The organism is Sphingorhabdus sp., from assembly GCF_046292425.1.
Lineage (GTDB): Bacteria > Pseudomonadota > Alphaproteobacteria > Sphingomonadales > Sphingomonadaceae > Sphingorhabdus_B.
In genome coordinates this window covers 1-53095 of record NZ_JBKBQV010000012.1, presented here as the reverse complement: position 1 = coordinate 53095, position 53095 = coordinate 1, and the positions used below count along the sequence as shown (strand labels likewise).

Annotated in this window: 61 protein-coding genes and 1 pseudogene; 35 read left to right on the top strand and 27 right to left on the bottom strand. The window is 54.5% G+C overall.

What is annotated here, in order from left to right:
- The 17 genes from rplE to rplQ all read left to right on the top strand — a co-directional run.
- Window positions 1-557, top strand: a 557-nt coding sequence (rplE, locus tag ACK4S7_RS04455) for a 50S ribosomal protein L5 (protein WP_409644778.1), incomplete at its 5' end; no start/stop codon positions are given.
- Window positions 557-862 (top strand): 30S ribosomal protein S14, encoded by a 306-nt coding sequence (rpsN, locus tag ACK4S7_RS04450; RefSeq protein ID WP_183941957.1) that lies wholly within the window; start codon window positions 557-559, stop codon window positions 860-862. The genes rplE and rpsN, both read left to right, overlap by 1 nt.
- 11 nt (window positions 863-873) lie before the next feature.
- Complete coding sequence (rpsH, locus tag ACK4S7_RS04445) at window positions 874-1269, top strand: 30S ribosomal protein S8 (protein WP_409644777.1); 396 nt, start codon at window positions 874-876, stop codon at window positions 1267-1269.
- A complete protein-coding gene (rplF, locus tag ACK4S7_RS04440) occupies window positions 1269-1802 on the top strand; it encodes a 50S ribosomal protein L6 (RefSeq protein ID WP_409644776.1) in 534 nt (177 codons plus the stop codon). Before rpsH ends, rplF begins: the two co-directional genes overlap by 1 nt.
- Window positions 1802-2155, top strand: a complete 354-nt coding sequence (rplR, locus tag ACK4S7_RS04435) for a 50S ribosomal protein L18 (protein ID WP_409644775.1) — start codon at window positions 1802-1804, stop codon at window positions 2153-2155. The genes rplF and rplR overlap by 1 nt, the downstream gene beginning before the upstream one ends.
- A 2-nt stretch (window positions 2156-2157) precedes the next feature.
- Entirely contained in the window at window positions 2158-2865 is a 708-nt protein-coding gene (gene rpsE / locus ACK4S7_RS04430) for a 30S ribosomal protein S5 (RefSeq protein ID WP_409644780.1), read from the top strand.
- A 5-nt stretch (window positions 2866-2870) separates the two neighbouring features.
- Window positions 2871-3047, top strand: a complete 177-nt coding sequence (gene rpmD / locus ACK4S7_RS04425; RefSeq protein WP_409644774.1) for a 50S ribosomal protein L30 — start codon at window positions 2871-2873, stop codon at window positions 3045-3047.
- Window positions 3048-3086: 39 nt separating this feature from the next.
- Window positions 3087-3623 (top strand): 50S ribosomal protein L15, encoded by a 537-nt coding sequence (gene rplO, locus ACK4S7_RS04420; RefSeq protein WP_409644773.1) that lies wholly within the window; start codon window positions 3087-3089, stop codon window positions 3621-3623.
- 173 nt (window positions 3624-3796) lie between these two features.
- Entirely contained in the window at window positions 3797-5173 is a 1377-nt protein-coding gene (gene secY, locus ACK4S7_RS04415; protein ID WP_409644772.1) for a preprotein translocase subunit SecY, read from the top strand.
- A 36-nt stretch (window positions 5174-5209) separates the two neighbouring features.
- Entirely contained in the window at window positions 5210-5854 is a 645-nt protein-coding gene (locus ACK4S7_RS04410; protein ID WP_409644771.1) for an adenylate kinase, read from the top strand.
- Between the two features lie 71 nt (window positions 5855-5925).
- Complete coding sequence (locus tag ACK4S7_RS04405; RefSeq protein WP_409644770.1) at window positions 5926-6636, top strand: hypothetical protein; 711 nt, start codon at window positions 5926-5928, stop codon at window positions 6634-6636.
- On the top strand, window positions 6637-7113 hold the full coding sequence (locus tag ACK4S7_RS04400; RefSeq protein ID WP_409644769.1) for an ATP-dependent zinc protease: 477 nt from the start codon (window positions 6637-6639) through the stop codon (window positions 7111-7113).
- Window positions 7110-8015 (top strand): 30S ribosomal protein S6--L-glutamate ligase, encoded by a 906-nt coding sequence (gene rimK / locus ACK4S7_RS04395; protein ID WP_409644768.1) that lies wholly within the window; start codon window positions 7110-7112, stop codon window positions 8013-8015. Before ACK4S7_RS04400 ends, rimK begins: the two co-directional genes overlap by 4 nt.
- Window positions 8016-8191: 176 nt before the next feature.
- A complete protein-coding gene (rpsM, locus tag ACK4S7_RS04390) occupies window positions 8192-8560 on the top strand; it encodes a 30S ribosomal protein S13 (protein ID WP_306062393.1) in 369 nt (122 codons plus the stop codon).
- Between the two features lie 57 nt (window positions 8561-8617).
- Window positions 8618-9007, top strand: coding sequence for a 30S ribosomal protein S11 (rpsK, locus tag ACK4S7_RS04385; RefSeq protein WP_125229604.1), 390 nt, complete (start codon window positions 8618-8620; stop codon window positions 9005-9007).
- 100 nt (window positions 9008-9107) lie between these two features.
- On the top strand, window positions 9108-10169 hold the full coding sequence (locus tag ACK4S7_RS04380) for a DNA-directed RNA polymerase subunit alpha (RefSeq protein WP_409644766.1): 1062 nt from the start codon (window positions 9108-9110) through the stop codon (window positions 10167-10169).
- Window positions 10170-10285: 116 nt separating this feature from the next.
- Window positions 10286-10699, top strand: coding sequence for a 50S ribosomal protein L17 (gene rplQ / locus ACK4S7_RS04375; RefSeq protein ID WP_409644765.1), 414 nt, complete (start codon window positions 10286-10288; stop codon window positions 10697-10699).
- Window positions 10700-10763: 64 nt separating this feature from the next.
- Here rplQ and ACK4S7_RS04370 read toward each other — a convergent pair whose 3' ends face one another.
- A complete protein-coding gene (locus ACK4S7_RS04370) occupies window positions 10764-11324 on the bottom strand; it encodes a hypothetical protein (RefSeq protein WP_409644764.1) in 561 nt (186 codons plus the stop codon).
- A gap of 88 nt (window positions 11325-11412) precedes the next feature.
- On the opposite strand from ACK4S7_RS04370, the gene ACK4S7_RS04365 reads away from it, so the two are divergent.
- From ACK4S7_RS04365 to ACK4S7_RS04355, 3 genes are all read left to right on the top strand, one after another.
- Complete coding sequence (locus ACK4S7_RS04365; RefSeq protein WP_409644763.1) at window positions 11413-12465, top strand: transcriptional regulator; 1053 nt, start codon at window positions 11413-11415, stop codon at window positions 12463-12465.
- Between the two features lie 111 nt (window positions 12466-12576).
- On the top strand, window positions 12577-14733 hold the full coding sequence (locus ACK4S7_RS04360) for a prolyl oligopeptidase family serine peptidase (protein WP_409644762.1): 2157 nt from the start codon (window positions 12577-12579) through the stop codon (window positions 14731-14733).
- Between the two features lie 127 nt (window positions 14734-14860).
- Window positions 14861-15418, top strand: coding sequence for a hypothetical protein (locus ACK4S7_RS04355; RefSeq protein ID WP_409644761.1), 558 nt, complete (start codon window positions 14861-14863; stop codon window positions 15416-15418).
- A 75-nt stretch (window positions 15419-15493) separates the two neighbouring features.
- Here the strand turns inward: ACK4S7_RS04355 and ACK4S7_RS04350 are convergent, their stop codons facing one another.
- Window positions 15494-15874, bottom strand: coding sequence for a glycine zipper 2TM domain-containing protein (locus ACK4S7_RS04350; protein WP_409644759.1), 381 nt, complete (start codon window positions 15872-15874; stop codon window positions 15494-15496).
- 176 nt (window positions 15875-16050) lie between these two features.
- On the opposite strand from ACK4S7_RS04350, the gene ACK4S7_RS04345 reads away from it, so the two are divergent.
- The 3 genes from ACK4S7_RS04345 to ACK4S7_RS04335 are packed head-to-tail and all read left to right on the top strand — an operon-like array spanning window position 16051 to window position 17197.
- Complete coding sequence (locus ACK4S7_RS04345) at window positions 16051-16272, top strand: hypothetical protein (protein WP_409644757.1); 222 nt, start codon at window positions 16051-16053, stop codon at window positions 16270-16272.
- A gap of 29 nt (window positions 16273-16301) precedes the next feature.
- Window positions 16302-16937: an EamA family transporter RarD gene (gene rarD / locus ACK4S7_RS04340; protein ID WP_409644756.1), complete on the top strand. Its 636-nt coding sequence runs from the start codon at window positions 16302-16304 to the stop codon at window positions 16935-16937.
- Window positions 16895-17197, top strand: a complete 303-nt coding sequence (locus tag ACK4S7_RS04335; RefSeq protein WP_409644755.1) for a hypothetical protein — start codon at window positions 16895-16897, stop codon at window positions 17195-17197. The genes rarD and ACK4S7_RS04335 overlap by 43 nt, the downstream gene beginning before the upstream one ends.
- On the opposite strand, the gene pyrC is transcribed toward ACK4S7_RS04335, so the two are convergent.
- Window positions 17194-18237: a dihydroorotase gene (pyrC, locus tag ACK4S7_RS04330; RefSeq protein WP_409644754.1), complete on the bottom strand. Its 1044-nt coding sequence runs from the start codon at window positions 18235-18237 to the stop codon at window positions 17194-17196. The two genes, ACK4S7_RS04335 and pyrC, sit on opposite strands and share 4 nt — an antisense overlap.
- Window positions 18238-18275: 38 nt before the next feature.
- Between pyrC and ACK4S7_RS04325 the strand changes: the two genes are divergently transcribed.
- Window positions 18276-18998 carry a YgfZ/GcvT domain-containing protein gene (locus tag ACK4S7_RS04325; RefSeq protein ID WP_409644753.1) on the top strand — a complete coding sequence of 241 codons (723 nt, stop codon included), beginning with the start codon at window positions 18276-18278 and terminating at the stop codon, window positions 18996-18998.
- Here ACK4S7_RS04325 and ACK4S7_RS04320 read toward each other — a convergent pair.
- Both ACK4S7_RS04320 and gyrB read right to left on the bottom strand, forming a co-directional pair.
- Window positions 18995-19360, bottom strand: a complete 366-nt coding sequence (locus ACK4S7_RS04320; protein ID WP_409644752.1) for a septal ring lytic transglycosylase RlpA family protein — start codon at window positions 19358-19360, stop codon at window positions 18995-18997. The genes ACK4S7_RS04325 and ACK4S7_RS04320 overlap by 4 nt on opposite strands.
- Before the next feature lie 131 nt (window positions 19361-19491).
- Window positions 19492-22077: a DNA topoisomerase (ATP-hydrolyzing) subunit B gene (gene gyrB / locus ACK4S7_RS04315; protein WP_409644751.1), complete on the bottom strand. Its 2586-nt coding sequence runs from the start codon at window positions 22075-22077 to the stop codon at window positions 19492-19494.
- A gap of 193 nt (window positions 22078-22270) precedes the next feature.
- Here gyrB and ACK4S7_RS04310 point away from each other — a divergent pair, with 193 nt between their 5' ends.
- The 3 genes from ACK4S7_RS04310 to ACK4S7_RS04300 are packed head-to-tail and all read left to right on the top strand — an operon-like array spanning window position 22271 to window position 25028.
- Window positions 22271-23827 carry a class I adenylate-forming enzyme family protein gene (locus ACK4S7_RS04310; RefSeq protein WP_409644750.1) on the top strand — a complete coding sequence of 519 codons (1557 nt, stop codon included), beginning with the start codon at window positions 22271-22273 and terminating at the stop codon, window positions 23825-23827.
- Window positions 23817-24320 carry a DUF2721 domain-containing protein gene (locus ACK4S7_RS04305; protein ID WP_409644749.1) on the top strand — a complete coding sequence of 168 codons (504 nt, stop codon included), beginning with the start codon at window positions 23817-23819 and terminating at the stop codon, window positions 24318-24320. The genes ACK4S7_RS04310 and ACK4S7_RS04305 overlap by 11 nt, the downstream gene beginning before the upstream one ends.
- Before the next feature lie 6 nt (window positions 24321-24326).
- A complete protein-coding gene (locus ACK4S7_RS04300; RefSeq protein ID WP_409644748.1) occupies window positions 24327-25028 on the top strand; it encodes a ZIP family metal transporter in 702 nt (233 codons plus the stop codon).
- On the opposite strand, the gene coaD is transcribed toward ACK4S7_RS04300, so the two are convergent.
- The 3 genes from coaD to ACK4S7_RS04285 are packed head-to-tail and all read right to left on the bottom strand — an operon-like array spanning window position 25025 to window position 26684.
- Entirely contained in the window at window positions 25025-25537 is a 513-nt protein-coding gene (gene coaD, locus ACK4S7_RS04295; RefSeq protein ID WP_409644747.1) for a pantetheine-phosphate adenylyltransferase, read from the bottom strand. The genes ACK4S7_RS04300 and coaD overlap by 4 nt on opposite strands.
- Window positions 25534-26439, bottom strand: coding sequence for a polyprenyl synthetase family protein (locus ACK4S7_RS04290; RefSeq protein ID WP_409644746.1), 906 nt, complete (start codon window positions 26437-26439; stop codon window positions 25534-25536). Before ACK4S7_RS04290 ends, coaD begins: the two co-directional genes overlap by 4 nt.
- A gap of 5 nt (window positions 26440-26444) precedes the next feature.
- Complete coding sequence (locus ACK4S7_RS04285) at window positions 26445-26684, bottom strand: exodeoxyribonuclease VII small subunit (protein WP_409644745.1); 240 nt, start codon at window positions 26682-26684, stop codon at window positions 26445-26447.
- Window positions 26685-26803: 119 nt separating this feature from the next.
- Between ACK4S7_RS04285 and ACK4S7_RS04280 the strand changes: the two genes are divergently transcribed.
- A complete protein-coding gene (locus ACK4S7_RS04280) occupies window positions 26804-27232 on the top strand; it encodes a hypothetical protein (RefSeq protein WP_409644744.1) in 429 nt (142 codons plus the stop codon).
- A 111-nt stretch (window positions 27233-27343) separates the two neighbouring features.
- Here the strand turns inward: ACK4S7_RS04280 and ACK4S7_RS04275 are convergent, their stop codons facing one another.
- The gene (locus tag ACK4S7_RS04275; RefSeq protein WP_409644743.1) at window positions 27344-28219 is read right to left on the bottom strand and encodes a LysR substrate-binding domain-containing protein; all 876 of its coding nucleotides are present in this window, start codon (window positions 28217-28219) and stop codon (window positions 27344-27346) included.
- A gap of 306 nt (window positions 28220-28525) precedes the next feature.
- Between ACK4S7_RS04275 and ACK4S7_RS04270 the strand changes: the two genes are divergently transcribed.
- Entirely contained in the window at window positions 28526-30829 is a 2304-nt protein-coding gene (locus ACK4S7_RS04270; RefSeq protein ID WP_409644741.1) for a CDC48 family AAA ATPase, read from the top strand.
- On the opposite strand, the gene ACK4S7_RS04265 is transcribed toward ACK4S7_RS04270, so the two are convergent.
- Together ACK4S7_RS04265 and ACK4S7_RS04260 are read right to left on the bottom strand one after the other, a co-directional pair.
- On the bottom strand, window positions 30826-32130 hold the full coding sequence (locus ACK4S7_RS04265) for an MFS transporter (protein ID WP_409644740.1): 1305 nt from the start codon (window positions 32128-32130) through the stop codon (window positions 30826-30828). The genes ACK4S7_RS04270 and ACK4S7_RS04265 overlap by 4 nt on opposite strands.
- Window positions 32127-32450, bottom strand: coding sequence for an antibiotic biosynthesis monooxygenase family protein (locus ACK4S7_RS04260; RefSeq protein ID WP_409644738.1), 324 nt, complete (start codon window positions 32448-32450; stop codon window positions 32127-32129). The genes ACK4S7_RS04265 and ACK4S7_RS04260 overlap by 4 nt, the downstream gene beginning before the upstream one ends.
- 132 nt (window positions 32451-32582) lie before the next feature.
- Here ACK4S7_RS04260 and ACK4S7_RS04255 point away from each other — a divergent pair, with 132 nt between their 5' ends.
- Window positions 32583-33209, top strand: a complete 627-nt coding sequence (locus ACK4S7_RS04255) for a class I SAM-dependent methyltransferase (protein ID WP_409644737.1) — start codon at window positions 32583-32585, stop codon at window positions 33207-33209.
- Here the strand turns inward: ACK4S7_RS04255 and ACK4S7_RS04250 are convergent, their stop codons facing one another.
- Window positions 33210-34391 (bottom strand): phospholipase D-like domain-containing protein, encoded by a 1182-nt coding sequence (locus tag ACK4S7_RS04250; protein ID WP_409644736.1) that lies wholly within the window; start codon window positions 34389-34391, stop codon window positions 33210-33212. It lies immediately after the preceding gene.
- 121 nt (window positions 34392-34512) lie between these two features.
- On the opposite strand from ACK4S7_RS04250, the gene rpoZ reads away from it, so the two are divergent.
- A complete protein-coding gene (gene rpoZ, locus ACK4S7_RS04245) occupies window positions 34513-34857 on the top strand; it encodes a DNA-directed RNA polymerase subunit omega (RefSeq protein WP_125229626.1) in 345 nt (114 codons plus the stop codon).
- A gap of 122 nt (window positions 34858-34979) precedes the next feature.
- Here the strand turns inward: rpoZ and ACK4S7_RS04240 are convergent, their stop codons facing one another.
- From ACK4S7_RS04240 to ACK4S7_RS04205, 8 genes are all read right to left on the bottom strand, one after another.
- Window positions 34980-35606, bottom strand: a complete 627-nt coding sequence (locus tag ACK4S7_RS04240) for a DUF3800 domain-containing protein (protein WP_409644735.1) — start codon at window positions 35604-35606, stop codon at window positions 34980-34982.
- A 12-nt stretch (window positions 35607-35618) separates the two neighbouring features.
- Window positions 35619-35933 (bottom strand): hypothetical protein, encoded by a 315-nt coding sequence (locus ACK4S7_RS04235; RefSeq protein ID WP_409644733.1) that lies wholly within the window; start codon window positions 35931-35933, stop codon window positions 35619-35621.
- Window positions 35934-36058: 125 nt separating this feature from the next.
- Window positions 36059-38005, bottom strand: a complete 1947-nt coding sequence (gene ftsH, locus ACK4S7_RS04230; RefSeq protein ID WP_409644779.1) for an ATP-dependent zinc metalloprotease FtsH — start codon at window positions 38003-38005, stop codon at window positions 36059-36061.
- A gap of 113 nt (window positions 38006-38118) precedes the next feature.
- The gene (gene tilS / locus ACK4S7_RS04225; RefSeq protein ID WP_409644732.1) at window positions 38119-39066 is read right to left on the bottom strand and encodes a tRNA lysidine(34) synthetase TilS; all 948 of its coding nucleotides are present in this window, start codon (window positions 39064-39066) and stop codon (window positions 38119-38121) included.
- Entirely contained in the window at window positions 39057-39962 is a 906-nt protein-coding gene (locus ACK4S7_RS04220) for a tetratricopeptide repeat protein (RefSeq protein ID WP_409644731.1), read from the bottom strand. The genes tilS and ACK4S7_RS04220 overlap by 10 nt, the downstream gene beginning before the upstream one ends.
- A 128-nt stretch (window positions 39963-40090) precedes the next feature.
- Complete coding sequence (locus ACK4S7_RS04215) at window positions 40091-40867, bottom strand: helix-turn-helix domain-containing protein (protein ID WP_409644730.1); 777 nt, start codon at window positions 40865-40867, stop codon at window positions 40091-40093.
- Between the two features lie 115 nt (window positions 40868-40982).
- Window positions 40983-43247, bottom strand: coding sequence for a phosphoenolpyruvate--protein phosphotransferase (gene ptsP, locus ACK4S7_RS04210; protein WP_409644729.1), 2265 nt, complete (start codon window positions 43245-43247; stop codon window positions 40983-40985).
- A 59-nt stretch (window positions 43248-43306) separates the two neighbouring features.
- Window positions 43307-43477 carry a YdcH family protein gene (locus ACK4S7_RS04205; RefSeq protein ID WP_409644728.1) on the bottom strand — a complete coding sequence of 57 codons (171 nt, stop codon included), beginning with the start codon at window positions 43475-43477 and terminating at the stop codon, window positions 43307-43309.
- 170 nt (window positions 43478-43647) lie between these two features.
- Here ACK4S7_RS04205 and ACK4S7_RS04200 point away from each other — a divergent pair, with 170 nt between their 5' ends.
- Window positions 43648-43845, top strand: coding sequence for a YdcH family protein (locus ACK4S7_RS04200; protein ID WP_409644727.1), 198 nt, complete (start codon window positions 43648-43650; stop codon window positions 43843-43845).
- Window positions 43846-43989: 144 nt separating this feature from the next.
- Complete coding sequence (locus tag ACK4S7_RS04195; RefSeq protein WP_409644726.1) at window positions 43990-44424, top strand: DUF1465 family protein; 435 nt, start codon at window positions 43990-43992, stop codon at window positions 44422-44424.
- Here the strand turns inward: ACK4S7_RS04195 and ACK4S7_RS04190 are convergent.
- A complete protein-coding gene (locus ACK4S7_RS04190) occupies window positions 44421-46226 on the bottom strand; it encodes an ABC transporter transmembrane domain-containing protein (protein ID WP_409644725.1) in 1806 nt (601 codons plus the stop codon). The genes ACK4S7_RS04195 and ACK4S7_RS04190 overlap by 4 nt on opposite strands.
- 148 nt (window positions 46227-46374) lie before the next feature.
- Here ACK4S7_RS04190 and ACK4S7_RS04185 point away from each other — a divergent pair, with 148 nt between their 5' ends.
- Both ACK4S7_RS04185 and dgcA read left to right on the top strand, forming a co-directional pair.
- The gene (locus tag ACK4S7_RS04185) at window positions 46375-47607 is read left to right on the top strand and encodes a polyhydroxyalkanoate depolymerase (protein WP_409644724.1); all 1233 of its coding nucleotides are present in this window, start codon (window positions 46375-46377) and stop codon (window positions 47605-47607) included.
- A 76-nt stretch (window positions 47608-47683) separates the two neighbouring features.
- Window positions 47684-48667 carry an N-acetyl-D-Glu racemase DgcA gene (dgcA, locus tag ACK4S7_RS04180; RefSeq protein ID WP_409644723.1) on the top strand — a complete coding sequence of 328 codons (984 nt, stop codon included), beginning with the start codon at window positions 47684-47686 and terminating at the stop codon, window positions 48665-48667.
- A gap of 4 nt (window positions 48668-48671) precedes the next feature.
- On the opposite strand, the gene ACK4S7_RS04175 is transcribed toward dgcA, so the two are convergent.
- From ACK4S7_RS04175 to ACK4S7_RS04150, 6 genes and pseudogenes are all read right to left on the bottom strand, one after another.
- Entirely contained in the window at window positions 48672-49175 is a 504-nt protein-coding gene (locus ACK4S7_RS04175; RefSeq protein ID WP_409644721.1) for a pyridoxamine 5'-phosphate oxidase family protein, read from the bottom strand.
- Window positions 49176-49260: 85 nt separating this feature from the next.
- The gene (locus ACK4S7_RS04170) at window positions 49261-49554 is read right to left on the bottom strand and encodes a putative quinol monooxygenase (protein WP_409644719.1); all 294 of its coding nucleotides are present in this window, start codon (window positions 49552-49554) and stop codon (window positions 49261-49263) included.
- A gap of 21 nt (window positions 49555-49575) precedes the next feature.
- Window positions 49576-50754, bottom strand: a complete 1179-nt coding sequence (locus ACK4S7_RS04165) for an acetyl-CoA C-acyltransferase (RefSeq protein ID WP_409644718.1) — start codon at window positions 50752-50754, stop codon at window positions 49576-49578.
- A gap of 24 nt (window positions 50755-50778) precedes the next feature.
- Entirely contained in the window at window positions 50779-51237 is a 459-nt protein-coding gene (locus tag ACK4S7_RS04160) for a MaoC family dehydratase (protein WP_409644716.1), read from the bottom strand.
- Window positions 51238-51352: 115 nt separating this feature from the next.
- Window positions 51353-52525, bottom strand: a complete 1173-nt coding sequence (locus ACK4S7_RS04155; protein WP_409644715.1) for a mechanosensitive ion channel family protein — start codon at window positions 52523-52525, stop codon at window positions 51353-51355.
- A gap of 57 nt (window positions 52526-52582) precedes the next feature.
- Window positions 52583-53095 (bottom strand): annotated as a pseudogene (locus ACK4S7_RS04150) (putative O-glycosylation ligase, exosortase A system-associated); the annotation flags it as partial.

Sequence of the window (53095 nt, the reverse complement as noted above, 5' to 3'; positions counted from 1 at the left end):
TTAAGAAGCTTTATGACGAAACTGTTGTAAAGGGTCTGACTGAGAAGTTCGGTTATGCAAACCGCTTCGCTGTTCCAAAGATCGAGAAGATTACGCTCAACATGGGCGTGGGCGAAGGATCACAGGACAAGAAGAAGGTCACAACCGCTCTTGCCGAAATGGAACTGATCGCCGGTCAAAAGCCAGTCGTTACCAAGGCTAAGAAATCGATCGCAGGTTTCAAGTTGCGTGAAGGCATGCCAATCGGCGTAAAAGTCACGCTTCGCGGTGCCCAGATGTACGAATTCATTGACCGCCTGGTGACGATCGCGATGCCGCGTATTCGCGATTTCCGCGGCCTGAACCCAAACAGCTTTGATGGTCGTGGCAACTTCGCCATGGGCCTCAAGGAACAGATCATCTTCCCAGAAATCAGCTATGACGCCATCGACGTGGTGCGCGGAATGGATGTGATCGTAACGACTTCGGCAAACTCGGATGACGAGGCGCGCGAACTGCTTAAGCTGTTCGGCTTCCCGTTCCCAGTGGAAGAAGCTGATGAAAAGGCGGCTGCATAATGGCTAAACTGAGCTCCATAAACAAGAACGAGCGTCGCAAGAAGCTGGCGAAAAAATATGCCGGTCGTTACGCGAAGCTGAAGGCGATGGCAAAAGACCAGTCGCTGGATGACAGCGAGCGTTTGATTGCACGCCTGAAAATGGCTGAAATTCCTCGCAATGGTAACCCGCACCGCGTGCGTAACCGTTGTGAAACCACCGGACGTCCTCGTGGCGTGTACCGTAAATTCAAGCTGAACCGTATCGAACTGCGTAATCTTGCCAATAAGGGCATGATCCCAGGCGTTACGAAGTCGAGCTGGTAAGGATAAGATAGATGGCAATGACCGATCCTTTGGGTGACATGCTCACCCGTATCCGCAACGGCCAGCGGGCGAAGAAAGATTCTGTAATCTCGCCAGCGTCCGGCCTGCGTACCCGCGTTCTCGATGTGTTGCAGCGTGAAGGTTATATTCGCGGTTACAGCGAAGAAGCTATTGGCGCGCACAAGGGCATTCGCATTGAGCTGAAATATTTCGAAGGTGCACCTGCTATCCAGCATGTCGCCCGCGTTTCAAAGCCAGGTCGCCGCGTATATTCAGGGAGCCAGGAGCTTCCGGTTATCCGTAACGGCCTTGGTATCACCATCGTTTCGACGCCCAAGGGCGTTCTGTCGGACGCCGAAGCGCGTGCACAGAATGTCGGCGGCGAAATCCTGGCGGAGGTATTCTAATGAGCCGCATTGGTAAGAAACCTGTTCCCATTCCAGCCGGCGTTACCGCCAGCATGGAAGCGGGCACGCTTTCGGTCAAAGGACCGAAGGGCGAACTGAAAATGCCCATGAGCGACCTGATCTCTTATGAGATGCAGGAAGATGGCCTTTTGGTGAAGCCTGCGAACGGAAGCAAAGCGGCGCGCGCCTTTTGGGGTATGCAGCGCACGCTTGTACAGAACTTGGTTACAGGCGTGACTGAGGGCTTTACAAAGGTGCTTGAAATCACCGGCGTTGGTTACCGTGCCAATAGCCAGGGCAAGATGTTGAAGCTTCAGCTTGGTTACAGCCATGATGTCGACTTCGCGATCCCTGAGGGCATTGAAATCAAGACTCCCGACAACACCACGGTGGAAATCTCGGGTATCGACAAGCAGAAGGTTGGGCAGGTTGCTGCCGAAATCCGCCGCTGGAGGAAGCCAGAGCCTTATAAGGGCAAGGGCATCAAATACCGCGGCGAATATATCTTCCGCAAGGAAGGGAAGAAGAAATAATGGCAAAACTGTCTCTCTTTGCACGGCGCCGTCAGCGCGTGCGTTCGAAATTGCGGGCGCAGGTTGCTGGACGTCCTCGTCTTTCAGTTCACCGGACTGGCCGCCATATCTACGCACAGATCATTGACGATTCGAAGGGGGCGACGCTCGCGTCTGCCTCAACGCTCGACAAGGATGTAAAAGCGAAGAATGGCTCGACGGCGGAAGCTGCTGCCGATGTCGGTAAGCGGGTAGCCGAAGCTGCCAAGAAGGCTGGCATTTCCAGCGTAGTATTTGATCGTGGCGGGTTTCTGTTTCACGGTCGCGTCAAAGCGCTTGCTGATGCAGCGCGCGAAGGCGGATTGGAGTTCTGATGATGGCTGACGAAAACACTGAAAGCACTGCACCCGTCGTGGACGGCGCAGCACCTGAAGCAGTCGCAGCCGAAGGCCAGCGCCGCGGTCGTGGCGGTCGTGGTGGCGGGGACAATCGTGGCGGAGGCGGCGGTGGCCGTGGTCGTAACAACAATGATCGTCGCCCTGCGCAGGAAGAAGATGATGGCACGATCGAAAAGCTCGTCCACATCAACCGCGTTTCGAAAACGGTCAAGGGCGGTAAGCGCTTTGGTTTTGCTGCATTGGTCGTCGTGGGCGACGGACAGGGCCGCGTTGGTTTTGGTCATGGTAAGGCGCGCGAAGTGCCGGAAGCCATTAACAAGGCGACCGCTGCTGCAAAGAAGTCCATGATTCGGGTCGCCCTGAAAGATGGCCGTACATTGCACCATGACGGCAAGGGCCATTTCGGCGCTGGCAAGGTAACATTGCGTTCGGCACCTGCGGGTACCGGTATCATCGCAGGTGGCCCAATGCGCGCCGTCTTCGAAAGCCTTGGCGTTGCAGACGTGGTGACTAAGTCGGTTGGTACGTCCAACCCTTACAACATGATCCGTGCTACCTTCGCAGCTTTGTCTGAACAGACGAGCCCCAAGTCGGTAGCGCAACGTCGCGGCAAGAAAATCTCGGACCTTTTGGGTCGTGGCGGCAGCAAAACTGCTGAAGCCGATGCAGAAGCTATTGCGGAGTAATCGATATGGCGAAGATTAAAATCAAACAGACCGGTTCGCCGATCCGCCGTCCTGCCTCGCAGCGTGCAACATTGAAGGGCCTTGGCCTTGACAAGATGAACCGCGTCGTCGAGATCGAAGACACCCCCGAAGTCCGTGGTATGATCCAAACGGTTCGGCATATGGTCCAAATTCAGGACTAATAACATTAGCGCGAATTAAAGCGAAAGCGAGTGCACGACATGAAATTGAATGACATTAAAGATAACGAAGGCGCACGCCATCGTCGTATGCGCGTTGGCCGTGGTATCGGTTCAGGCAAAGGTAAAACCTCGGGTCGCGGCCAAAAAGGTCAAACCAGCCGTTCGGGTGTTTCGATCAACGGATTTGAAGGCGGCCAGATGCCACTTCACATGCGTATTCCAAAGCGCGGCTTCAACAATATCTTCGCAAAGGACCATGCTGAGGTAAATTTGGGCATGATCCAGAAGTTTATCGACGCGAAGAAAATCGACGTTAATGCTGTCGTCGACCACGCCGCTTTGCAGGCCGCTGGTCTAGCACGTGGCGGCAAGGATGGCGTTCGTCTGCTTGCCAAGGGCGAACTGACTTCGAAGGTCAATTTCTCCGTTGCCGGCGCGTCCAAGGCAGCCATTGAGGCTGTTGAAAAAGCGGGCGGCAACGTTGAGGTGTTGGTGAAGGTTTCGGCGGCTGAAAAAGCTGCCGCGAAAAAATCTTCCGTCAAGAACGCGGCAAAAGAAGCTGCGGCAAAGAAATAAGACAAGGGGCGACGACTTCGCTCTTGTCATGCCAGCCCCGCTTCCCGATATGGGCTGGCGGGGTTTGACATTTCTGGGGGCCGTCCGGATACAGTCAGGCGAAATTTTTGGGATTAAGCCGTTGCGCGACAAAAGTGCATTTGGGTTTAATCCGGAACCAAGGAACGATTATCATGGCATCTAGGGCCGACCAAATGGCCTCGAACCTCAATCTATCGAAGTTCGGGCAGGCAACAGAGCTTAAGAACCGCATCTGGTTCACAATAGGCGCGCTAATCATTTTCCGATTACTGAGCTTCGTGCCATTACCTGGCGTTGATCCGGTCGCACAAGCGGCGCTATATGCCAATAACGCGGCCGGCGGCGTTCTTGATATTTTTAATACCTTCTCGGGTGGCAGCCTTGAGCGCATGAGCCTCATTGCGCTTGGCGTCATGCCTTATATTACCGCGTCGATTGTCGTGCAGCTTGCGGCATCGCTGTCGCCAACGCTTGCCGCCATCAAGAAAGAGGGCGAGAGCGGGCGCAAGAAATTGAACCAATATACGCGTTACGGAACGGTGTTCCTGACCGCAGTGCAGGGTTATTTCCTTGCAGCTGGTTTGGAAAGCCTTGCTGCGGCTAATGGTATTGGCGCTGTGGTTGAACCTGGTCTGATGTTCCGTATTGTGGCGACCATCAGCTTAATCGGCGGCACCATGTTCCTGATGTGGCTGGGCGAGCAAATTACGTCGCGAGGCATCGGCAACGGTATATCACTCATCATTATGGCCGGTATCGTCGCGCAAATGCCGCGTTTGTTTGCGCAATTGCTTGAGGGGGGGCGCACGGGCTCCATTAGCGGATTTGTCATTATCGGCTTTATTGCCATGTTTATCAGCCTGACGTTGCTGATCTGTTTTATGGAGCGTGGACAGCGCCGTGTTCTCATCCAATATCCAAAGCGGGCAACGCAGCGCGGGATGATGCAGGCCGATCGCAGCCACCTTCCGCTAAAAATTAACACCGCTGGCGTTATCCCACCCATTTTTGCGTCTTCGCTTTTGCTCTTGCCGATCACGATCACGCAATTGGGCGGCAACAAAGTTGCTGGCGAAAGTGCCATGGGTGACTTCGTCATTTCGCTGAACCAATATCTTGCACATGGGCAGCCGGTCTATCTGGCGCTCTATGGTCTGGGCATCATCTTCTTCTGCTTCTTTTACACCGCAGTGGTGTTTAACCCGGAAGAAACATCAGAGAACCTGAAAAAAGCAGGGGGCTTTATTCCGGGGATCCGTCCCGGCAAGAACACTGAATCCTATCTCGATTATGTACTGACCCGTATCACCGTGTTGGGCGCAGCTTATCTGACCTTGGTGTGCTTGCTGCCCGACTATGTCATGGCGCAGACCGGGCAACAGCAGTTCTTTGCTATTGGCGGAACCAGCTTGCTCATTCTGGTCAATGTCACCATCGACACAATCTCGCAGATCCAGAGCCACCTGCTTGCCCATCAATATGGGGACCTACTGAAAAAGGCGAAGCTCAAGGGTGGACGCGCCCGCTAAAGGGTGCGACATCGAAACGAATCGGGGAAACGTTTCATGAATATCATCCTTTTGGGGCCTCCAGGCGCGGGTAAAGGCACGCAGGCAGCATTTCTCGTCGAGAAATATGGCATGGTGCAATTGTCGACCGGTGATATCCTTCGGGCGGCCGTGAAAGCCGGCACTGACGTTGGCAAGATGGCTGATGCAATCATGAAGGCCGGGAAGCTGTTCCCGGATGAACTCATGGCGGAAATTCTTGGCGAGCACATGGACGCCATTCCTGCAGACAAAGGCCTGATTTTCGACGGCTACCCACGTACTGCGCCGCAGGTCGCTTTGCTGGATGGCCTGCTATCTGCGCGTAACCGTACACTTGATCATGTCATCGAGCTGGTGGTGGATGAAGACGCGCTGGTAGAGCGTGTCGTTGGTCGTTTCACGTGCGCGAATTGCGGCGATGGCTATCACGACGTTTTCAAGCAGCCAGTGGTTGCGGATACGTGCGATAAATGCGGATCACATGAATTCAAGCGCCGCCCGGACGACAATGAAGAGACAGTTCGGACACGCATGGCGGAATATCGCGCCAAGACTGAGCCGATCCTGCCTTTGTATGATGCGCGCGGCCTTGTCAGCCGCGTCGACGGCATGGCTGCCATTGAAGATGTGACCAATGCTATTGATGCGATCATTGACTGAATTTGCATAGCCTCCTCATACTGAACAACTTCAGGGTGACGGATTTGGAAACGGTTGTTAGACTTCGTTCCATGAAATATCCCATATTAATCACCATTATATTGTCCGCCACAGCCTCGCCCGCCTTTGCGGATGTCAAAGCTGCGACAGACACCGGTTTCAACGTCATTCACGTCGCAACGGTGAATGCGACCCCGGATGAAATATGGAAGCGGTTGCTGGCACCAAAGGATTATTGGAACAAGGCGCATAGCTGGTCAGGTTCGAGCGCGGGTTTTTACATAGACGCTCAGGCCAATGGCTGTTTCTGCGAACTTTTCCAGGAGGCTGACGCAAACGGCAAGTTACGGACTGTGGGCAGCGTGGAACATATGCGCGTAATATTTGCGCAGCCTGGCAAGGTATTGCGCATGCAGGGCGCGCTGGGGCCCCTTCAGTCCGAAGCTGTATTGGGAACGCTTACCGTCGCGATGGAACCTGTCAGAGGCGCAGCAGGCACAAAGGTGAGCTTCTCCTACGTCGTGGGCGGCTATATGCGGTATAAGGTGTCCGAAATAGCGCCAGCGGTCGACAAGGTGCTGGGCGAGCAGTTCAGGAGCATGCTGTTGCCATTTGCGCTGGCAGAGGCTGATGCGTCAAAGGCGGACGGCTTCAAGCTCGATGTAGAGAAAATGGTAGACCCGGAACCAAGCGAGCCGCAGACCATATCGGAGAATGATCCAGTCAACCTCGATGAGACGGATGCCGCTTCGGTCGAGGCTACGTCTGCGGAGCCTCGATAATTGGCTGGAGAAGTCAAGAAACGGGGTTCGATAAACAAAATCGAAATTGGCTGGTGTGAGATGGTAGACTTGCCAAGCCTTGGTCTCTCGCAGGTGCACGCCAAAATGGACACGGGTGCCGTTACATCGGCTATTCACGCAACACGAATTAAACCGATATCGCGCGACGGCAAACCGTATGTTGAATTCTGGTTTCGGCTTAATGCTGGCGAAAAACCGAAGCGATATGAAGCTAAAATAATCGACCGGCGCATGGTCCGTTCTTCCAATGGCGAACGGCAGGACCGTTATGTCATCGCGGCGCAATTTTGCTTTGGTAAACTGTGCTGGAATGGAGAACTCACCTTGGCGAACCGGCGTTCAATGGCTTTCCCCTTGCTCATTGGACGGCGGGCGCTAAGGCGCGGCTTTCTCGTCAACAGCGGTCGACGGTGGGTTTTGGGAAAACCTGCGAATCAAGGAAGCACAGTCACATGAAAATTGCGATGTTGGCGCGAAACGCCAACCTATATTCTCACCAGCGTTTGGTGGAGGCCGCACAAGCGCGCGGCCACGAAATCGACATATTGAACACGTTGCGCGTGACCATGAACATTACCTCGCACCGCCCCGAAGCCTATTATCAGGGCGCGAAGCTTGGAAAATACGACGCAGTTATTCCGCGAATCGGCGCGTCAATCACCTTTTATGGTTTGGCTGTCCTGCGGCAATTCGAGATGATGAATGTGTGGTCGCTGAACGAAAGCGTGGCCATTGGCCGTTCGCGCGACAAATTGCGCTCGTTGCAGATACTGGCGCGCAAGGGGCTTGGCCTACCCGTGACCGCCTTTGCGCACGACCCCAGGCAGACTGACGAAGTGATTCAAATGGTCGGCGGTGCGCCTGTCGTTATTAAACTGCTGGAGGGTACACAAGGCATTGGCGTGGTCCTGGGAGAGACCGAGAAATCGGCGCGCTCGGTGATTGAAGCCTTTCGCGGCGCCAACGTTAACATATTGGTGCAAGAGTTCATCAAGGAAGCCAACGCGACAGATATCCGGTGCTTTGTGATCGGTAACAGAGTCGTCGCGTCGATGCAGCGCAAGGGAGCAGAGGGTGACTTTCGATCAAATCTGCACCGCGGCGGATCGGCGGAAGCCATCAAAATTACGCCGGAGGAACGGTCCACCGCCGTTAGGGCAGCGCGCGCCATGGGGTTGAATGTCGCGGGTGTCGACATGTTGCGATCAAACCACGGGCCGGTGATTATGGAAGTGAACAGTTCGCCCGGGCTCGAGGGTATTGAAAAAGCCAGCGGCAAAGATATTGCCGGCAGGATAATCGAGTTCATCGAAGAAAATGCCAGCGTTGGCAAAACCAAGACAAAAGGCAAGGGATAGCGCCCCTCTGGCCTTGACAGTGAGCGCGACTCACCGTAAGGCGCAGGTAATTCCGAACATCTGGTGCAGCCAGCAGCGCTTTTATGCGTCAGCTGGTTTTGTGCGTTTCGGAATATCATCAGCGTTGAGATAGGGATCGTCCTTTCGAGGGCACCTGTGGAGCAGGAGTAAATAAATTGGCACGTATTGCCGGAGTTAACATTCCAACGAACAAGCGCGTGATCATTGCGCTTACCTACATTCACGGTATCGGCCGCACTAAAGCCGTCGAAATCGCGACCAAGCTGGGAATTGATCATAGCCGTCGTGTTCAGGACCTTTCGGATGCCGAAGTTCTGCAAATCCGCGAAACTATCGATGCGGGCTACACCGTAGAGGGCGATCTTCGCCGTACCACGTCGATGAACATCAAACGTTTGATGGATCTCGCCTGCTATCGTGGCCTTCGCCACCGTAAGGGCCTTCCCGTCCGTGGTCAGCGTACGCACACCAATGCGCGCACCCGCAAGGGCAAGTCCAAGGCAATCGCGGGCAAGAAGAAGTAATCACCGGCTTTGGCCTGATTATTTTTTCTTCGCATTTTCGAATAGGATACACATTATATGGCACGCGAACCACAGCGCATTAAAAAGCGGGAGCGCAAAAATATTTCGGCAGGCGTCGCGCACGTCAATGCAAGCTTCAACAACACAATGATCACTATCACCGATGCCCAAGGCAACGCGATCAGCTGGTCTTCAGCTGGAACTATGGGTTTTAAGGGTAGCCGCAAATCTACGCCTTACGCAGCTCAGGTGGCCGCAGAAGACGCTGGTAAGAAAGCTGCGGAACATGGCGTCCGCACGCTGGAAGTAGAAGTTAAGGGCCCGGGTTCGGGTCGTGAGTCGGCGCTCCGCGCGTTGCAGGCGGTTGGTTTTACCATCACCTCTATCCGCGACGTGACTTCAATTCCACATAACGGCGTCCGTCCTTCAAAGCGGCGGCGCGTCTAAGCATTCGTTTCAGGGGCGGCTGTTCAGTCGTTCCTTCTTTTACCCGCGAGCCGGCACGGTGCACCAAATTGCCGGTTTTGCAAAACCCAAGGGGAAATCCATGTCCGTCAATATCAAGAACTGGCAGGAACTGAAAAAGCCCAACGCACTTGAGCTCAAATCAGGTAGCGATGCGAAGCGTAAGGCAACATTTGTTGCAGAGCCGCTCGAGCGTGGCTTCGGCTTGACACTCGGCAACGCGCTGCGTCGCGTCCTGCTTTCATCGTTGCAGGGCGCAGCGATCACGTCGATCAAGATCGAGAACGTCTTGCACGAATTCTCGTCGCTTGCTGGTGTGCGTGAGGACGTCACTGACATCGTTTTGAACATCAAGCAGGTCGCATTGAAGATGGAGGGCGAAGGTCCAAAGCGTCTTCAGCTTTCTGCAACTGGCCCTGGCGCCGTAACCGCTGGCGACATCGCCGTTTCGGGTGACATTCAAGTCATGAACCCCGATTTGGTTATCTGTCATCTTGATGATGGCGCGACGTTGAACATGGAAATCACGGCAGACAGCGGCAAGGGCTATGTTCCTGCTGTTGCTAACCGTCCCGCGGATGCGCCAATTGGCCTGATCCCTGTGGACAGCCTCTATTCGCCAGTGCGTCAGGTTGCGTACAAGGTCGACAACGCGCGCATTGGTCAGGAACTTGACTATGACAAGCTTTCGCTGACGATTGAAACCGATGGCACTGTTACCCCAGAAGATGCCGTGGCTTATGCCGCACGCATCCTTCAGGACCAGTTGCAAGTGTTCGTCCACTTCGAAGATTCGATGGCCGCATCTTCGCCGATGATCGGCATGGCTGCACCTTCGGCATCGTCAGAAGAATCCGATGCAAACCAACTCAACCGTTACCTCCTCAAGAAGGTCGACGAGTTGGAATTGTCGGTTCGCAGCGCAAACTGCCTCAAGAACGACAACATCATCTACATTGGTGACCTCGTCCAGAAGAGCGAAGCCGAAATGTTGCGTACGCCTAATTTCGGTCGCAAGTCGCTGAACGAGATCAAGGAAGTATTGTCGTCGATGGGCTTGCGCCTTGGTATGGACATCCCCGGATGGCCGCCAGAAAACATCGAAGAGATGGCAAAGAAGCTTGAGCAAGAACTGCTCGGTTAATCGCCTTTCGGACCAAGGCAGGGTCTTGGTCCGACATTAAAGGGTAATGGCTCCCCCTCAAGTGGGCCGGGATCGGGGTACCTGATACGGCCCCCCTACGAACGAAGGAATGAATTATGCGCCATAAAGTTGGCCACCGTAAGCTGCAACGCACGACATCGCACCGTACCGCGATGCTTCGCAACATGGCAGCATCGCTGATCAAGCATGAACAGATCAAGACAACCTTGCCAAAGGCAAAGGAACTGCGCCCTTATATCGAGAAGCTGATAACGCTTGCGAAAAAAGGTGGCCTATCGAACCGTCGCCTTGCGATGAGCCGTTTGATGGACGACACGCAGTTGACGAAGTTGTTTGACGAACTGGCGACACGCTATGCCGACCGTAGCGGTGGCTACAGCCGCGTTATCAAGGCTGGTTTCCGTGGTTCGGATGCTGCACCAATGGGCGTGATTGAGCTTGTTGATCGCAATGTCGATGCAAAGGGCCAGGACAGCGGTCCAGTCGAAGTGATGGACGACGCTGAATAACCGAGCCTCGGCTTAGGAATTATAAAGGGCGGTATCCGAACGGGTGCCGCCCTTTTTCTTTGCGTCAGACCTTGTCGTTGCGGCTTCGGCGCGCAGACCAGAACAACAAGCTTGCAATAAACCACGCGACCGAAAGGACGATCGTAAATCTGCCACCACGCATGTCGGTTCCTAATATCCCCGCAAAGGTGCCAATGGCAATTTGCAGTGTCCCGGCAACGAACATCGCCCATGGGAGGATGCTGCCACGAAATCGTGAGGCTATGCTGCCCGCAATGGCCGTAAACAAAACTGCGCCGAACCACAGATTCACGGGGTTGTCCTCATTGCCGATCATGCCAACTGCCAAATTGGCCCAAACGACCATGAACCCGGCGAGCACAGCGAACATTGCCCCGATGCGGAAATACCAGTTGGATGATACGCGCACCGCGAGTTCAATGAGCCCGCCGACAATACCGAAGATGATCGTTGCGACAATGAAATCGGTTTCGTCCCAATCAACTTCGTTGGTAAATTGCATGGCTACCAACGGCGCAAGGATAAGCGCAATGGCGCCGCCCCAGCCAATGACGCGCCAGGGATTCAGACGTCGGCGCGGAAGTCTTTCGCGAGAGATATTCATAACATTGCCCTTTTCGATAAATGGAGGCTATGCATTTAGGGCAAGGCGACATTGCAAGCATGAGCAGGACATGAGCATTTGGTGAAAAATGAAATCAGATAGGTTTCGCTTTGGCCCCTTCACGCTCGATGTTGAAAGCCGTCTGCTGTGCCGTGATGGCGTAGCACTGGACGTTTCCAGCCGCTATTTCGACGCTCTCGTCCTGCTGGTCCGTAACGCGGGCGGGCTTGTCCCAAAGGACCGGTTCATGGAGGATGTCTGGAGCGGCGTACCTGTCACGGATGAAGCGCTGACACAGTGCATAAGAAGTTTGCGCCGCGCATTACAAGATGATGCTGCGCGACCGCGCTTTATCGAGACCGTGCCAAAGCATGGCTATCGGTTCATTGCTGCGGTCAACGTCAGCGATGCTTTGCCAGTCGTAACATTGGCGAGCGCGTCAAGGTTGGACTGGCGGACATTTTGGGCATTGGGCGGGGCCGGTATTGTGGGCGGCGGCGTCGCCGGGTTGCTGGGCGGCATCTTCTACGGATTTGCTGGAGGTTCACAGGGCATGGGCGGCGCATCCATCGTACTTGTGCTCACAGCGCTTACCGTACTGATCGCACTCATCGGTGCCGCTGGCGTTAGTTTCGGGATGGCAGCAGCTGGTCTGTTCAATCCCCGTACTGGCCCTTCGACTATTCTGGGTGGCGGGGCAGGTGGTTTCCTTATCGGCGGCATCGTGAAGCTTCTAGGGCTTGATGCGTTTTACCTGCTGCTTGGGCAGTCGCCGACCCACATTACTGGTGCGTTGGAGGGAGCCGTTTTAGGCGCTGCTGTGGGGCTTGGATTATATTTGGGTAGTCGCGCCCCATCGAGCCAAAGTTTGTTGCGTAGAATGCTTGTGCCGGCAGCTGTCGGGGCAGTCGCCGGAGCAGCCATCCCGGCGGCTGGCGGGCAATTGCTTGGTGGCAGTTTGAACGCCCTGGCCGGTGTGCTGCCGCAGTCGCGGCTGCGGCTTGACCAGATTGGCGCGCTGTTTGGTGAGGATGGATTTGGTCCGATCAGCCAAATGGTTACAGGCGGACTGGAAGGAATGTTGTTCGCTGCGAGCATGACTGGCGCAATTTTGTTGGCACAGCGCCAGATCACCGAATGATTTCGACAAAAATGCGAAATAAACAGGCGGGCGACGCGCGGGATGGTTGGCGTTCATTAACCTAAGCTATAGTCGTGCCACCTATTATCCGAGAACTGGGGAAATTAAATCATGCGAAGTGCGCTTTTGCTTGGTGCAGCCATTATATTGACGCCAATTTCGTCGATGGCCGTAGCCAAGGGCGCGGCCACGGCCGACGTCACTGCCGAATTAACCTATCCCAAGACTAAAATCGTGAACGTAGTCGACGAACAATTTGGCGTGAAAGTTGCTGACCCCTATCGCTGGCTTGAAGATGATGTTCGCGTCAACTCCGAAGTTGCCGATTGGGTGACATCGCAAAATGCGGTGACCGATGCCTATCTTAAAACTTTGCCTGGCAAAAAGATCCTTGCGGACCGCATGAAGAAGCTGTTCGATTACGAACGCTTTGGCCTGCCAGAAAAGGCCAGCGGCTATTATTTCTTCAACAAAAATGACGGGCTGCAGAACCAGTCGGTGTTATATGTCCGCAAGGGCCTGAACGGCGCGGACCGCTTGTTGCTGGACCCGAATAGCTGGGCCAGGGATGGCGCGACGGCGCTCGATAGCTGGGTGCCGTCGAAAAATGGCAAGCTGCTCGCTTACGCCATTCAGGATGGCGGGTCCGATTGGCGCACCATCAAGGTACTCGATACTGCGACGGGCAAAGTGCTGTCCGATGAAATCAAATGGGCCAAGTTCACAAACATCAGTTGGGGGGGTAATGAAGGATTTCTCTATTCTCGCTTTGCTGAGCCACAAGCAGGCGCAGCATTCCAGCAACTGAATTATAACCAGACGGTTTACTATCACAAAATTGGCACGCCGCAGTCCGAAGACAAGGCGATCTACGCGACGCCGGAGAAACCTGAATATGGGCACAGTGCCCAAGTGACGCACGACGGCAAATGGGCGGTGATCACTACGTCGTCGGGCACGGATGAAAAATATGAATTACACGTCATCTCGCTTGGCAAAAACCCGACATGGAAAGCTCGTCCTTTGGTCAAGGGTCTGGATAACGACTGGGGCCTTATTGAAGGCATGGGCAATAAGCTATGGTTCACCACCAATAAGGATGCGCCAAAGTTGAAGGTCGTTAGCGTCGACCTTGGAGCGAGGACGCCTGTGTTCGTTGATGTCATCCCCGAACGTGAAGAGACACTGTCGCGCGCGCAGATCGTCGGTAATCGCATGATCTTGTCGTATATAAAGGATGCGAAGTCGATGGCGCTGATGACTGACCTCGCTGGCCAGCCAGTGCAGGAGATTAAACTGAACGCGATCGGCACTGCCAGCGGCTTTTCGGGCAGGCCCGGTGACCCCGAAACCTTCTATGGCTTTTCAAGCTTTAATCAGCCTGGTGCGGTTTACCGTTTTGACAGCAACAGCGGTTCTTCGACGCCCTTTGCGCAGCCTAAGTTGAGCTTTAACCCGCAAGATTTTGCCGTGCGCCAGGTTTTCTATCCGTCAAAGGATGGCACGAAAATTCCGATGTTCATCGTACACAGGAAGGACGTTGACCTGTCGAAAGGCGCACCGACATTGTTGTATTCGTACGGCGGGTTCAACATTTCTCAAACGCCAACTTATTCGGCAACCCGCATGGCGTGGCTTCAGTCGGGCGGCGTGTTTGCGCTCGCGAACATCCGTGGCGGCGGCGAATACGGGAAGCCATGGCATGACGCAGGCCGCCTGATGAACAAGCAGAATGTCTTTGACGACTTTGCCGCAGCAGCGGAATATCTGATTGCGAATGGCATTTCGACCAATGGCAAGATCGCAATTGAAGGCCGCTCCAATGGCGGCCTTCTGGTAGGCGCATCTTTGAACCAGCGCCCTGATCTGTTTGCGGCGGGACATGCTGCCGTAGGCGTCATGGATATGGTTCGTTTCGACCGGTTCACTGCGGGCCGATACTGGGTGGACGATTATGGCTATCCCGGCAAGGAAGCCGATTTCAAGATGCAGATGACTTATTCGCCTTACCACAATATCAAATCCGGCGTTGAATATCCTGCGGTCATAGTGTCGACTGCAGACACTGATGACCGCGTGGTTCCCGGCCATAGTTTCAAATATATCTCCGCTCTTCAGGCTGCAGACACTGGAAGGAAGCCCAAGATCATTCGCATTGAAAGCCGTGCGGGTCATGGGTCAGGAAAGCCAACGGACAAGGTGATTGATGAATATTCGGATATTTACGCGTTCCTTGCGAAATGGACAGGACTGGCGCTTACCGAATAATCGTTCATAAAAATGTCGTTTTAGATGAACAGATGCTGACAAGTCAGTTCAGCGTCCGGTCAAACCGACTCGGCTAATTCATATCCATCGGCACAAGAAAGCAGGTGCCGAGTAAAGGAGAATGAAGATGAAATTTATGACCAAAAGCTTGCTTGGCGCCGGAGCTGCTGCTGCAGCTTTGGTCAGTGTCGCAGCACCCGCTCAAGCGCGGGACCGCTACGACCGCCACCGTGATGGAATCAGTGCTGGAGAAATTATTGCCGGTGCCGTCGTGCTAGGTGGACTGGCTGCAGTACTTTCTGCCGGCAACAACGACCGCTATTACGACGGCGACCGGAACAGCTATCGCGGTGGGAACAGCCGCTTTGCGGTGAACCAGTGCATCAATAACGTAGAACGCTGGGCAAATGGCTACAGCCGTTCGGAAGTCACACAAATCCGTGACATCCAACGTACCCGTTATGGCTACCGGGTTAAGGGCAATGTTGTCGTTCAAGACGGCGGCCGCGCTTACAATGATGGCTACGGCAGGGACCGTTATTATCAAGGCAACCGCTACGATCGCGATAGTCGCTATAACTGGAATCCATATGGTCGTGGATATGACAAGGGCCGCTTCACTTGCACTGTCGAACGTGGCCGTGTCGTTGATATCGACTATAAAGGTCTGGAACAGTGGCGCTAAAGGCTCCACGCTAATGGGGCAAAGAGGCTCAGTTTGGAAGCAGACTGAGCCTCTTGTTATATTAGGCGCTATTTCTCAGCGGCAGCGGTAATTGCTTCGGTCGATTTCGCGGCCCAACAATGCACCGCCAGCAGCGCCAAGGATTGCGCCAAGAGTTTTATCACCCCGGCCCGCAATCTCATTGCCCGCGAGCCCACCCACTGCGGCTCCAATGATCAGGCCAGTCGTGCCGTCATCTCGCTTGCAATAATAGCGACCATCATCGCCACGCCAAATTCGGGTATCATCTCCAATCCGCGCGGCGTCCCTGCGGCCTTCACGATATCCACGTTCATAATTGCGGCCCTTTTTGTCCTTATAACCCCATGCTTTGGCATGGCGGGGCGGATCAGCAGACACAGCAGTGGCCGGAAGCACCAAGCTTGCCGCAGCCAACGCCAGAAATGCATGTCTCATGTGTTTTCTCCTTGTTCGCAAATTGACGACCGGGATTTCGACCACTTTTGATGAACGAAAGTTGCACGGAACAAGCGGCAAGGACGAGGCGTGTGTCATGGGAGGCAGAGTGATATCGCCGCTGCTTCGAGCGGCCTATACTTGCCACGCTGGTAAAAACCCGCCACAGTTCGTTCATGGCAAATATCATCGCGTTTCTGTTGGGCCTTATTGCTCTCGTTCTGGCTTTTATCGGCTTTATCCCCCTGCTTGGTTGGTTGAACTGGCTGATCATACCTATTGCTGGCGTTGGCGCAGTTTTCGGATTTATTTCCGAGAAGAATGGCGGTCGCAACTTTTGCCTGGTGGTTATGGCGATCTGTGCGCTTCGACTATGGATCGGTGGCGGTATCATCTGAACCTCAGATGAGGGCAGAGACAAGTTCACATGGCAGACAACAAACAAACCGCGCAGCCCAGCGGCCTGCCCTACGCTATTTCGGCTTATCTGATCTGGGGGTTTGTGCCCGTTTATTTCAAGTTGCTGAGCCACGTTCCGCCGGTCGCGGTGGTGGCGCAACGGATATTATGGTCCATCCCGTTGCTGCTTGTCATCATGGCGCTACGAAAACAGCTCGCAGAATATGCTGCGATATTCCGCCACAGGGCGCATCTGCGGAACCTGTTGGCATCGGCGACGCTGATTGCGATCAATTGGCTTATTTATATTTGGGCAGTGTCTACCGACCACATATTGGCGGCTAGCCTTGGCTATTATCTGAACCCGTTAGTGAACGTGCTTCTTGGACGTCTGTTTTTGGGCGAGCGGCTTCGTCCGCTGCAATTGGTCGCAGTTGCGGTGGCGGCAATCGGCGTTGCGATTCTTATTGGCGATGCGCTCGATACCTTATGGGTGTCAGTGTCCTTGGCGTTCAGCTTTGGCCTATACGGCCTCATTCGCAAGATAACGCCAGTCGGCTCCGTGCCTGGCCTCGCGATTGAAACAACATTGCTTGCGCCTTTGTCGCTGGGTGCGGTTATTTGGTATGCGCAGGCGGCACTGGCGGGTTTGGCGATGATCTGACGACATCCGGATTGTTGATCCTCGCAGGCGCAGTTACTGCGATCCCGCTACTGATGTTTGCGACGGCCGCACGGCGGATGAGCTATGCCAGCCTTGGTTTTGTGCAGTATATTGCGCCGTCGATTGCGTTTTTGTTGGGCGTATTCGTTTATGGAGAACCCCTGAGCACTACCAAACTTGCATGTTTCATTCTGATATGGGGCAGCATCGCGATTTTCTGCGCAGATGCGATCAAAACCTATCGGGCGGCCAAAGCCTAACCCGTAAATCGCCAGCGCAGGGTTTCTCCGGCGTGAAACGGCACGAGAGAAACGCCATCCAGTTCAAGCAGTTCTGAAACCGGAGTGTCAATGCGTTCTAACGTTACGCGCTCCTCATTGAGCGGCAGACGGTAAAAATGTGGTCCGTTTTCCGACGCAAAGGCCTCCAGCTTGTCCAACGCACCTTCTTCCTCAAAGACAGTGGCATAGCTTTCCATGGCAAACGGGGCATTGAAAATCCCGGCGCACCCACATGCACTTTCCTTCGCCGATTTGTCATGCGGCGCGCTGTCGGTGCCAAGGAAATATTTGGGGCTGCCCGATGTGGCGGCCTTACGTAAAGCAAGACGGTGCATTTCGCGCTTCGCCACAGGCAGGCAATAAGCATGCGGGCGAATGCCGCCTGCGAACATCGCGTTGCGGTTGATGTGCAGATGCTGCGGCGTGATCGTTGCGGCGATGTTATCGCTGCTTTCGTCGACAAAAGCGACGGCGTCTGCGGTGGTGATATGCTCAAAAACAATTCGTAATTCCGGCAGGTCCCGGACCAGCTTGGACAGCGTCTGCTCAATAAAGACCGCCTCCCGGTCGAAAATGTCGACATGTGAATCGGTCACTTCGCCATGAATGAGAAGGGGCATAGCTATACGCGCCATATGCTCCAGCGCGGGCATGATATTGGCGACGTTGGTAACGCCATGCGCGCTTCCGGTCGTTGCATGAGCGGGGTATAATTTTGCTGCTGTAAACACGCCCTCGGCAAAACCACGCGCCAGTTCCCCGCCGTCTGTCGCATCAGTCAGATAGGAGGTGATCAAGGGCGTGAAGCTGACGCCTTGGGGCACGGCGGCCAAAATGCGGTCGCGATAGGCCGCGCCCGCCTCAACTGTTGTTACCGGCGGCGAAAGATTGGGCATCACAATCGCACGCGCAAATTGCGCCGCGGTATATGGCACGACACTGCGCATCACCGCATTATCGCGTAAATGGACATGCCAGTCATCAGGACGGCGGATGGAAAGAATCGTCGGGTCGGTCATGGCTTCCCTTTAAGCGCCCGGCACCCTATCTGTCACCTATGCGAAACACCCGTCTATTCGACCGTAGCATCATACGTTTGTCACCGACCGAAGCCAGCGAGGATGTGCGCCTTTTTTTGCAAGGTCTGGTGACTCAGGATACCACATCGGAAATGCCTGTTTGGTCGGGGCTCTTAAGTCCGCAAGGCAAGGCTTTGTTCGATTTCCTATTATGGGCGGATGGCGAGGATGTATTGATCGATTGTGAGAGCACGCAAGCTGACGCGTTGGTTCGGCGGCTTTCAATGTATCGGCTGAGGCGGAAAATCGCGATCGCGGCTGATTCTGCCATCGGTGTTTATTGGACCCCAGAAGGCAGCAGCGACCCGCGCCATGGGGACATGGGCAAACGATGTCTGGGAACACCCTCGGCCGATGATGTCGATGTTAGCGCCGAGTACCGCGCGCATCGTCTGGCGCTCGGCATACCCGAGGGCGTGGCGGAGCTTGGAAGCGAGCAGACATTATGGCTTGAGACAAATGCTGCCGAACTGAACGGCGTGTCTTTCTCGAAAGGATGTTATGTTGGGCAGGAGAACACTGCCCGAATGAACTGGCGGCAAAAGGTCAATCGGCGGTTGGTGGTCGTGCCAGCCGAAAAAGCAGACCTTAGCCGCCAACGCCATGCATATCCGGAATTTGGACTGTCTGTGGAATTACGCCGTATCGAGGATATGGTACAGCTCGATCTGCCGGAATGGCAACGCGCTGCGATTAGCTAATCTAGCAGTTCCAGTTTCACTTTTGCTGTTCCGCTGCGGTCCATGTCAAGTTGCTTGGCCGCCGCATACGAAACATCCATGATACGTGACTTGCCCCAAGGTCCGCGGTCGTTAATCCGCACGACAACTTCCTGACCATTGGCAAGGTTTGTCACCGCAACACGGCTGCCGAATGACAGGCTCCGATGAGCTGCAGTCAATGCGTCGGGATCGAAACGTTCGCCATTGGCCGTGCGGTTGCCGCCAAGCTCAGCGCCATAATAGCTTGCTATGCCAGTACCGATCTCGACCCGGCTGTCGCCTGCTTGTGCCAATACTGGCATAGCTAACAGCGCCATGAGCAAATAACCACGTCGATTCATGGATCCCCCCCTCCCTTGAGTGGGTCGATGCCTAAATCACGAATTACCCACATCCAACAGGCAAGCGATGTGTTGCCCAACGTTTGCGGTCACTTGATAACGCTGAAACAGATGCCTGGAAAAATGCAGCCTCAAACGTCCAGGTTTGCGACGTTTAGCGCATTTTCCACAATGAAATCGCGCCGTGGTTCAACAACTTCGCCCATCAATTTGGTGAAAATATCGTCCGCAAGATCAGCCTGGTCAATTTCGACGCGCAATAGTGAGCGATGGTCGGGGTCGAGCGTCGTTTCCCACAATTGTTCGGCATTCATTTCGCCAAGGCCCTTGTACCGCGAAATCGACAGTCCCTTGCGGCCAGCTACCAAAATGGCATCAAGCAATTCCGAAGGACGGGTGATGGCACCCTTGTTGCCGACGCTCACCGCCGTCGTTGCGCGCTTGGCTTGATCGCCAACCGCATCACCAGTTTCCGCATCGGCCTCAGTATCGCCTTCGTCTACGCTATCGGCAGCGGTCACGGCAGTGACTTTTATAAGCCGTGCCGGTGTTTCGTAGCTTGCGGTCTCTTCGCTGGCCAGCTTGTGCAATTTGCGGGCTTCTGCTGACATCAGGAATGCAGCCTCGATGATGTGATGGTCGGTTACGCCGCGCCAGAGTCGCTCGAAATGATAGCCGCCATCTTCCGACACGCGGCCGGACCATTTGCCTTCGACATCTTGTGCACCCATCCACGCGGCCGCTTTGGCAACGGCAGCAGTGCGGTCAGTGGCTTCGGGGTCCAATGCGCCAGTCAGCGCCATAGCCTCAACAATCGTCGGGTCATAACGGCGCGGCACAAACGCCATCAAACTGCGCATTCGGCGAGCATGGTCGACTAAAGCGCCCAAATCAGCACCAGCGCGCTGTCCGCCCGCGCCTTCCAGAACCACACCGCCCAAGCCAAGTTCGACCAAGTGGTCGTCCAGCGCCTTGTCATCCTTGACGTAAATTTCGCTGCGGCCCTTTGCAACCTTGTACAAAGGTGGCTGCGCGATGAAGAGATGCCCGTTCTCGATAATCTCGGGCATCTGCCGATAGAAGAACGTGAGCAAGAGCGTACGAATATGCGAACCGTCGACGTCCGCGTCGGTCATGATCACGATTTTGTGATAGCGCAGTTTCTCGATGTTGAAATCTTCACGGCCGATGCCAGTGCCCATGGCTTGAATGAGGGTCCCGACTTCCTTTGACGACAACATCCGGTCAAAACGCGCGCGTTCGACGTTCAGAATTTTACCCTTTAACGGTAAAATTGCCTGATAATGGCGATCACGGCCTTGCTTGGCGGATCCACCCGCTGAGTCACCTTCGACCAGGAACAATTCGGATTTAGCGGGGTCTTTTTCCTGACAGTCGGCAAGCTTGCCGGGAAGCGACGCAACGCTCATCACTGATTTGCGGCTGGCTTCACGTGCCTTGCGCGCGGCTTCGCGGGCCGCGGCAGCGTCTATTACCTTTTGGATGACTGTACGGGCGTGGCCGGGGTTTTCCTCCAGCCACTCGCTCATCCGGTCGGCCATGAGGCTTTCAAGCGGCTGGCGGACTTCGGAGGACACCAGTTTGTCCTTCGTCTGCGACGAGAATTTGGGGTCGGGCAATTTTACCGAGACGATCGCGGTCAAGCCTTCGCGCATATCGTCGCCGGTAAGCGTTACCTTTTCTTTCTTCAATACGCCGGATTTTTCGGCATAATTGTTCAGTGTGCGAGTCAGCGCAGAACGAAAGGCAGCCAAATGGGTGCCACCGTCACGCTGCGGGATGTTATTGGTGAAGCACAGGACATTTTCGTAATAGCTGTCGTTCCACTCAAGCGCCACATCAATGCCAATACCATCGCGATGCGAGGTAATCGTAATCGGTTCTGCAAGCAGTGCCGCCTTGTTCCGATCAAGATATTTAACGAACGCGCCAATGCCGCCTTCGTAATAAAGGTCATGTTCCTTGACATCAGAATGCCGGTTATCGCGCAGCAAGATACGAACACCGGAGTTCAGGAACGCCAGTTCACGATAGCGATGCTCAAGCTTGTCGAAGTCAAATTCGAGCACGTTCTTGAAAGTATTGGTCGACGCCATGAAGGTAACGCGCGTACCCTTTTTGGGCTTGCCATCGACCACCGGAGCATCACCGCGAATAACGAGAGGACCCACGGCATCGCCATGCTCGAAACGCATCCAATGCTCTTTGCCATCACGCCAGATGGTGAGTTCAAGAAACTCAGACAACGCGTTCACCACAGACACGCCAACGCCATGCAATCCGCCGGAGACCTTGTAGGCATTGTCGTCGGATGTGTTCTCGAATTTGCCGCCCGCGTGCAACTGGGTCATGATAACCTCTGCAGCGGAAACACCTTCTTCCTTGTGCATGCCCGTGGGGATACCACGGCCATTATCTTCGACTGAAACGGAGCCGTCGGGGTTCAACTCGATCAATACCAGATCGCAATGCCCGGCTAGCGCTTCATCAATGGCGTTATCGGAAACTTCGAACACCATATGGTGAAGGCCGCTGCCGTCATCTGTATCGCCGATATACATGCCGGGCCGCTTGCGCACTGCGTCGAGCCCCTTCAAAACCTTGATACTGTCGGCACCATATTCGTTTTGGTTGGGGTTAGCTGCGCTGTCCGCAGAGGGGTTGTTTTGCGCAATTTCTGGTGTTTCTTCAGTCATTCGCGGACCATAGGCCTTAACCCCAGAAAACCCAAGGAAAAGCCTCAAAAAATCGGCGTTTTTCCACAATCTTTTATTGGCAAGGGTCACTGCATTTGCCGATGTTGTGCTGCCGTCCCAAATTAGGCGATGAAACTTCTGCAGTTCTCGCTAAATCATTAGGTAAGGCAAAGGATCAGGAGACGGAATCGGTATGCATATTGAGTCTGAACTGGAAAAATCGTTCGGTGACTTCGGCTCGCTTATTGCCGCTTGGGCTGAAGATAAGCCGGACGGTCGAGCGATTGCCGACAGCACGGCTGAATTGACGTGGCGCGATCTGGCTGCGTTGACAGCGCGTATAGCTGCGCAGCTTCAGCGCGACGGGCTGCAGCATGGCCAGGCTGTCGCCATTTTGGGCACCAGCAATGTTCAATATGCATTGGTATATCTTGCCGCCGTGCGGGCCGGGGGCTGTGCAGCGCCACTGACAACGTCGGCGGCTCCGGCGCAATTGGCCGCGATGCTGAAAGATTCGGGCGCTATGCATCTTTTCGTCGATGCCGCTAAACTGGCTGACCTCGAAGGGGTCGCATTGGGCGATGTCAAGATCGTCCTGCTGGATGACGCAGTTAGCGACTATCCTGCATTAACCGCGTGGATGGCGGACGAAGGCGTGGCATTGAACGCGAGGCCGCCAGCAGCGAGCGACCCTTTCAACATTATCTATTCCAGCGGAACCACCGGCACGCCAAAGGGTATCATTCACTCGCATGGCATGCGTTGGCACCAAATGGCCGGCGGATTCAAATCGATCTACAATCGTGAGACGCGCTCGCTTGTCTCCACGCCATTATATTCGAACACGACATTGGCGGTATTCTTGCCGACGATTTGCCATGGTGGTTTTGCGCGGATCATGGAAAAGTTTGATGTACTTACCTATCTTGGCCATGCCCAGACTGACCAGACCACGCACACGATGCTTGTGCCCGTTCAATATCAAAGGCTGTTGGCGCATCCCGATTTCGCGAATTATGATCTAAGCAGCTTTATCATCAAGTTCTGCACCAGCGCACCATTTGCAGCGGAGTTGAAGGCCGATGTACTTAAGCGCTGGCCTGGCGGGCTAGTCGAAATTTATGGCATGACCGAGGGGGGCGTCGTCTGCATGTTACAGGCACACCACCACCCCGACAAGCTACATACCGTCGGGCAGCCTGTAACTGGCCATGAACTGATCGTGTTAGATGAGGACGACAACCGCTTGCCCCCTGGGTCCAAGGGCATTCTCACCGGGCGTTCGCCAACCATGATGTCGGGCTATAAAAATCAGCCCGACAAGACGCAGGAAATGGAATGGCGTGACGAAGACGGCAATGTCTGGCTGAAAACAGGAGACATCGGCATCGTTGACGATGATGGGTTTGTATCGATTGTCGGTCGTGCCAAAGACATGATCATTTCCGGTGGCTTCAACATTTACCCCAAAGACCTGGAGGAATTGTTGGAGGAGCAGCCTGAAGTTGCTGAGGCAGCGGTGGTGGGAATACCTTCGGAAGCATGGGGCGAAACGCCGGTTGGATTCGTGCGGCTGCGAGAGGCATCGGCGTCGCCGGACGTCATTCTGGACAGGGTCAACGGGCAGTTGGGCAAGACCCAGCGCATTTCCGTGCTTTATACCATCGACGAAATGCCGCGCAGCCATATCGGCAAATTGCTAAAAACCGACTTGCGGATTTTAGCAGCGGAGAAGCAGATTGGACGGTAATTTGGGACCTGATCTTGCCGCTGTCATCTCGGTTTTGCAAACGGCGTTAACCCCCGCGTTCCTGCTTGTTGCTGTGGGTAGCCTGCTCAATGTTCTAACGGGCCGCTTGTCGCGAATTGTTGATCGTTCGCGCGACCTCCAGCGCCAATATGCCGATACGGAGGGGCAAGCACATGAGCGCGTGGTGCGCGAACTGCGAATTATCGAAAAACGCATGCGAGTGGTGGGATCGTCGATTTTGTTTGCGGTGCTGTCCGCAATTTCGGTTTGTATCATGATTGTGGTCCTTTTTGTCCTTGGGCTGACAAATTCTTCGGCCGCTTGGGTGGCCGTTGCACTTTTCATGCTGGCACTTGCGCTATTATCTGCGTGCCTTTTTCAATTCGTGCGCGAAATCCGTCTGGCGACCTATGCCATTTATGTTCCGGAGGAATATCTGGAATTGCCGCCCGCGCCTAAGCCTCCGGAACGTAAAGGGCGCGACACCATTTAGGCGTTCATGCTCATATTATTCGTGGTTACCGTCATCGTGTCCGCCGCATTGATGGTGGGAGCATTATGGGGCGTATACGGCAAGCTGTCGAACCGGACTGAGGGCTTTATAGTTGCAGCCGCCGGTGGTGCTTTGACGATGTCTGTCATTAGCGAACTTGTAGAGCCCTCGGTTAAAGAGGGCAGCTTATGGGTATCCATCTGCGCTCTTGCGCTCGGTGCTGTTCTGTTTTCGTTGGTGGATTACTGGATCGACGAGAAGCTGAAGTCCGAAAAAGGTGTTGGGTTGCTGGCAGCCATAACATTTGATGGCGTGCCTGAAAATCTCGCGCTTGGCGTTGCGCTCATCGGGGCGTCGGTGGGTGAGGTTGCCGCCCTGGCCGGGGCAATTTTGCTATCGAACGTTCCCGAAGCTGCGGGCGGTGCACGCGAGATGAAGGAGGGCGGAATGAAGCCAGTCACTATTTTCGCATTGTGGGGCGGGGCAACGATCTTGCTCGCGGGTGCCGCTTTGACAGGCAATTTTATGCTAGAGGGTGCAGATCCTAATCTGCTGGCGGCGATCCGGTGCATTGCGGCAGGCGCGGTTGTCGCGTCATTAGCAACGGAAGTATTTCCCAAGGCATATAAAAAGGATCATCATCTCGCTGGCGTTGCAACTGCGTTGGGCTTGATGGTAGCAATCTGGCTGGAAAGCTTTGGAGGTTAGCCAGCCTTGTTATCGAGCTGCTGCACACGTTCCATGACTTCAGAGCGGATGGCCGGGGTTACGAACTTGCCGATTTCTCCACCGTACAATGCGATTTCCTTCACGAGCCTAGATGCAATGGGTTGAAGCGAGACATCTGCCATTAAAAACAGTGTTTCGATGCGGTCGTTTAGCTGACGGTTCATGCCGGTAAGTTGGTATTCATATTCGAAGTCTGTGACCCCGCGGATACCGCGAATGACGGTGCTTGCACCTTGAGCTTCGGCAAAATCCATCAGGAGCGAGTTAAATCCGACAACGCGAATATGGGCAGCGCCTATGCCTGCAACTTCCCGCTCGACCATGGCAATCCGCTCATCATCTGAAAACATGGGGGACTTCGCCGCGTTCGTGGTCACGCCAATGATAAGCTCGTCCACCAATTTCGCACCGCGTCGGATGATGTCCATATGACCAAGCGTTATGGGATCAAAGGTGCCCGGATATACGCCGATTCGGTGCGTCATCAATGGTCCCTTTCCGTAATATAGTTGGCAATGGCACGCAAAAGATCGGCTTCGCTGCCATAGGTCGACAGATGTTCATTGGCTTGCGCCACCAGCATATCCGCCTGTTGCTTTGCACGGTCCAGACCCATTAGCGACACAAATGTGCCCTTGCCCGCGCCTGCGTCTTTCTGAAGTGCTTTTCCGGCTCGTTCGGGGTCGCCCTCTACGTCCATAATGTCATCGGCGATTTGGAAGGCAAGGCCGATGTCGCGCGCATAGCCGCGCAGGTGAGTCCGTCCCTCGGGCGGTATATGGCCTAATATGGCGCCCATTTCCACGCTTGCTGCGATCAACGCACCGGTCTTGAGCGCTTGCAAGCGGGTAATTGTCTGTAGATCAAAAGCCGATTTTTCAGCTTCGATATCCATCATCTGGCCACCAGCCATACCTTCCGGGCCGCTGGCCAACGCAAGCGTCGACACCAGTTCGCCGCGGATAAATGGATCGGTATGGGTCTGGGAGCTGGCCAAAATCTCAAATGCCAAAGCGTGCAAGGAATCGCCGGCAAGGACGGCAGTTGCATCATCAAATGCACGGTGCACAGTGGGTTTGCCGCGCCGCATGTCGTCATTATCCATGCACGGCAGGTCGTCATGCACCAATGAATAAACATGAATGGCTTCGACTGCGGTGCCAACCCGCAAGGCCACGTTGCGATCCACATGGAACAAGGCGGCGGTAGCAGTCACGAGCAACGGCCGAAGCCGCTTGCCGCCGCCTATCGCCGCATACCGCATGGCAGCATATAGACGATCCCGGGCGTCACCCGGCAATGGAAGAAGAACATCAAACTCCCGATCAATGTCCTCCGCGATCTGCGCGAGCGAATCCTGAAGCAATGAAGATGGGGGAGCATGGGACATGATCCTCATCCTGCGTCGAAGGGTGTGGTGCCCGCTGGCGACCCATCTGGCCCCAGTGTAATCGCCTCAATGCGCGCCTTTGCCGTGTCCAGTCTTTGCTGGCACAACGCTCGTAGCGCATTGCCGCGTTCGTACAATGCGATCGACTCATCCAGCGGTGCTTCGCCACTTTCAAGCTTGTGTACGATATCCTCAAGCGCGCGCAGCGCCTGCTCGAAATTCATGTCGGCTACGTCTTGAGTCATGCGACTGCAATGGCGTCCCACTCTCGCCGGGTCAAGTGCTTCGCTCTATCGACAAATTTGCTCTTTTCGCCTTTAATCTGCTTCACAATCCCGACCTGCTGAGGCAGGGGCCTGCGCCTATGACAAAAAAACTCATCTTCATCGCCCCGTTGTCGATGCTTGCGCTGGCAGCATGCAACTCCACTGAAACCCCTGCGGCTACTGAAAATGGTACTGAAACCGCGGCTGTACCGGCAGCAGACGTTGAATTGCCACCCGCGATCACCGCGACCGGTACATATCGCTGTGCCGACAACACTATTCTTTATGTAGATTTCCTGGGGCAGAATGAAGCAGCCGATATTCGAGTGGGCGAAAAAACAGCGCTGGCAATCCGCGTGATGGCGCCCAAGGCAGATGTCCCCGCGGCTGGCACCAGCCCAGCACCCGCCCAAGCGAACACCGCCGGTCCCTTGACTTCGGCGGATGGCGAAAACTCACTTTCGGGTAGCGGCAATCAGATCAATGTTAAGCTTGCTGGCAAGGGCGCGCAGACCTGCAAAAGCTGATTTCTTCTTCATTCCGTAATATTGGATCTGTTCCAGTATCTTCAGGATGACGAATAAACCATAAAAGAACCTGATTTATCAGAACAGGGGTCGGAATTCCGGCCCCTTTTTTTAAACACCGGACTTCAACAGCCAATCGTGAAAAATTTTGACAGCGCGTTGCTTGAGCGCGCGGGGGCGACACACGAAATAATAGCTATATGGACTTTCAACTTCAGCATTGAACAGCCGAGTCAGTCGTGGATCGCGGGCGTCTGAAAAATGGCTGCCATGCATGATGGCGACGCCAAGGCCGTTTGCAGCAGCTTCAAGCATTAGTGCACCGCTGTCCAGACTGTCGACGGCAGCGGGCTTGAGGCGCGGTACTCCCATCGCCTGACGCCAGGCATCGAAGATCATCGGCATGTCACTGTGCACCATCACTGTGTGCTTGCTCAGGTCTTCGGGCTTTTGCACATTATGTTCCTTCGCCCATTGTTCCGAGGCGATGGCGTAAACCAGATTGCGGTCGAGGCGGACGCTGTACAGTTTCGGGTCGACCTCAGTCGCAATGATGATTGCAGCGTCTACCACGTCGCCCAGCAGATTTTCAGCATGGCCAGAGGTGTCGACGTCAATATGTAGTTTTGGAAAGGCCTTGCGCAGTTCAGGCAAGCGCGGGATGAGGCGCTGAGACCCGAAAAGGGGCAAGAGGCCCAGCCGCAGGCGATATTCGCCGCCACGGCCCGCCAGTTCGTCTACTGCTTCAGCCATGGCATCCATCGCTGGTTCAACGGCCGCAAGCAGGGCCTCTCCGTCAGCATTGATAACCATCGCTTGTGCCCGGCGGTCGAAAAGCGACTTTCCGATGAAATCTTCCAGTGCCTTGATGCGCCGGCTTAGCGCGGGCGGGGATAGGGCAAGTTCACTGGCAGCGGCCTTGGCCGATCCAAGTTTTGCAACACGCAAGAAAGCTTCCAGCGAACGTAAGGGCGGCAATCTGCGCATATCATCTCCTCATTTTGTCGCAGTGCAACAAAAAATTATCCGATTTCGCGATCGTGCTAATGTCACGAAATTCGTATTAAACCCATAAATTGTAGTTGCATGATTTGCAACAGCTATTGCACTGTTCGCACTTGCACAAAAAATGAAATATCGCCATACGGGAAAAGCCTTATAGGCATCCTCTCCTAAAGACTTTTTCAGGGTCGACTTCGGTCGGCCCTTTTTTTTTGTCTAAATTCCCGATCAGCGGGTCGTAATTCTGGGAACAAGTTCTATTTTGGTAGCTTAACGATAATGAGGCAGCCGATGTCCCCCAAAACAAAAACGCCAAAGCTACAGGTTGCCAACGCCAAGCTCGAAGATTCGGGGCGTGGCCTTGCGCGCATGTCGCACCAGTTTATGACGGCACATGGCATTGCGCAGGGCGATGTCATCGAAATCGTCGGCAAACGAAGCACGGCTGCACGTGCCGTTGATCCTTATCCGGAAGATGAGGGGTTGGAGGTAGTCCGTCTGGATGGCTTGCAGCGCGCAAATGCGGGCGTAGGGGCTGGCGACTATGTTGAGGTCCGAAAGGCGGCTTCAAAAGCGGCCACAAAAGTTGTGTTTGCACCCGCCCAACGCGAAATCCGTCTTGAAGGGCCGTCCCAAGCCTTGAAGCGAAGTTTTCTTGGGCGTCCGGTCCTGGCTGGCGATGTTGTCGCCACACATGGGCAGCAAAGAGTGGCACCGGATGATATGCCGCCGCAGTTGCGCCAAATGCTCGCTGCACCGGCTTTTGCACTTGCTGAAATCCGACTGACCGTCGTCTCTACGGTGCCAAAAGGCATTGTCCATATCGATAATGACACCGAAGTTGAGCTGCGCGCAGAATTTGCGGAAGCCAAAGACGGCCGCCGGGCAGACGTCACTTATGACGACCTTGGCGGCATGGGTGATACTATTAAGCAATTGCGCGAAATGGTGGAATTGCCGCTGCGGTATCCAGAGTTGTTTACCCGGCTAGGCGTTGATCCCCCGCGCGGCGTTTTGCTGCATGGTCCCCCGGGAACTGGCAAGACGCGGCTGGCACGCGCGGTAGCCAATGAGAGCGAAGCGGAGTTCTTCCTGATCAACGGTCCTGAGATTATGGGATCGGCTTATGGCGAATCCGAAAAAAAGCTTCGGGAAATTTTTGAAGCGGCCACCAGGGCGGCACCGTCAATACTGTTCATTGATGAAATTGACTCGATTGCGCCTAAACGTGACCAAGTGCACGGTGAGGCAGAAAAGCGGCTGGTCGCGCAATTACTTACGCTTATGGACGGTCTGGAGCCGCGCACCAATCTTGTGGTGATTGCGGCGACAAACCGGCCAGAGGCCATTGACGAGGCACTGCGTCGGCCGGGTCGGTTTGATCGTGAAATCATCGTTGGCGTTCCTGATGAAAATGGCAGGCGTGAGATTTTGGCAATCCACACGCGCGGGATGCCACTCGGCGCTCGGGTTGATCTGAAAGAGCTTGCGCGGACAACCTTTGGTTTTGTTGGCGCTGATCTCGCTGCACTCACGCGGGAGGCGGCGATTGAAGCAGTGCGACGGATCATGCCGAAAATTGACTTGGCAAGTGGCACTATTCCCGCAGAGGTTCTGGAAAGCCTGAAGGTCACGCGCGACGATTTTTTTGAGGCTATCAAACGCGTTCAGCCGTCGGCGATGCGTGAAGTCATGGTGCAGGCACCCGATGTGCGCTGGGAAGATATTGGCGGCCTCGATGACGCGCAGATGCGATTGAAAGAAGGGGTCGAGATGCCGTTGCGCAACCCTGATGCCTTCCGACGCTTAGGAATCAGGCCAGCAAAGGGATTTTTGTTATATGGGCCGCCAGGCACCGGCAAAACCTTGCTTGCCAAGGCTGTGGCGCGTGAAGCACAGGCGAACTTTATTGCTACTAAGTCCTCTGATCTGCTGTCTAAATGGTATGGTGAGAGTGAACAGCAAATCGCTCGCCTTTTCGCCCGTGCGCGACAGGTCGCGCCTTGCATTATATTCTTCGACGAGATCGACAGTCTTGCCCCCTCGCGCGGGGGTGGCAGGGGTGAACCTCAAGTTACCGAACGTGTCGTGAACACCTTGCTTGCGGAGATGGACGGCCTTGAAGAACTGCAGTCTGTTGTGGTGATTGGCGCTACCAACCGGCCTACATTGCTTGACCCGGCATTGCTGCGTCCGGGGCGTTTCGACGAATTGGTATACGTTACCGTTCCCGATAAAGGCGGGCGACGCCGGATATTGGGTATACACACCGTAAAAATGCCGATTGGCAAAGATGTTGATCTCGACGAAATTGCCGAGCGAACCGAGCGTTACACTGGCGCAGATCTTGAGGATCTTGTGCGTCGTGCGGGTCTTTTTGCTTTACGCGAAGGGGGCAATGACGTGCGGGAAGTTAACATGGTGCATTTCAGCCAGGCGCTAAACGCCTCCCGTGCGACTGTCACGGTCGAAATGGAGGAAGAATATGGCGCGATGGAGACTAAGCTTAAGGCCGCGGCACTTCAGCCGCAGGGCATGGGCTTTGTTTCGCCGGGGATGATGAAGCCGGTCCGCGATTCCAAGCATGATCCTTAAAGATCCGGCACGACCAATGCGCGGCGTCCCCAGACGATCAAAAACAGCAGAGATGCAGAGATCAAAATAAATGTTGCCGGTTCCCAATAATTGAACAAAGCGACACCGACCGCGGGCGCAAAAATATAGGCCGCGCCATTAATGGACGCGATCTTGCCTGCGACATCGCCTTGCTCGTGTCGGCGTACAGCCAAGGATGCTCCTGCGGTAAAGCCTGGCCGAAACAGCCCAAAACCAAGCGAGGCGATGGCAAAGCCAGTGCTGATACCATAAAAATCATAGCTGATGCCCGTCAAAACTGTGCCGATGAGCGCCAGAATTGCGCCCAACAGGACTGAACTGCGCGCAGCCAGCGACAGCATGGGAATGAGCCCCCACTGCGCTAACAAGGTTGCCATTGCTCCAATGAGCATGACAGAACCGCTGGCCTGCACTGCCTCCCACGGGCGGTCATGAAGTCCAAGCCGGTCGCGGACCAGAAACCCAACCACGCCCAATATGATTGCTTGGGCATGCCCGCCAATTAGCCCCGCAATGAGCCAGGATGCCATCCTTTCGTCACGCCACGGCAAACGCACTTCCTTGGAAGGAAGCACGGAGCCCAGCGCCTCACCTTTGATGTCCTCGGCGTCGGGCGAGTTCATGGACGCCGAATTGGGATAGGCGGCAACAGCGCCCCGCGCTTCAAAGCGAGGTGTATCGTTTGGCAATTGGATATACAGCGCAATCAGAACGGCCACGCCAAAGGCCGCAAACATGATAAGCGGTCCCGCGAGCCCAAAGGGCGGAAACAGGAAATAATGCGCTGTCGCAGGGCCAATGACAGTGCCGACGCCGAAGGATGATGCCAGCATTGATAATGCCTTGGTGCGTTCGGCCCTCTCGGTTCGGGCGGCAACATAAGCCTGAACCGCTGGCGGCGCGGCCGAACCAAAGCCACCGTAAAGGCTCCGGAATAACGCAAACAGGACAAAGGTAACCACGGGGCCAATCAGGCCAGCCAAACCAAGCCAAAGTACAAGTCCGCATAGGCCCATCGATGCAATAAAGCCCATGACGCCAACGCTCATCAACTGTTTGCGACCCCTGCGGTCCGACAGACGAGCCCATTTGGGTGCGGTAACGACCCATAATAATGCAGACCAGCTAAAGGCCAGGCTGACCCAAACGTCAGGCATATCCAGTTCACTGGCAATTGCGGGAAGCGCGGACTGCATGGCGGTATTGCCAGCCGCCGCGACTAGCATCACCAAAAACAACACCACGACTCGACTGTTGGGGATTGCTTGGACCGCGCTCATGGTTTTTTCCAGTCATAGCTGCGCGTTACCTGCGCGACATGCAGGCTATATTCCGAATACCACCGTTCACGTCCAGCGTCGCGGATTGCGGTGTGTTCAGGATGATCACGCCATGCCTTAGCGTTGGCTTCATTCGCCCAATAGCTGACTGTTATGCCAAGTCCACCTGTCCCGCGCACTGAATCCATGGATATATAGCCCTCTTGTTGTGCGGCCAGATTATCCATCATCGCGGCGGCGCGGGCATAACCATCGGCGTCCAGTTCCGTGCGCTGCGCCACAAAAATAACGGATATGGTGCCACTAGGAAGCTTCGCCATGGCGGCGGCATTGGGCCGAAATGTGGCGCAATGCAAGTCGGAGGGAACAGATAGTTGTATAACGCGGTTGCATAAACGGCGACAATTTGCGACTGCATGCGCCTCGTGACAACTGTCCCCGGACCCCATCGCATGACATCTTCGACTATGGCTAAAACGACGGTGCTGGACCGCATTAAAACCCGGGCTAGCCGCTTTTTCGGCCCGTGGGGTGTTTTCTTCAAAGGCTTCATTAAACATCCAGTAATGGTCGGATCGATTATTCCGTCGTCATCGATGACCGTGAAAAAAATGCTTGCCCCTGTGGATTGGGACAATACAAAATTGTTTGTGGAATATGGTCCCGGTATTGGCACATTTTGCCAGCCTGTGTTGGACCGGATGCGTCCTGATGCAACGTTGCTGGTTATTGATCTGAACGAAGATTTCATTGAATATCTGCGTCATACGATTCGGGATAGCCGCTTCATCGCGGTCCACGGTTCGGCCGCTGATGTCAATGACATCATCCGTAACTTTGGGTTTGAGCACGCCGATTATATCCTATCTGGCCTCCCATTCTCGACGCTGCCAAATAATCTCGGCCCTGTCATTGCAGAGGAGACGGCAAAGGCGATCCGGCCCGGTGGTGCATTTCTGGTTTATCAATTTCGCGCCCGTGCCCGCGATTTCATGACACCGCATTTTCGCAAGATCGATAACGGATACGAGTTTTGGAATGTGCTCCCTTGCCACCTGTTCTGGGGCTGGAAAGAGTGACTATTTGTTCCGAATCAATCCGAATTTTATTCGCCTGCCAATTGTGTAATCGACCGAATTGACCAAAAAATAGGCAAGCCCTGCCTTAAAACGGCTCCACCAGCTATCGCGCGCCTTAAGCAATATCCGCGTCTGTTCCTCCGACTGTGAGACCATCTCGTCAATCATCTGTCGCATATGCAGCGCAAGTCCTGCATCCTTGATACGCACCATGATTTCCAAATTGATGAACATGCTACGGACATCAAGGTTGGCCGAGCCAATATATACCGTGTCATCAATAACCATCAGCTTCATATGAAGTGGACGTGGTTGAAATTCGAAAATACGCGTTCTACGCCGCATTAAATAGCGATAGAGCACTCTGGCAGCTGCGATTGTCGCCCCGTTATCTGTTTTACCAGCCATGATCAGCCGCGACCCTTTGTTGCGCTTGGCTGTTTTGGCAAGTCGTCGCAATATGGTTTGCGAAGGCGAAAAATATGCCGATACGATGTCAAATCGCTTGCCGGTATCAAGCGACCTTTTGAAGGTGAGCGCCCATGGCGAAATGCGGTTTGTCGGTCCACCCAAGAGCCATTGCACTTGACCAATACCTGGGCGCCATTTTTGGATAATAGCCCGAATCTGGCGATATCGCACCTTGCCATTATTTGAAGCCCGCGCCATCTCTTCGAAATAATCGCTGAGGCGCTGCGCCTGCGGACCTGTCACGATCATGCCCAGGTCTTCCCAGCTGTCATCGCCCGCACGACCGAAATATTGGTCCGTGATGTTGAAGCCGCCGACAAGGGCATGAGCGCCGTCAACGATCAGCATCTTTTGGTGATTGCGGATCAGATAGCCAAGACCTTTGCGCGTGCTGAAGCAGTGATAGTCGCCGCCTGCCTTGATCAACGGGTCAAAGAAACGATCGCTCACCTGAGTCGATCCAAAACTGTCGATGATTAGTTGTACCTCGACACCGCGGTGGGCTGCATCAATAAGAGCGTCGCGGACTTCCCTGCCTGTTTCATCGCCACCGAACATGTAGAAAAACATCTGGACTGATTTTTGCGCCAAGGCGATTAATTGTAAGATAGCGTTCAGCCTGTCCTGCGGCAGATGGACAAGTTGCAGGTCGTGGCCAGCAACGTGAAACTGCGTTCCGGGGAACCCGGGCCTAGCTGATTGCACCGCCATAACCTATGCGATACCGCGTTGCGTGGCATACGGCAAGCGGGCCGCCTTTTCGTTGACATTTTGGCCCGTTATCTTTAGGGGCGGGCAACTTCCCGAAATTATCGAAGAATCAGGAGCCAAAATGGCACGCGTTACTGTTGAAGATTGCATCGACAAGATCACCAACCGGTTCGACCTTGTATTACTTGCCGCAGAACGTGCGCGCGAAATCTCTGGTGGCGCTGAACTGACGATTGACCGTGACCGCGATAAAAACCCGGTTGTTGCTTTGCGAGAAATCGCTGAAGAGACTGTTCGCCCTGACCAGTTGAAAGAAGGCCTCGTGCAATCGCTTCAGAAGGTTCAGGTTGATGAGGATGAGGAAGCCGATGAAGTCGGTTCAATCAGCCTGTCGGCGGAAGCCCTTCGTTTGACCGCTGCTGCGCCCGCACGTGGCGCTGGCATGCAACGCGATTACGACCGGTAATTTCTACCTGTCACAATGATTGAAAGAAGGCCCGGCATGTCCGGGCCTTTTCTTTTGTCTTTCGGTGATAGCACGGCCGATGGCAAATGGTCGTGGATGGATCAGTAATGACCCCGATACCTCTAACCAGGATGCTGGTCGACACCCATTGGGTTAGACGACAAGACGTGCAGTTTGATCTTTCCGCTATCTAGAAACGGCGCAACAATTGCTGCCATGCGGCCCTGACGTTCTGTTGCCATTGCGCGGTTGAAGAATGTGTTGGCAATAACGTCAGCAATCTGCAGCCCCGGGAGCCTGTGACTAAGCTCAAGCGAAGCCGTCCCACACGGCCCTATCGAGTCAGCGATGTCCCTTCGAATTAATGCAAGCGTTTCTGGGCCATAACGACCATCGTCGATAATGACCTGAACGCACTCGTCTGCGCGTTCAATGAGCCCTGCAACGGCATCGTTTAGAAGCTGTGCATAGATGTCGGTGTCGTGGGAGCCGCGGTCTTGACCAGCTTCGGGGACGAGGGCGGATATTGCAACGCCGACGATTGCAGTCCAACTCTTTTGGCCAAGCAATTCAAACAATAGTCCGCGCTCGGTCAGATCAATTCGGCTACCTTTCAATTCGCTTGAGAGGCCGGTAATTGCGCGGAAGCGCTTGACCACTGCATCGGCAGTTTCATCATCAATGGAAATCGCAGCCAAGGTCATTACGCCTCGCCCCACTCCACCGGATTCGTCACAATAAATCGACATGCGGGCTGCTCCTCACATAATGTGAGGTAAGCAAGGAAATCGCCGAATGACTATTTCGCGCCATGCCTCACGCACGGACTGGATGCGACGGCGCTCTTTTGGAATACGGCTGAATTCTCCAATAAACTGTTCAGCGGTCAAGCGATATTTCTTGGGCGCACAGAACAACGGTGCCCCTGCTAACCTGGCAGCTTCATTTTCAGCTTTGACCGAATCTGCCGCGGCTTCGAATATGTTGATCATGGGTTTGAGGTCTTTGGCAAACACAGCACCCATGCCTTTTTTCTTCAAAGCGACAGCCTTGGTAAAAAAGGTTTCAGCGTCCATAGCGTTTGCAGGGCAAGCACACAATAATGCGCCGCTTGCCACAAGCACAGCATATTTCATATTTGCGACCTCAACTCTCTCCCGCATGGAAGTAGAGCGTTGAGGCCGCGAATAATAGCCGAAAATTAGGCGCCCTGCGGGGTTACCCCTCCGACTGGCGCAGACTTGCCCCGTCCTGCCTTCGGTATTGCAGTGCCGACCGTCGGGATGGACGATGGCTTGATCACTTTGCCGTCATCGCGTTCAAACTTGCCTGTTTCCAAAAGCTGGTTGATTTCGTCGCCCGATAGGGTTTCGAATTCAAGAAGCGCGTTGGCTAACAAGTGCAATTGCTCATTATGCTTTGTCAAAAGATCCGTAGCCCGCTTGTGCCCGCCCTCGACCAATTTGCGAATTTCAGCATCTATCTTACGTGCGGTCTCGTCCGACATGGCAGAGCGTTGCGACATGCCATAGCCAAGATAACCTTCCTGGCGCTCTTCATACTGAAGTGGACCCATCTCATCCGACATTCCCCATTGCGTCACCATATCGCGTGCCAGACTGGTGGCATATTGAATGTCGCTGGAAGCACCCGAGCTGACCTTGTCATAGCCGAAAATCAATTCTTCCGCCACGCGGCCACCCATCGAAACAGAAAGGTTGGCATGCATTTTGTCACGGTGATAGCTGTAGTTATCCCGTTCCGGCAGCCGCATGACCATGCCCAAGGCGCGGCCACGTGGGATGATGGTAGCCTTGTGGATAGGGTCGGACGCTTCTTCATGTATCGAGACGATGGCATGCCCCGCTTCATGATAAGCCGTCATCTTCTTCTCGTCTTCGGTCATGACCATGGACTTACGCTCCGTGCCCATCATGACCTTGTCCTTGGCGTCCTCAAATTCTTGCATGGCGACAAGTCGCTTGCCCCGTCGCGCGGCAAGCAATGCAGCTTCGTTAACGAGATTTGCAAGGTCAGCACCCGAAAAACCGGGCGTTCCGCGCGCGATCACCCGGCCATCGACGTCTGGCGCCAATGGCACTTTCTTCATGTGAACTTCAAGGATCTTAACACGGCCATCAATATCAGGACGTGGCACCACAACCTGCCTGTCAAAACGACCCGGACGCAGCAAGGCTGGGTCAAGGACATCAGGGCGGTTTGTTGCGGCCACGATGATGATGCCTTCATTTGCTTCGAATCCGTCCATCTCGACCAGAAGCTGATTTAGTGTCTGCTCACGTTCGTCGTTTTGATTGCCGAGTCCAGCACCGCGGCTCCGCCCGACGGCATCGATTTCGTCAATAAAGACAATACATGGTGCATTTTTCTTCGCCTGTTCAAACATGTCGCGCACGCGGCTTGCACCAACGCCGACAAACATTTCGACAAAGTCCGAACCCGAGATTGAGAAGAAGGGCACGCCAGCCTCACCAGCAATCGCGCGCGCCAATAAGGTTTTACCAGTACCGGGCGAACCCACAAGCAACGCACCTTTTGGTATCTTACCGCCGAGACGACTGAACTTGTGTGGGTCTTTTAGAAATTCGACAATTTCCTGAAGCTCCTCACGTGCTTCATCAATGCCGGCAACATCTTCAAAGGTTACCTTGCCATGTTTTTCCGTTAACAGCTTCGCCTTGGACTTACCAAAGCCCATGGCTCCGCCCGCACCTCCACCTTTTTGCATCTGGCGCAGAACGAAGAAAGCAATGCCCAGAATGAGGAGAAATGGTAGCGCCTGATACACGAGAATAAGTAACAGGCTCGGCTGTTCTTCTGCCTTGCCTTGAACATCGACGCCCTTTTCATCCAGCAACGGATACAGGCTGGTGTCGCCGGGAATGGGAACAGTGACGAATGTCTCGTCATTCTGCAGTCGTCCGCTGATACGTTCTGGCGCAATGGCGACGGATTTGACCTCACCAGCCTCAACCTTGTCTCGGAACGACGAATAACTAATGCCCTTGGCGGGATCCGAAGAGCCGCTGAAAATCGAGGCGACAAGCAAAAGCGCCACAATGATTGCTGACCAGATGGCCATGTTACGCAGCATCGGATTGCTTTTCGGTTCTTGTTCGTCGTTCATCATAACAGCCTTGCTCTGTGCCCGAGCCACAATGCCCGAGGATACCAGACCAATGTAGGGTCGATTGTGTGAATGACAATATAAGGATTGGCAAATTTCCGGTCAGCTGAATTTCAGTTTCGCCGTGGCGGTGCATCCGAAAATTGCCAATATCTGCCGCCCATGCATTTGATGTTGCCGATTGTAGTCGTGCGGCCGCTGGTGAGATCGACCAGCAACCGTTCAATTGCTTCGCCGCGTGGTGTAAGATTTGGATCAAGCTCCAACAGACAACGAATTAAGAGACGCCGTTTCAATTCCTTAGGGATGTTACTGAAATCGCAAACCAGAGAACCAGATTCGCGGCGGATCCTCTCCGCAGCAAGCATATCGGCCATCCAGACTAGTGCGTCCGACGCTTCAGCTAATGCGCTGGCAGAACGCGCGGCCCTGTCAGCAGCAAACGGGTGCTGCGCAGCTGCCAGCCATATGCGCATAGCGACACGGTCAAAGTCGGCGTTGGTATTGCTGGGATCGTCCATGGGGCGGATGTCTGCTCTGGCACAAATATCTACCAGTTCCGACTTTGGGAACCCAAGTAGCGGACGAATCACTCGACCATTTCTTGCCCTAATGGCAGATAATCCGTCGACGCCGCTGCCTCTGGCCAGTCGCATCAGCATTGTTTCCAACTGATCGTCGGCATGGTGTGCGGTTGCAATATGACGGCAGCTTTCGGCATCGGCCGCGCGATCTAGCAGGGCATAGCGAGCGGCACGCGCTGAAGATTGTATATTGCCGCAGATGGCTTCGTCGGGCGTCAAAATCAGGTGCGGAACACCCAGAGCTCGGCAGATGTTTTGGACATAGCGCGCTTCGTCACCTGATTCCGGCCTCAGTTGGTGGTCAACCGTCGCTGCGACTAATTTGTCCGGGATAAGCTGCTGCGCCAGCAATAGCAGGGCCAAGCTGTCTGGCCCCCCTGACACGGCACATAGCACCCTGTCATCCTTAGCTATCAGCAGCTTTCCAAGGGCGGCTCTAAAACGGTCGAGGAAGACCGGGTCAAGCGTTACTTGCACTTTGCCCTTGTTCTGCCTGATGTAAGGCGCTCTGCAAGGCGACCTGCGGCTACATCAGGATAAGCCTTAGCCAGCTCGCCAAAAGCTTCGCAGGCTTCGGCTGTTTTCCCGAGGTCAGTCAAAGCCGATCCTAGGAAAAACAAGCTTTCCGGTGCGCGGTCGCCCCGAGGGTCGGCTTTATAGTTGTCGTAAAACACTTTAACTGCCGTGGCAGGTTTCTTGTCATCCAGCCACGCCCTTCCAAGTAAATTGCGTGCATAGCTTGCACGCCTGTGTTTCGGAAATTTGGTTACAGTTTCCTCAAGCGTGGCTTGCGATTCCGGGTAGAATTTTGCTTCCCACAACCTGTAGCCGTAATTGTAGCCGTCTTCAAACGCATCGCCTGTGGAGGGGCGTTCAATTGCTGCTATGGCCGCGACACGCGCGGGATTGGGCTTGGCTGTTACCGCAGGCTTTGTGGCAGGCACCGTTGTCTTCGTGGTTGACGTTGCCACCGCTGCAGCCGGCACCGTTGCAGTGACGACGGATGCCACAGGGGTCTGCTGGGCAACAAGCTGCGTTTCCATCGCTTTCAAACGGCCCTCAAGTCCGCGCAAGTTGTTGCCTTGAATTTCAACTTGCCCCGTCAGTGCCGCAAGCTGCGCCTCTAACGCGTCGACACGGGCGGTCAAATCGACGGTGGCGGTGGTCGCGCTGGTGGTCGTTTTGGGAGCGGTTGGCGACTGAATGTCGGGTTCCAGAAATTTGCCCGCACCGTTAGGAAAAACCTGACGCTGAACCGCGCGCATCTCCTTTTCCAGCTTGCCTACGCGCCCGTCGATATTTGCATCCTGCGCAATTGCGGGCGCAATAAGTGCGAGCGCTGCGCTGGTAATGATGGCAAGCCGAAAATGCATTGGGTTATTTCCCTTAACTGGATATTCGGGCCGTATAGCTGACTGGCACAGCGCAATAAAGTCCCATCGCGCTATTCGGAGGCAAACAAAATGCATTTATCGGAAAATCGGGTCGCACCAGCTAGGCCTCAAGACGCCGATGCGTTCGGGGCTGGGACGCGAGCTAGCAAATCTTGCGCGCTAATACCCACATCTGCAATGGTTTTGTCAGGCGCGCCAAGTGGTGGCACGGCCTTTCCGCCGACAGTGATATCCAACGCCTGAGGGCGACCGGTAACAATCATTGGCCGGTTGGCATTTGGCGGCACACTATAGCTGTCGCCCGCTGCCATTTCCTGTTCGAACAATCGTTTCTGATCTGCATCGTAGATTTTTACCCACACATTATCAGTCGCCGTCAAGACGACCACGCCGCCGGTGTTCGCTGCCGTGGTTGGTTTGGGATCCACTTTCGCCTGCGGTGTCACGATCCGAGGCGCGTCGGCGGCTGGAGCCAGACTAAAGCTCCTGAAAACCAAGTAGGCGGCCAAAACGATCGCTGCAATTGCCGCCGCCGTCCACGCCAGTGATTTGGACGGAACGCGCGCCGGATCGGCGGGTTCGTAATTCTGGAGCGGCGCTTGATATCCCTCATGCCCGCTGCGAGACAATTCATTGCGCAAGGTGTTTACAATGGAAATCTCGTCCAGCTTGACTGCCCGCGCATATGACCGAACAAACCCCACAGTATAGGTTTGGCCAGGAAGGGCACCAAATTCAGAACGTTCGATGGATTCCAAATGTCGCATCGGAACCCGCGTTTTAGCCGCTAGGTCTGCCAGACTCATGCCCATTTGCTCACGCGCGGACTTTAGCTGTACGCCCACAGATTTGGGATTTACGTCCACTGGGGAAATTTCATCCAAATAGATTCTCCACGACCCGATTTCCCCGCCTCTGCGTGCAGTCGCGCAGATAATGAGCAAGTTCGAAATAATGTCAACGTTGTTTGCAGCGTTTCGTCATTTAAAAACAAGCTTTTTAGCCAGTTTCGATACCTTGGCTGATGGCCCACGCAGTAAGTGTTTCGCGAAGGTTTTCAGTGGGACCGTCCAGCAATTCTTCAAGTTTTGCGCGAACGTCCGCATGGTTTGTGGAGCGTATCATCGCCTTGATTGGTCCGACAGCTGCCGGAGTTATTGATAGCCGCCGAATACCGACCCCTATGAGCGCAAGCGCTTCAAGCGTTCGGCCACCCATTTCGCCGCATACCGCAACATCGACATCATGGCCCTCGGTTGCCCTAACGACCCGCCTGATAAAGCGCAAAATGGCAGGGCTTACCCAGTCATAGCGTTCGGCCAACCTTGGGTCGGCCCGATCGGCTGCAAACAGAAACTGAGTCAGGTCATTCGTACCGATCGATAGGAAGTTGATCTTAGGCAGCAGGATGTCGAGCGTTTCTGCAAGCGCCGGCACTTCAAGCATTGCTCCATAGCGAATTTTGTTTGGCAGCACCTTTTTCTGCCGGCTCAGAAATTCGATCTGTCCGTCAAAAATGGCCTTTGCCGCATCGAATTCCCATGGCTCGGATACCATAGGGAACATCACATTTAACGTGCGGCCTGCTGATGCCTCAATTAACGCGCGCGCCTGCGCCTTCATCAATCCCGCGTGATCAAGCGAGAGGCGAAGTGCGCGCCAGCCAAGCGCCGGGTTTTCCTCTTCGCTGGCTTCATCCTTGAGATAAGGCAGCGCCTTGTCGCCGCCGATATCGAGCGTGCGAAAGATGACAGGTTTGTCGCCTGCGGCTTCCAATACATCGCGGTAGAAACGCTGCTGGCGCTCACGCTGCGGCAAGGTCGCTGAAATCAGAAACTGGAACTCGGTCCGGAATAAGCCCACACCTTCGGCGCCTGTTGTCGCCAGTGCAGACATATCGTCGCGCAAGCCTGCGTTGATCATTAGCGTGACCGGTACACCGTCCTTTGTAACCGATGCTTCGCCGCGCATCGCAGCGTATCGGGCTTTTTTCTTTTGACGATCCACCAGATCGTGCTGGAAAATTTCTTCGGCTGCTGAGGATGGGCGAACAATGACATTTTTGTCATCGGCGTTGAGCAGGAGCATGTCGCCGTCGCGTACCTTGTGTCGGATCCCGCGCACCCGCCCGAGCACCGGGATACCCATTGCACGCGCGACAATTACGACATGCGCGGTAAGCGATCCTTCTTCGAGGACGACGCCGCGCAGGCGCCGCTTATCATATTCAAGCAATTCGGCCGGGCCAAGGTTGCGCGCAATCAGGATGGAATCCCTTTTCAGCCCGAGCTGCGCTGCGGTGCTCATTTGACCCGATACGATGCGCAGTAGCCGGTTGGACAGGTCCTCGAGATCATGCATGCGATCCGCAAGCAGGGGATCATCGATTTGCCGCATGCGCATACGCGTACGCTGCTGAACGCGTTCGATTGCTGCTTCTGCGGTCAGGCCACTGTCGATCGCTTCGTTAATCCGGCGGCTCCAGCCTTCGTCATACGCAAACATTTTATAGGTCGCGATAACCTCTTCATGTTCGCCCCCGGTGCCAAAATCAATCTGACTGGCCATGCGATCGATTTGTTCGCGCATTTTGTCAAAGGCCGAATAGACCCGTTGGCGTTCGGCCTCGACGTCCTCAGCAACTGTATGTTCGATTCGAACATTTGGCTGGTGGAAAATGGCGACACCGGCCGCAGCGCCTTTGACAAGGGGCAGGCCGGTCAGGCTGATTGTGCCTGTCTCGTTGCCAGCCCTTGAACTTGGCTCGTCAATCAAGTCCGCATTGGCGATGAGCTCTGACAGGACCATTGCGACGGTCTGCAGCGCCTCAATTTCAACTTCCTCATATTTGCGCGGCTCGACATGCTGGACTGCCAACACCCCTACGGCATTTTCAGAACGTACAATCGGAACGCCGGCAAAACTGTGAAACCGTTCTTCGCCCGTTTCGGGCACATAGCGGAAATTCGGGTGTGCTGCGGCCTCATCGAGGTTCAAGGTTTCGACATTTTCTGCAATGGTGCCGACAAGGCCTTCTCCCAAGCCAAGGCGCGTAATGTGGACAGCAGCTTGATTCAGACCACGCGTGGCAAATAATTCAAGCGCACCGTCGCGTAGCAGATAAATGGAGCAAACTTCGCTTGAAAGCGCTTCACCGATAATATTGACAACGTGGTTCAGCTTGCCCTGCGCGTGGTTCTTCGAGGCCATGACTTCATGAAGGCCGGTCAGTATGTTACGGGCAGAACGGGTAGCGCTTTCCATGCACTGCACCTAGCAGAGACCTCACGGGCAAGCGATACCCCCCATGAAATTATTCGTAGTCAGCCTGTTAGAGCGGACTCATGCATGAGTGCGTCTTTCAGCTGCAATTTCTGTTTTTTCAAATCGAGGATCACTTTGCTGTCGGGAAGGGGTCTGTTTTCTTCGCGCTCCAACTTTTGTTCCAGTTCGGCATGCTTGTTACGAAGCGCGGACAGATGATTATTATTCACATCATTCTCCTTCAGTGTGAGACTCGGCGATCTGAACCCGGGAGTAAATCACGAAATGAAACCCGTGTCTTGCCGATAATGATCCACCGGACGCGTATCAAAACCATCTCTCGGCCAAGCGCCCGCTTTTTAACGATGACTTGTTTGGCGCACTCTGTTTAGAAGGTCTCATGAACGATGATGGATATCAGCAGCAGCTGGAACAGCTCAGGGTTGAGCATCGCGATCTTGATGATGCTATTCGGGCTCTCGCTGCGCAAACTTTGGTCGACCAACTCCAAATTGCCCGACTGAAAAAGAAAAAGTTGATACTAAAGGATCGCATTATGCGCCTTGAGGATCAACTGGTACCCGACATCATTGCATAATTGAACATATCGGATGGACTGGCGTTCACCTTTGCTTGAACAGCGTTCCATCGCGGCACACTTGATTGTTTGCACGATAATGGGTCTTTTTTTACTAACATCTCTTGTGGGGTCATGTCATACAAAGTTATGGAAAATCAGCGCTTGGAATTGACCCCTCTATTGCTTGATTCGCTTTATACCGAAGCAATGGTATTGGCTGATGAGGCGCGGCACTGTTTTGACCGAAATCAGGCAACAGGCGATCTTTCACCTGAGATCTCCGTGGCATTTTCGTGTGAGTCGCTGAAGGTAACGACGCGCTTGATGCACAGCATCGCTTGGCTCTTGAATCAAAAGGCGTTGCGCGCCGGTGAAATATCGGAAGAAGAGGCGCGCAGCGACGCCAACACATTAGGTTATGCGCCGGCGAGCGATGCCTCGCAAGCCGAACGGTTTCCGTTAGAGGCGCAGGCCCTTATCGCTGCCAGTGAAGAGCTCTATTTGCGCCTGCAACGCTTTAGCGGCCAGATGCGTTTGGGCGCGGTGCCCGTTTCGGAACCCCGAGCCATGCGCGAAAGGTTGCTGTCGTCCTTTTAGGCGTCAAACTGTAAACTGGCGAGACGAGCATATAATCCGCCAGCCGCGCTCAGCGTTGCATGATCGCCCTCTTCGACTATCCGGCCTTGATCCATGACGATTATCCGATCGGCGGAGCGAACTGTTGCCAATCTATGTGCTATGACAATTGTCGTTCGGCCAACCATCAAGTGTTCAAGTGCATCCTGAACCAGTTTCTCGCTTTCTGCGTCAAGTGCGCTCGTTGCCTCGTCTAACAACAATATCGGTGAGTCACGCAACAGGGCACGGGCAATTGCCAGCCGCTGGCGTTGCCCTCCAGACAGACGCGCGCCGCCTTCGCCCAGGTAGGTATCTAACCCATCGGGCAGCTCTTGGAGGAACCCTGCCGCATTGGCCTTTTCCGCAGCAGCCCAAATGGCTTCGTCGGTTGCGTCCCACTGGCCATATCGCAGATTGTCCCGCGCGGATGCCGCGAACAATACCGTGTCCTGCGGAACCAGCGAAATGCGCTGCCGGAATTCTGCAGGATCGGCGCTGGTCAGCGCCACACCGTCAATACGGACGGTTCCGAATTCAGGATCATAAAAACGCTCTGCCAATTGAAACAATGTCGATTTGCCTGCGCCGGATGGACCAACGACGGCGACCGTCTCCCCGGGCGACACTTTCAGACTGAAATCGTCGAGCGCGGCGACCTCGGGCCGGGTCGGATAGCGGAAGCGGACATGTTGAAATTCCAGTTGCCCACGCGCAGGTGGCATGACAACCGGACTTGAAGGCGGTGCAATCTCTGGTACCTCGTTCAGCAGTTCTGCCAACCTTGAAGCCGCGCCCGATGCACGCACAAGGTCACCATATACTTCGGTCAGTGCACCGAAAGAGCCCGCAACGAGCGCGCCATACAACACAACCGCGAATAAGGTACCCGACGTGATCACGCCGTCTTTCACTTGGTCGGTGCCTTCCCAAACAAGCATTGTGATGCCACCGAATATCAAAGCCATGACAAGGGCGGTTAGGAATGCTCTGAGCCGTATACGCTTTTTTGCCGCGCCAAAGGTGGCTTCGACGGCGTCGGCAAATCTTATCCCTTCCCGGCTTTCCTGGCCGAAGGCTTGAACAATTTTGATAGCGCCAAGCGCTTCTGAAATAATGGTACCGACGCTCGCTACATTATCTTGGCTGGTACGCGAGGCTTTTTCTAGCCGCCTTCCCAGAAAGACAATCGGCAGAACGACCACTGGGATGCCTGCCAGAAGCCAAATCGTTAGGCTTGGCGCAAGTCCGAATAGCAGCGTCACGCCACCTATGCCGATAAAGATATTCCGTAATGCCACAGACACTGTGGTGCCAACAATCTGTTCGATTATTGCCGTATCAGCGGTCATACGGCTTGCAATTTCACCCGGCCGGTTTTCTTCAAAAAAGCGCGGGGCCAACCGCAACAGATTTTGCTGTACGGCCACCCGAATGTCGCCAACCACACGCTCGCCAAGCCAGCTAACAAAATAAAACCGAAACGCTGTTGAGACACCAATGATGACGACAATGCCTAGCAACAAGTAAAAGTACGGTGCCGGATCTCCGCCATTTTTAACAAAGCCCTCGTCAATAATCAGCCGAAGGCCATATGGGATCGCTAGCGTAGACGCCGCCGCTGCGACAAGTGCCAACAGCGCGTAAGTAATTTGACGAGGATACTGGATCGTAAAATGCCCTATCATCCGCAAACTGCCAAAATTTAGCTTTGGCTTGGCCGGAACCGTTTCCGGTGTCTCGGCTGCAGTCTCAGTCTGAACGTCGGTAATATCGTTTGTCATGGCGCTCGCCTAGCAGTGCATAGATGCCGGAACAATCCGCGACAGACTGCCCAGTTGCTTTTCCTATGGTGCAATGCACAATAAATGCGTAAAGCCTTACGCAAGCGTAGCAGTAATCTGCCGTATACGATATTTTAAAGGCTTCAATATGCTTTACACTGGATATGACCTTCAACGTGGCTTGCTGGCTGGAGCTGGTTGGGTTGCGCAACGACAGGCAGAGTGGCTCAACACGCTTCCTTCGCCATTCAATTATGCTGGCTTGGCCCCTGTGGCTGCCTCTGCGCTTGAGGTTTTCGCCCATTCGGTTCTGCCACGTGGAAAGCCGGCTTTCGGATTGAATGAAGTTGTCATCAATGGCAAAACCTTGCCGGTTCAAGAGGAAAATGTCGCGCGCAAGCCTTTCGGCCAACTCAAGCGGTTCGCTTATGAGGGCAGTAGCGACAAGCCGCGGTTGTTGATTTGCGCACCGATGTCGGGCCACTTTGCGACGCTCTTGCGCGGTACGGTTGAACGCATGATGGTGACCCATGACGTGTACATTACCGATTGGAAAGATGCGCGCGATGTGCCGCTAACGGGCGGCGGTTTTGACCTTGAGACCTATATTGATTACCTGATTGAATGGCTGGAATTTATCGGTCCTGATGCAGGCGGTCGTGGCGCACACATGCTTGCCGTGTGTCAGCCGTCAGTGCCTGCTTATGCTGCAGTTGCCGTGATGAGTGCCAAGGAGCATCCGCTTCGGCCCCGCACGCTAACGATGATGGGCGGCCCAATCGATACCCGCGAAGCGCCGACCGCGGTTAACAACCACGCGACGCAGCGGCCCCATGAATGGTTTGTGCAAAATGTGATTGCGACGGTCCCACCTTATTACAAAGGCTCGGGGCGCCGTGTTTATCCGGGCTTTCTTCAGTTGTCCGGATTTATGTCGATGAACCTTGGCAACCATATGATCAGCCACTGGTCGATGTTTTCGGACCTTGTGAAAGGCGATGGCGAAAGCGCCGACCGGCACAAGGAATTTTACGACGAATATCGTGCCGTGTGCGACATGACCGCCGAGTTTTATCTGCAAACGGTCGACACCGTGTTCCAAAGGCATTTGTTGCCGAAGGGCGAATTCAACTATCGCGGAAAGCTCGTTGATCCCGCTGCGATCACTGACATCGGTATTCTCGCAATTGAGGGCGAGCGCGACGATATCAGCGGTTTGGGCCAGACCAAGGCTGCATTGAACATCGCAACTGGCTTGCCTGAGGTATTTAAGAAATATCATATGGCTCCGGAAGTCGGCCATTACGGCATTTTCAACGGCAGCAGATGGCGCGAAAAAATCGCGCCGGTTGTTGAAAACTGGATATCCAGCCATAATTGAGCGGCACAATGTCCGCCGTTAACGGGCCCTGCCAAGTAGGATTTAGCAGCACGCGGTTTCCTGCGGTGTTCGAGCGATGACCTTGCGTATTAGCGCAGTTGTCGAACGCTGGCCCGTGAACGGCCATTTTACCATCGCGCGTGGTGCCAAGAAGTTTGTCGACTTGCTCGTGGTCGTGGTTAGCGACGGCACGCGTATCGGTTATGGCGAAGGCACCGCCATCTATTATAGCGGCGAGACAGCAGAAAAATGCCTTGGACAGGTCGAGCGGGTGATCGACGAACTGGAGGCGCATTCCGTTTCAATGGCGCGCGAGATTTTGCAGTCGTTGCTGCCATCTGGCGCGGCGCGCAATGCGCTCGATTGTGCGCTGTGGGATTTGGAGGCGAAGCAGACAGGACGTGCGCTTTGGGAATTGGTGGGCATGCGGTTGCCGCCCTTGCCGCTGGAAACGGCTTTCACGATTTCCTTAGGTACGCCAGATGCGATGCTAGCTGACGCGCGCAGCGCGGCAAAAAACGGCTATAGCCTGCTAAAGCTCAAATTAAATGGTGATGCTGACCGCGACCGTGTTGCTGCGGTTCGGGCAGGCGCACGTGATGCCCGAATTATCGTGGATGCAAATGAAAGTTGGGGCGCGGTAGATATAGCTGCAGAGGCCGAAGCATTGAAACACCTTGGCGTGGCGATGATTGAGCAACCCTTGCCCGCCGGACAGGACGCCGCGCTGGCAAATATTTCCTCCCCCTTGCCAATTTTTGCCGACGAAAGTTGCCACGCCGCGCAAGACGTGCCGCGATTGGTCGGACTATATCAGGGCGTGAACATAAAGCTTGATAAAGCAGGGGGCCTAACCGAGGCGCTGGCGCTCAGGCAGGCAGCACAGAGCGCTAAGATGCAGGTCATGGTCGGTTGTATGCTTTCCACGAGCCTCGCTATTCAGCCAGCGTTCCTGGTTGCGCAATCGGCAGACTGGGTCGACCTTGACGGCCCCGTGTTGCTCGCAAACGACCGGCCGGGCGGCTTTTCCTTTGCCAATGGCTGCCTGTCCCCGGCCTGAGCGTTCACAAGGTTACGTGGGCAACCTTATCTTTGTAATCCTGTTTGGGGTCGATCCCCATAAGCATCTTGATCCCCGCGACCATGCTGGAAGCATCAATCCAGATCTCTGCATTTTCCGGATCAAGACGAATGAGCGCAACCTCTGGATCGTCCTTGCCGCCTTCATACCATGCAGCCACAAAGCGATTCCACAGACGGTCGATAGTCACGCGGTCGGTAGATTGAGACAAATTGCCATGGACTGTTGCCCAGATATCATGGCCTTTGGACGCAAAATGCGCCATCGCACGGCCGCCCGAGCCAATTTGTTGATATAGTTCGCTTGACCGCGATGTGAAAAACCAGATTGGTCCTTCATATTGGTTATCCCGAAAGCATTCGTCGTCCAGTTGGGCAGTCATGGGGCGCGCATGGCCATCGTCGCCTTCGGCCAGACCCAAAAACAGAGTCATGTCCGATTTGAGGGCCTTCCAAAATTTTTCTTTGATTTCCGTGTCGCTCGGCATCTGATCACTCCTTGTTGGAGTGAGGGAAACCAACGATACCCAGCGGTGTTCCGGCTCAGGCACTACTTAATGCAGCAATTGCACCTCACACGGCGTCGAGATACTCGATATCAGGCGGACCGGCGAGGCATGGCCCGAGCTTTGGACCGGCGGCCTTGAAATAGTCGCTACTGCCATGTGCGGTCAGCGCCTCTTGGTCCACATACTGTTCAAGCACTTTGTAAACCTGCGGGTTGGCCCTAGACCGGGTCAACGTGTAGAACACGTTCCCCGGTTCATTGGCGCGAACGGCCGCTACCAGTTCGGCAAAAACAGCCTCAAAATCTTCGTTCTTGCCCTCTGCGACGGTAAGCGTCGCAATAACACCGATAGCTGACATGAGGCTGTTCCCTGATTGCGATTAAAAGATTTCGAACAGGCCAGCTGCGCCCATGCCGCCGCCGACGCACATGGTGACAACCCCGTACTTCGCCCCGCGACGCTTGCCTTCGATCAAGGCGTGGCCGGTGCAGCGCGCGCCGGTCATACCATAAGGGTGGCCAACGGAGATCGATCCGCCGTTTACATTGAGCAGCTCATTTGGAATGCCCAATTTGTCACGGCAATAAAGTACCTGGACTGCGAACGCTTCGTTCAGTTCCCAGATGCCGATATCGTCCATCTTGAGGCCGAAACGCTGAAGCAATTTGGGGATCGCAAATACTGGACCAATGCCCATCTCGTCAGGTTCTGTACCTGCGACAGCCATGCCAACATAGCGGCCAAGCGGAGTAAGACCCCTTTTCTCGGCCAATTTGGCTTCCATCAGGATCGATGCGGATGAACCATCAGAAAGCTGGCTTGCATTGCCTGCGGTGATCGTCATGTCAGGACCGAGGACCGGCTGAAGCGCTTGCAAGCCTGCGAGCAGCGTATCTGCACGGTTGCCTTCGTCCTTTGCGATGGTCACTTCCTTTTGGCTGACTTCGCCGGTTTCCTTGTTCATCACGTTCATGGTCGTGGTGACAGGAACAATTTCAGCATCAAAATAGCCAGCAGCTTGCGCTGCGGCAGTGCGCTGCTGGGATTGCAGGGCATATTCGTCCATTGCATCCCGGCTGATATTGTAACGCTTCGCTACGACTTCGGCTGTCTGCAGCATGGGCATGTAGATGGAGTTGTGCATTTCCACCAGTTCGCGGTCAGGTTGAACGCGCATTTCCTTTGTCTGCACAAGCGAGATGGACTCCTGCCCGCCAGCGGCCATCACATCGACATTGTCGACGATGATTTGCTTTGCAGCGGTCGCAATCGACATTAGGCCCGAGGAACATTGGCGATCCATGGTCATGCCGGACACAGATACGGGCAGGCCAGCGCGCAATGCAACCTGGCGTGCAAGGTTGCCGGCTTGCGTGCCCTGCTGAAGCGCGGAGCCCCAGAGAACGTCGTCGATTTCGCCGCCTTCTATTCCAGCGCGCTCGACAGCGGCTTTCAACGAATAGCTGCCGAGCGTTGGCCCGAGAGTGGCGTTGAACCCGCCGCGATAGGCTTTGCCAATGGCGGTGCGGGCGGTGGATACGATTACTGCTTCACGCATGGGAGTGTTTCCTTGAATTAAAAATTATACGAAAAACTGGCTGATCCATTCAGCCTGAAGTGCTGGCTTTTCCTCGCCCTCAATCTCGACAGTGAATTCAAGCGTCTGTTGCCACTGGCCCGGGCGCTTTTCGGCGAGTTCAAGCAGTTTAAAGTGGCCGCGGACGCGCTTGCCCGAACGGACAGGGGCGAGAAAACGTGTTTTGTTACCACCATAATTGACACCCATTTTGACGCCCGCAACCTTTGGGCAATCGGACTTGGCGCTCATCACCGGAAATAGCGACAAAGTGAGAAATCCGTGCGCGATTGTGCCGCCGAACGGGGTCTGTTTTGCCATCTCTTCATTAACATGGATAAACTGATGATCACCTGTCGCGTCAGCGAATTTGTTGATCATGTCCTGATCAACCAATATCCATTCGGATACGCCGATATTCTCGCCAACCTTAGTAGCGAGTTCAGCGGGTGTAACTGCGGTCATATGGTCTCTCCTAGGTACTATTTTAGGCTATCGTGGCGATTTCAACGGCCCAATACAAGCCCCGGCTGTTTGCCGTTACGGCATGCTAGGGGGCTTTACTCGAACACCCCGCGAATCAGCTTTTTGGAGGTGCCGCCGTCGCGCCGGGTGGAATGGCATAGGGCATTATCATTTCGCCATCCGGTGCGGCTGTAAACGTTGTTTGCGTAGGATAGGCAAAAGAAATTCCTTCACGGGCAAAGCGTTCGATTATGGCAATACCGATATTGTGCCGAGCTTGAAACATGTCTTCAACATCATCGCTTTCGATATCGAACATCAAATGAAAATCGATTGAACTCGCGCCAAAATTAATGAAACCAGCGCGGATAAACTGTGCACCGTTATTATCGACTATTTCGCGTAAAATTTCGGGCAAGCGCTGCGCAAGAGCAGGGGGGGTTTGATAAACAAGAGTCAATTCAAACGTCACTCGACGGTACAGTGTCAGTGTGTTGTTGGTGATTTCCTTCTCCAGCAATTTGCTGTTTGAAATAATCTTTTCTTCGCCCGTAAGTGCCCGCAGTCTTGTGCTTTTCATTCCGATAACTTCAACCCGCGCAGTTGTGTTGTCGTACGACACGGTGTCACCGCGCCGGAATGGCTTGTCAAAGATGATCGAGATTGCGGCAAAAAGGTCTGAGAAAATGCCTTGCGCTGCAAGGCCGATGGCAATGCCGCCAACGCCAAGGCCGGCTACAAGGCCCGTTACGTTCACGCCCAGATTGTCCAGAACCACGATGGCGGCGATCGCAAACAAGGCAAAGCTAACGAGCAGGCGTATCAACACCATCGCGCTTTGAAGAGTATCATGTTCGTGAATGCCTTCGCCAGCGCGCCGCTCAATCAACCCCAGGATGATTTCGCGAAGCCAGATCGCGACCTGGATGACAATCGCGATGGTAAACAATATGTCGATAAAATCGGCCAAAGTCGCAGGCGCATTCGCGATCTGGTTCACCAGTTCAATCGACACCATGATGCGGAAAAATTTGCTCGTGCGCGCCAGGGTGCGGGCGATGATTGATTTTACATGCGCGCGATGTTCGCTTTCCCGCGAAACTCTCGCAGCGATCCGTTTCAGCCAGCTAAGAGCAATGAAAACAATGATCGCTGCGACCACGGCAATGCCGAGCTCGACGTAATTGTTCTGTACCCAAGCTGTTAAAGCATCCCAATAGGATTGAAGACGCGGGCCAATCGATGCCGGTTCGATATGGTCTAAAGTGGGTGCTGGTTTTGCAGTCATCGTTCTTGTGTAAAGTCGATAAGCTCCGCGCACAACCTTTGCAGTCAATCGGCCGCTTCATTCTGCCGCCACAACCGTCGACCGGCTGCTTCGATTTTTCATCGGACGCCATGCCGCCTCTTTACGTCGCCGATTGAGATAGCTGTCCAAACCGATTTGGAGAGCGATTAACATGTAGAAAAATGTCTGAAAGGCAATGCCGACAAATAATGAGCCGACAAGATATATGATTTGGCTATTCTGCAGCGCAGTTGCGAGCGGCGCGACCCATGCTTCGTCGGGTCGGTTTCGCTTCCGGTACATGCGCGAAATGACCTCCATTCTCCAAACCCCGCCGACGTGAATGAATAGCCACGCGATCAGGCCGGGGAAGCCTTGTTCTCCCAGCATTTCAAAATAGCTTGAGTGAAAGGCGCGGCCCTGATCGACAATTTCTTTGATGGCAGGAACTTCCGACGAGCGCGTTCCTGCATTTCCGCTGGTGTCGGCGATGTCATAACGAAGGCGATTTTGGCGATACACATCGAAGCCGCCTCCGAACGGATTTTCTTTTACATATTCCCAGGTCCA

Coding starts and splice junctions, on each gene's coding strand:
- secY (WP_409644772.1), top strand. CDS start 3,797: ATGGCATCTAGGGCCGACCAAATGGCCTCGAACCTCAATCTATCGAAG.
- ACK4S7_RS04220 (WP_409644731.1), bottom strand. CDS start 39,962: ATGCATTTTCGGCTTGCCATCATTACCAGCGCAGCGCTCGCACTTATT.
- ACK4S7_RS04265 (WP_409644740.1), bottom strand. CDS start 32,130: ATGAGCGCGGTCCAAGCAATCCCCAACAGTCGAGTCGTGGTGTTGTTT.
- ACK4S7_RS04350 (WP_409644759.1), bottom strand. CDS start 15,874: ATGAGACATGCATTTCTGGCGTTGGCTGCGGCAAGCTTGGTGCTTCCG.
- rplO (WP_409644773.1), top strand. CDS start 3,087: ATGAAATTGAATGACATTAAAGATAACGAAGGCGCACGCCATCGTCGT.
- ACK4S7_RS04370 (WP_409644764.1), bottom strand. CDS start 11,324: ATGAATATCTCTCGCGAAAGACTTCCGCGCCGACGTCTGAATCCCTGG.
- ACK4S7_RS04175 (WP_409644721.1), bottom strand. CDS start 49,175: ATGCCGAGCGACACGGAAATCAAAGAAAAATTTTGGAAGGCCCTCAAA.
- ACK4S7_RS04240 (WP_409644735.1), bottom strand. CDS start 35,606: ATGTCGATTTATTGTGACGAATCCGGTGGAGTGGGGCGAGGCGTAATG.
- ACK4S7_RS04380 (WP_409644766.1), top strand. CDS start 9,108: ATGTCCGTCAATATCAAGAACTGGCAGGAACTGAAAAAGCCCAACGCA.
- ACK4S7_RS04345 (WP_409644757.1), top strand. CDS start 16,051: ATGGCAAATATCATCGCGTTTCTGTTGGGCCTTATTGCTCTCGTTCTG.
- dgcA (WP_409644723.1), top strand. CDS start 47,684: ATGACCTTGCGTATTAGCGCAGTTGTCGAACGCTGGCCCGTGAACGGC.
- ACK4S7_RS04280 (WP_409644744.1), top strand. CDS start 26,804: ATGACAAAAAAACTCATCTTCATCGCCCCGTTGTCGATGCTTGCGCTG.
- ACK4S7_RS04325 (WP_409644753.1), top strand. CDS start 18,276: ATGCGAAACACCCGTCTATTCGACCGTAGCATCATACGTTTGTCACCG.
- ACK4S7_RS04320 (WP_409644752.1), bottom strand. CDS start 19,360: ATGAATCGACGTGGTTATTTGCTCATGGCGCTGTTAGCTATGCCAGTA.
- ACK4S7_RS04260 (WP_409644738.1), bottom strand. CDS start 32,450: ATGGCGAAGCTTCCTAGTGGCACCATATCCGTTATTTTTGTGGCGCAG.
- ACK4S7_RS04190 (WP_409644725.1), bottom strand. CDS start 46,226: ATGACAAACGATATTACCGACGTTCAGACTGAGACTGCAGCCGAGACA.
- rpsE (WP_409644780.1), top strand. CDS start 2,158: ATGGCTGACGAAAACACTGAAAGCACTGCACCCGTCGTGGACGGCGCA.
- ACK4S7_RS04165 (WP_409644718.1), bottom strand. CDS start 50,754: ATGCGTGAAGCAGTAATCGTATCCACCGCCCGCACCGCCATTGGCAAA.
- ACK4S7_RS04290 (WP_409644746.1), bottom strand. CDS start 26,439: ATGTCCCATGCTCCCCCATCTTCATTGCTTCAGGATTCGCTCGCGCAG.
- ACK4S7_RS04355 (WP_409644761.1), top strand. CDS start 14,861: ATGAAATTTATGACCAAAAGCTTGCTTGGCGCCGGAGCTGCTGCTGCA.
- pyrC (WP_409644754.1), bottom strand. CDS start 18,237: ATGACCGACCCGACGATTCTTTCCATCCGCCGTCCTGATGACTGGCAT.
- gyrB (WP_409644751.1), bottom strand. CDS start 22,077: ATGACTGAAGAAACACCAGAAATTGCGCAAAACAACCCCTCTGCGGAC.
- ACK4S7_RS04360 (WP_409644762.1), top strand. CDS start 12,577: ATGCGAAGTGCGCTTTTGCTTGGTGCAGCCATTATATTGACGCCAATT.
- rimK (WP_409644768.1), top strand. CDS start 7,110: ATGAAAATTGCGATGTTGGCGCGAAACGCCAACCTATATTCTCACCAG.
- ACK4S7_RS04170 (WP_409644719.1), bottom strand. CDS start 49,554: ATGTCAGCTATCGGTGTTATTGCGACGCTTACCGTCGCAGAGGGCAAG.
- ACK4S7_RS04275 (WP_409644743.1), bottom strand. CDS start 28,219: ATGCGCAGATTGCCGCCCTTACGTTCGCTGGAAGCTTTCTTGCGTGTT.
- rpoZ (WP_125229626.1), top strand. CDS start 34,513: ATGGCACGCGTTACTGTTGAAGATTGCATCGACAAGATCACCAACCGG.
- rpsN (WP_183941957.1), top strand. CDS start 557: ATGGCTAAACTGAGCTCCATAAACAAGAACGAGCGTCGCAAGAAGCTG.
- ACK4S7_RS04255 (WP_409644737.1), top strand. CDS start 32,583: ATGACATCTTCGACTATGGCTAAAACGACGGTGCTGGACCGCATTAAA.
- ACK4S7_RS04185 (WP_409644724.1), top strand. CDS start 46,375: ATGCTTTACACTGGATATGACCTTCAACGTGGCTTGCTGGCTGGAGCT.
- rarD (WP_409644756.1), top strand. CDS start 16,302: ATGGCAGACAACAAACAAACCGCGCAGCCCAGCGGCCTGCCCTACGCT.
- ptsP (WP_409644729.1), bottom strand. CDS start 43,247: ATGGAAAGCGCTACCCGTTCTGCCCGTAACATACTGACCGGCCTTCAT.
- ACK4S7_RS04405 (WP_409644770.1), top strand. CDS start 5,926: ATGAAATATCCCATATTAATCACCATTATATTGTCCGCCACAGCCTCG.
- ACK4S7_RS04200 (WP_409644727.1), top strand. CDS start 43,648: ATGAACGATGATGGATATCAGCAGCAGCTGGAACAGCTCAGGGTTGAG.
- rpsH (WP_409644777.1), top strand. CDS start 874: ATGGCAATGACCGATCCTTTGGGTGACATGCTCACCCGTATCCGCAAC.
- ACK4S7_RS04365 (WP_409644763.1), top strand. CDS start 11,413: ATGAAATCAGATAGGTTTCGCTTTGGCCCCTTCACGCTCGATGTTGAA.
- rplF (WP_409644776.1), top strand. CDS start 1,269: ATGAGCCGCATTGGTAAGAAACCTGTTCCCATTCCAGCCGGCGTTACC.
- ACK4S7_RS04155 (WP_409644715.1), bottom strand. CDS start 52,525: ATGACTGCAAAACCAGCACCCACTTTAGACCATATCGAACCGGCATCG.
- ACK4S7_RS04310 (WP_409644750.1), top strand. CDS start 22,271: ATGCATATTGAGTCTGAACTGGAAAAATCGTTCGGTGACTTCGGCTCG.
- ftsH (WP_409644779.1), bottom strand. CDS start 38,005: ATGAACGACGAACAAGAACCGAAAAGCAATCCGATGCTGCGTAACATG.
- ACK4S7_RS04250 (WP_409644736.1), bottom strand. CDS start 34,391: ATGGCGGTGCAATCAGCTAGGCCCGGGTTCCCCGGAACGCAGTTTCAC.
- rpmD (WP_409644774.1), top strand. CDS start 2,871: ATGGCGAAGATTAAAATCAAACAGACCGGTTCGCCGATCCGCCGTCCT.
- rpsK (WP_125229604.1), top strand. CDS start 8,618: ATGGCACGCGAACCACAGCGCATTAAAAAGCGGGAGCGCAAAAATATT.
- rplR (WP_409644775.1), top strand. CDS start 1,802: ATGGCAAAACTGTCTCTCTTTGCACGGCGCCGTCAGCGCGTGCGTTCG.
- ACK4S7_RS04285 (WP_409644745.1), bottom strand. CDS start 26,684: ATGACTCAAGACGTAGCCGACATGAATTTCGAGCAGGCGCTGCGCGCG.
- ACK4S7_RS04235 (WP_409644733.1), bottom strand. CDS start 35,933: ATGGACGCTGAAACCTTTTTTACCAAGGCTGTCGCTTTGAAGAAAAAA.
- ACK4S7_RS04270 (WP_409644741.1), top strand. CDS start 28,526: ATGTCCCCCAAAACAAAAACGCCAAAGCTACAGGTTGCCAACGCCAAG.
- ACK4S7_RS04300 (WP_409644748.1), top strand. CDS start 24,327: ATGCTCATATTATTCGTGGTTACCGTCATCGTGTCCGCCGCATTGATG.
- ACK4S7_RS04410 (WP_409644771.1), top strand. CDS start 5,210: ATGAATATCATCCTTTTGGGGCCTCCAGGCGCGGGTAAAGGCACGCAG.
- rplQ (WP_409644765.1), top strand. CDS start 10,286: ATGCGCCATAAAGTTGGCCACCGTAAGCTGCAACGCACGACATCGCAC.
- ACK4S7_RS04160 (WP_409644716.1), bottom strand. CDS start 51,237: ATGACCGCAGTTACACCCGCTGAACTCGCTACTAAGGTTGGCGAGAAT.